At 58.2% G+C, this 56909-nt stretch carries 54 protein-coding genes and 1 pseudogene (1 of these 55 running past the window's edge); 26 read left to right on the top strand and 29 right to left on the bottom strand.

Going from position 1 to position 56909, the window contains the following annotated elements; all coding sequences use genetic code 11:
* Positions 1-560, bottom strand: partial view of a translation factor GTPase family protein gene (locus DXD94_RS07435; RefSeq protein WP_117763681.1) — the beginning only. It extends 1444 nt beyond the left edge of the window; only the first 560 of its 2004 coding nucleotides appear in the window; the start codon lies at positions 558-560; the stop codon falls past the left edge of the window.
* Positions 561-814: 254 nt separating this feature from the next.
* A complete protein-coding gene (locus DXD94_RS07430; RefSeq protein WP_117734562.1) occupies positions 815-1303 on the bottom strand; it encodes an N-acetyltransferase in 489 nt (162 codons plus the stop codon).
* Between the two features lie 76 nt (positions 1304-1379).
* Between DXD94_RS07430 and DXD94_RS07425 the strand changes: the two genes are divergently transcribed.
* Positions 1380-1676, top strand: a complete 297-nt coding sequence (locus tag DXD94_RS07425; protein WP_117743306.1) for a hypothetical protein — start codon at positions 1380-1382, stop codon at positions 1674-1676.
* 48 nt (positions 1677-1724) lie between these two features.
* Here the strand turns inward: DXD94_RS07425 and DXD94_RS07420 are convergent, their stop codons facing one another.
* Entirely contained in the window at positions 1725-2429 is a 705-nt protein-coding gene (locus DXD94_RS07420; protein ID WP_117734563.1) for a class I SAM-dependent methyltransferase, read from the bottom strand.
* Positions 2430-2864: 435 nt separating this feature from the next.
* Here DXD94_RS07420 and DXD94_RS07415 point away from each other — a divergent pair, with 435 nt between their 5' ends.
* Positions 2865-3266: a hypothetical protein gene (locus DXD94_RS07415; protein WP_117734564.1), complete on the top strand. Its 402-nt coding sequence runs from the start codon at positions 2865-2867 to the stop codon at positions 3264-3266.
* A gap of 125 nt (positions 3267-3391) precedes the next feature.
* Here DXD94_RS07415 and DXD94_RS07410 read toward each other — a convergent pair whose 3' ends face one another.
* Positions 3392-4207, bottom strand: coding sequence for a putative RNA methyltransferase (locus DXD94_RS07410; RefSeq protein WP_117734565.1), 816 nt, complete (start codon positions 4205-4207; stop codon positions 3392-3394).
* Between the two features lie 193 nt (positions 4208-4400).
* On the opposite strand from DXD94_RS07410, the gene DXD94_RS07405 reads away from it, so the two are divergent.
* Positions 4401-5783 (top strand): MATE family efflux transporter, encoded by a 1383-nt coding sequence (locus DXD94_RS07405; RefSeq protein ID WP_117763680.1) that lies wholly within the window; start codon positions 4401-4403, stop codon positions 5781-5783.
* Between the two features lie 27 nt (positions 5784-5810).
* Here the strand turns inward: DXD94_RS07405 and DXD94_RS07400 are convergent, their stop codons facing one another.
* Positions 5811-6677 (bottom strand): LysR family transcriptional regulator, encoded by an 867-nt coding sequence (locus tag DXD94_RS07400; protein WP_117734567.1) that lies wholly within the window; start codon positions 6675-6677, stop codon positions 5811-5813.
* Between the two features lie 158 nt (positions 6678-6835).
* Here DXD94_RS07400 and DXD94_RS07395 point away from each other — a divergent pair, with 158 nt between their 5' ends.
* Positions 6836-7738, top strand: coding sequence for a DMT family transporter (locus tag DXD94_RS07395; protein WP_117734568.1), 903 nt, complete (start codon positions 6836-6838; stop codon positions 7736-7738).
* An 88-nt stretch (positions 7739-7826) separates the two neighbouring features.
* A complete protein-coding gene (locus DXD94_RS07390; RefSeq protein ID WP_117734569.1) occupies positions 7827-8552 on the top strand; it encodes a uracil-DNA glycosylase in 726 nt (241 codons plus the stop codon).
* Positions 8553-8602: 50 nt separating this feature from the next.
* Here the strand turns inward: DXD94_RS07390 and DXD94_RS07385 are convergent, their stop codons facing one another.
* Positions 8603-9283 (bottom strand): SDR family NAD(P)-dependent oxidoreductase, encoded by a 681-nt coding sequence (locus DXD94_RS07385; RefSeq protein ID WP_117734570.1) that lies wholly within the window; start codon positions 9281-9283, stop codon positions 8603-8605.
* 9 nt (positions 9284-9292) lie between these two features.
* The gene (locus DXD94_RS07380) at positions 9293-10015 is read right to left on the bottom strand and encodes a VUT family protein (protein WP_233502109.1); all 723 of its coding nucleotides are present in this window, start codon (positions 10013-10015) and stop codon (positions 9293-9295) included.
* Here DXD94_RS07380 and DXD94_RS09730 point away from each other — a divergent pair.
* Positions 9999-10175, top strand: a complete 177-nt coding sequence (locus DXD94_RS09730; protein ID WP_199412456.1) for a hypothetical protein — start codon at positions 9999-10001, stop codon at positions 10173-10175. The genes DXD94_RS07380 and DXD94_RS09730 overlap by 17 nt on opposite strands.
* On the opposite strand, the gene DXD94_RS07375 is transcribed toward DXD94_RS09730, so the two are convergent.
* Complete coding sequence (locus tag DXD94_RS07375) at positions 10172-11785, bottom strand: peptide chain release factor 3 (RefSeq protein ID WP_117734571.1); 1614 nt, start codon at positions 11783-11785, stop codon at positions 10172-10174. The two genes, DXD94_RS09730 and DXD94_RS07375, sit on opposite strands and share 4 nt — an antisense overlap.
* 569 nt (positions 11786-12354) lie before the next feature.
* Between DXD94_RS07375 and DXD94_RS07370 the strand changes: the two genes are divergently transcribed.
* The 5 genes and pseudogenes from DXD94_RS07370 to DXD94_RS09970 all read left to right on the top strand — a co-directional run bounded on the left by DXD94_RS07370 (position 12355) and on the right by DXD94_RS09970 (position 15470).
* On the top strand, positions 12355-12735 hold the full coding sequence (locus DXD94_RS07370; RefSeq protein ID WP_117743314.1) for a GntR family transcriptional regulator: 381 nt from the start codon (positions 12355-12357) through the stop codon (positions 12733-12735).
* A gap of 23 nt (positions 12736-12758) precedes the next feature.
* Positions 12759-13640, top strand: a complete 882-nt coding sequence (locus DXD94_RS07365; protein WP_117734573.1) for an ABC transporter ATP-binding protein — start codon at positions 12759-12761, stop codon at positions 13638-13640.
* Positions 13637-14335: an ABC-2 transporter permease gene (locus DXD94_RS07360; protein ID WP_117763679.1), complete on the top strand. Its 699-nt coding sequence runs from the start codon at positions 13637-13639 to the stop codon at positions 14333-14335. The genes DXD94_RS07365 and DXD94_RS07360 overlap by 4 nt, the downstream gene beginning before the upstream one ends.
* Positions 14336-14594: 259 nt before the next feature.
* A pseudogene (locus DXD94_RS09975) lies at positions 14595-15008 on the top strand (EamA family transporter); the annotation flags it as partial.
* The gene (locus tag DXD94_RS09970) at positions 15003-15470 is read left to right on the top strand and encodes an EamA family transporter (protein ID WP_369831506.1); all 468 of its coding nucleotides are present in this window, start codon (positions 15003-15005) and stop codon (positions 15468-15470) included. The pseudogene DXD94_RS09975 and the gene DXD94_RS09970, both read left to right, overlap by 6 nt.
* A gap of 94 nt (positions 15471-15564) precedes the next feature.
* On the opposite strand, the gene DXD94_RS07350 is transcribed toward DXD94_RS09970, so the two are convergent.
* The 3 genes from DXD94_RS07350 to DXD94_RS07340 form a co-directional block, all read right to left on the bottom strand.
* Positions 15565-16869, bottom strand: coding sequence for a chloride channel protein (locus DXD94_RS07350; RefSeq protein ID WP_117763678.1), 1305 nt, complete (start codon positions 16867-16869; stop codon positions 15565-15567).
* 125 nt (positions 16870-16994) lie between these two features.
* On the bottom strand, positions 16995-17528 hold the full coding sequence (locus DXD94_RS07345) for a TIGR00730 family Rossman fold protein (protein ID WP_117734577.1): 534 nt from the start codon (positions 17526-17528) through the stop codon (positions 16995-16997).
* 36 nt (positions 17529-17564) lie between these two features.
* Entirely contained in the window at positions 17565-17990 is a 426-nt protein-coding gene (locus tag DXD94_RS07340) for a potassium channel family protein (RefSeq protein ID WP_158550201.1), read from the bottom strand.
* A gap of 254 nt (positions 17991-18244) precedes the next feature.
* Between DXD94_RS07340 and DXD94_RS07335 the strand changes: the two genes are divergently transcribed.
* A complete protein-coding gene (locus DXD94_RS07335; RefSeq protein ID WP_117734579.1) occupies positions 18245-18724 on the top strand; it encodes a pyridoxamine 5'-phosphate oxidase family protein in 480 nt (159 codons plus the stop codon).
* Positions 18725-18829: 105 nt separating this feature from the next.
* Here the strand turns inward: DXD94_RS07335 and DXD94_RS07330 are convergent, their stop codons facing one another.
* Positions 18830-20041: a MalY/PatB family protein gene (locus DXD94_RS07330; RefSeq protein ID WP_117734580.1), complete on the bottom strand. Its 1212-nt coding sequence runs from the start codon at positions 20039-20041 to the stop codon at positions 18830-18832.
* Positions 20042-20153: 112 nt separating this feature from the next.
* Entirely contained in the window at positions 20154-20891 is a 738-nt protein-coding gene (gene tsaA / locus DXD94_RS07325; RefSeq protein WP_233502110.1) for a tRNA (N6-threonylcarbamoyladenosine(37)-N6)-methyltransferase TrmO, read from the bottom strand.
* Between the two features lie 141 nt (positions 20892-21032).
* Here tsaA and DXD94_RS07320 point away from each other — a divergent pair, with 141 nt between their 5' ends.
* The 4 genes from DXD94_RS07320 to DXD94_RS07300 all read left to right on the top strand — a co-directional run bounded on the left by DXD94_RS07320 (position 21033) and on the right by DXD94_RS07300 (position 24025).
* Complete coding sequence (locus DXD94_RS07320) at positions 21033-21860, top strand: TipAS antibiotic-recognition domain-containing protein (protein WP_117763677.1); 828 nt, start codon at positions 21033-21035, stop codon at positions 21858-21860.
* Positions 21861-21911: 51 nt separating this feature from the next.
* Positions 21912-22157, top strand: a complete 246-nt coding sequence (locus DXD94_RS07315) for a glutaredoxin (protein WP_117763676.1) — start codon at positions 21912-21914, stop codon at positions 22155-22157.
* 738 nt (positions 22158-22895) lie between these two features.
* Complete coding sequence (locus tag DXD94_RS07310; protein WP_117563576.1) at positions 22896-23408, top strand: hypothetical protein; 513 nt, start codon at positions 22896-22898, stop codon at positions 23406-23408.
* Positions 23409-23758: 350 nt separating this feature from the next.
* On the top strand, positions 23759-24025 hold the full coding sequence (locus DXD94_RS07300) for a ribbon-helix-helix protein, CopG family (protein WP_055252530.1): 267 nt from the start codon (positions 23759-23761) through the stop codon (positions 24023-24025).
* A gap of 131 nt (positions 24026-24156) precedes the next feature.
* Here DXD94_RS07300 and DXD94_RS07295 read toward each other — a convergent pair whose 3' ends face one another.
* From DXD94_RS07295 to DXD94_RS07260, 8 genes are all read right to left on the bottom strand, one after another.
* Positions 24157-25110: a tRNA-dihydrouridine synthase gene (locus tag DXD94_RS07295; RefSeq protein ID WP_117763674.1), complete on the bottom strand. Its 954-nt coding sequence runs from the start codon at positions 25108-25110 to the stop codon at positions 24157-24159.
* 232 nt (positions 25111-25342) lie between these two features.
* Complete coding sequence (locus tag DXD94_RS07290) at positions 25343-28597, bottom strand: ABC transporter ATP-binding protein/permease (RefSeq protein ID WP_117763673.1); 3255 nt, start codon at positions 28595-28597, stop codon at positions 25343-25345.
* Between the two features lie 187 nt (positions 28598-28784).
* Entirely contained in the window at positions 28785-30476 is a 1692-nt protein-coding gene (locus tag DXD94_RS07285; protein WP_117743321.1) for an FAD-dependent oxidoreductase, read from the bottom strand.
* A complete protein-coding gene (locus tag DXD94_RS07280; protein WP_117734587.1) occupies positions 30473-30799 on the bottom strand; it encodes a rhodanese-like domain-containing protein in 327 nt (108 codons plus the stop codon). The genes DXD94_RS07285 and DXD94_RS07280 overlap by 4 nt, the downstream gene beginning before the upstream one ends.
* A gap of 119 nt (positions 30800-30918) precedes the next feature.
* Positions 30919-31578, bottom strand: coding sequence for a Crp/Fnr family transcriptional regulator (locus DXD94_RS07275; RefSeq protein WP_158553148.1), 660 nt, complete (start codon positions 31576-31578; stop codon positions 30919-30921).
* 98 nt (positions 31579-31676) lie between these two features.
* Entirely contained in the window at positions 31677-32639 is a 963-nt protein-coding gene (locus DXD94_RS07270) for a redoxin domain-containing protein (RefSeq protein WP_117736508.1), read from the bottom strand.
* A gap of 35 nt (positions 32640-32674) precedes the next feature.
* Positions 32675-33586 carry a 4Fe-4S binding protein gene (locus tag DXD94_RS07265; RefSeq protein WP_233540343.1) on the bottom strand — a complete coding sequence of 304 codons (912 nt, stop codon included), beginning with the start codon at positions 33584-33586 and terminating at the stop codon, positions 32675-32677.
* A complete protein-coding gene (locus DXD94_RS07260) occupies positions 33579-33725 on the bottom strand; it encodes a CD1871A family CXXC motif-containing protein (RefSeq protein WP_199568421.1) in 147 nt (48 codons plus the stop codon). Before DXD94_RS07260 ends, DXD94_RS07265 begins: the two co-directional genes overlap by 8 nt.
* 89 nt (positions 33726-33814) lie before the next feature.
* Between DXD94_RS07260 and DXD94_RS07255 the strand changes: the two genes are divergently transcribed.
* Genes DXD94_RS07255 through DXD94_RS09875 form a run of 3 tightly spaced genes read left to right on the top strand, consistent with a single transcriptional unit; the run spans position 33815 to position 35630 of the window.
* Entirely contained in the window at positions 33815-34489 is a 675-nt protein-coding gene (locus DXD94_RS07255) for a response regulator transcription factor (protein WP_117563590.1), read from the top strand.
* On the top strand, positions 34486-35112 hold the full coding sequence (locus tag DXD94_RS09880) for a hypothetical protein (RefSeq protein WP_233539380.1): 627 nt from the start codon (positions 34486-34488) through the stop codon (positions 35110-35112). Before DXD94_RS07255 ends, DXD94_RS09880 begins: the two co-directional genes overlap by 4 nt.
* Positions 35109-35630 (top strand): cell wall metabolism sensor histidine kinase WalK, encoded by a 522-nt coding sequence (locus DXD94_RS09875; protein WP_233505217.1) that lies wholly within the window; start codon positions 35109-35111, stop codon positions 35628-35630. The genes DXD94_RS09880 and DXD94_RS09875 overlap by 4 nt, the downstream gene beginning before the upstream one ends.
* 119 nt (positions 35631-35749) lie before the next feature.
* Here DXD94_RS09875 and guaA read toward each other — a convergent pair whose 3' ends face one another.
* Complete coding sequence (guaA, locus tag DXD94_RS07245; RefSeq protein WP_117763670.1) at positions 35750-36730, bottom strand: glutamine-hydrolyzing GMP synthase; 981 nt, start codon at positions 36728-36730, stop codon at positions 35750-35752.
* Positions 36731-37024: 294 nt separating this feature from the next.
* Between guaA and DXD94_RS09725 the strand changes: the two genes are divergently transcribed.
* Together DXD94_RS09725 and DXD94_RS07235 are read left to right on the top strand one after the other, a co-directional pair.
* Positions 37025-38029: a helix-turn-helix transcriptional regulator gene (locus tag DXD94_RS09725; RefSeq protein ID WP_199568417.1), complete on the top strand. Its 1005-nt coding sequence runs from the start codon at positions 37025-37027 to the stop codon at positions 38027-38029.
* A gap of 155 nt (positions 38030-38184) precedes the next feature.
* Complete coding sequence (locus DXD94_RS07235; RefSeq protein ID WP_117763669.1) at positions 38185-42552, top strand: hypothetical protein; 4368 nt, start codon at positions 38185-38187, stop codon at positions 42550-42552.
* Positions 42553-42641: 89 nt separating this feature from the next.
* Here DXD94_RS07235 and DXD94_RS07230 read toward each other — a convergent pair whose 3' ends face one another.
* From DXD94_RS07230 to DXD94_RS07220, 3 genes are all read right to left on the bottom strand, one after another.
* Positions 42642-43226, bottom strand: a complete 585-nt coding sequence (locus DXD94_RS07230) for a hypothetical protein (protein WP_117743328.1) — start codon at positions 43224-43226, stop codon at positions 42642-42644.
* A gap of 9 nt (positions 43227-43235) precedes the next feature.
* Complete coding sequence (locus DXD94_RS07225) at positions 43236-43466, bottom strand: helix-turn-helix transcriptional regulator (RefSeq protein WP_117763668.1); 231 nt, start codon at positions 43464-43466, stop codon at positions 43236-43238.
* 213 nt (positions 43467-43679) lie between these two features.
* The gene (locus DXD94_RS07220; protein WP_117763667.1) at positions 43680-44888 is read right to left on the bottom strand and encodes an ATP-binding protein; all 1209 of its coding nucleotides are present in this window, start codon (positions 44886-44888) and stop codon (positions 43680-43682) included.
* Between the two features lie 252 nt (positions 44889-45140).
* Between DXD94_RS07220 and DXD94_RS07215 the strand changes: the two genes are divergently transcribed.
* A complete protein-coding gene (locus DXD94_RS07215) occupies positions 45141-47138 on the top strand; it encodes a type IIA DNA topoisomerase subunit B (RefSeq protein ID WP_117734600.1) in 1998 nt (665 codons plus the stop codon).
* 45 nt (positions 47139-47183) lie between these two features.
* Positions 47184-49424 (top strand): DNA gyrase subunit A, encoded by a 2241-nt coding sequence (locus tag DXD94_RS07210; RefSeq protein WP_117763666.1) that lies wholly within the window; start codon positions 47184-47186, stop codon positions 49422-49424.
* A gap of 90 nt (positions 49425-49514) precedes the next feature.
* On the opposite strand, the gene DXD94_RS07205 is transcribed toward DXD94_RS07210, so the two are convergent.
* On the bottom strand, positions 49515-50723 hold the full coding sequence (locus tag DXD94_RS07205; protein WP_117734602.1) for an ATP-binding protein: 1209 nt from the start codon (positions 50721-50723) through the stop codon (positions 49515-49517).
* A gap of 383 nt (positions 50724-51106) precedes the next feature.
* Complete coding sequence (locus DXD94_RS07195) at positions 51107-51637, bottom strand: flavodoxin family protein (RefSeq protein WP_117734603.1); 531 nt, start codon at positions 51635-51637, stop codon at positions 51107-51109.
* A 287-nt stretch (positions 51638-51924) separates the two neighbouring features.
* Here DXD94_RS07195 and DXD94_RS07190 point away from each other — a divergent pair, with 287 nt between their 5' ends.
* Both DXD94_RS07190 and DXD94_RS07185 read left to right on the top strand, forming a co-directional pair.
* The gene (locus DXD94_RS07190) at positions 51925-53658 is read left to right on the top strand and encodes a DUF262 domain-containing protein (protein ID WP_117734604.1); all 1734 of its coding nucleotides are present in this window, start codon (positions 51925-51927) and stop codon (positions 53656-53658) included.
* A 9-nt stretch (positions 53659-53667) separates the two neighbouring features.
* Positions 53668-54012, top strand: coding sequence for a DUF6508 domain-containing protein (locus DXD94_RS07185; RefSeq protein WP_117763665.1), 345 nt, complete (start codon positions 53668-53670; stop codon positions 54010-54012).
* Between the two features lie 224 nt (positions 54013-54236).
* Here DXD94_RS07185 and DXD94_RS07180 read toward each other — a convergent pair whose 3' ends face one another.
* Positions 54237-54674, bottom strand: a complete 438-nt coding sequence (locus DXD94_RS07180; protein ID WP_117734606.1) for a helix-turn-helix domain-containing protein — start codon at positions 54672-54674, stop codon at positions 54237-54239.
* A 189-nt stretch (positions 54675-54863) separates the two neighbouring features.
* A complete protein-coding gene (locus tag DXD94_RS07175; protein ID WP_117734607.1) occupies positions 54864-55919 on the bottom strand; it encodes a YeiH family protein in 1056 nt (351 codons plus the stop codon).
* A gap of 217 nt (positions 55920-56136) precedes the next feature.
* On the opposite strand from DXD94_RS07175, the gene DXD94_RS07170 reads away from it, so the two are divergent.
* Positions 56137-56909 (top strand): LysR family transcriptional regulator (locus DXD94_RS07170; RefSeq protein ID WP_147347136.1); only part of this gene is annotated, 773 nt, incomplete at its 3' end.

The following is a 56909-nucleotide window of genomic DNA, read 5'->3' as shown; positions in this document are numbered from 1 at the left end:
GAAAGCTCACCCGTCTCAAGAAACTCCTCAAGCGCCGCCTCGTCCAACGCGGCAGCGTCCTCCCAAGCGGCACCGCCCGCCAGCAGTTCGCTGGCATCCAGGCAGCCCTCGGAAAGACGCTGCCCAAGTTGCGCCAGCAAAACATCGCGGCCGGGATTCTCCAAATCGATTTTGTTGATATAGATGAACGTCGGAATGTCATAGCGTGCAAGCAGGCGCCACAGGGTTTCGGTGTGCCCCTGCACGCCATCGTTGGCGCCCACAACCAAAATCGCGTAGTCGAGCGCGCGCAACGTGCGCTCCGCCTCGGCAGAAAAATCGACGTGGCCGGGCGCATCCACGAGCATGACGTGGGCATCTCCGTGGTCGAGCACGGCCTGCGACGAGAAAATCGTGATGCCGCGCTCGCGTTCGATAGCGTTGGTATCCAGGTGCGAGTCGCCATCGTCCACGCGGCCGCGCTTGCGAATGCGACCCGCGTTGAACAGCATGGCCTCGGCCAGCGTAGTCTTGCCGGCATCGACATGCGCCAAGATTCCAACGACCGCTTGCTTCGACATGGCTCTCCTCTTATTGCAAGCCCATCGCACGTGGCAACGGGCACCCTCGTTCCACACTGGATGATACAATTTACGGGCCGGCGGGCGAAGCGGGCCCTATCCCCCGACCGAGCTCATCGCCCCGCGTTGCCGCGCGGCGATTTTCGCAGGTTCGCGCCTTGCGAAAGCCGGCTTGCAAAACAGCGCATCGAACGAAAATGGCCCCGCCCGGGGCCATTTTCATGTACATGGATTGTTGATACGCGTCCTCGCTCTTATGCCTCGCGCAGCCAGTCGAACGCAACACGCGGCGTGCCGTCCGACACATACACGACTCCGGCGCGCTCGAACCCCGCCTTCATGCTCGCACCCTGCATGGGCAGGTTGTCCGCGTGCGTATCGATACGCAGATGGTCGGCACGCTCCTTGGCAAAGGCAAACATCGCGGCCGCGATACCGTGCACGGTGCCGTCGGACGCCACGCGGTGCAGCACGGCGTACGGAGTGTCGCTACGCCACTGACCGTCCTCGATGACGTCATAGCACTCGTCCGGGCCCGGCAAAAAGGCAAACGTCGCCACCACGCGACCGTCGACTTCGCACACATAGCTGCCGCCGGCGGCGATATCGGCAGTCAGCTGCTCGGCCGAAGGCGTGCCCTCGGGCCACTGCGTGGCGTTGCCATGCGCGCGCATAAAGGCGCGGGCGACGTCATAGATGGCCATGACGGCAGGAATGTCGGTATCGAGGGTTTTTCTGATCATCACGCGGCGACCTCACGTTTATTGGTATCACTTTGATTGAGCAATGATACCAGCGTTTGGAAAGGACACGAAGCAGATGGGAAGCAAAAAGCGAGCCGCCTGGTCAAAGGCCAAAAGCGAGTTTTTGGGCGCTGCCACCGGCGGCGATATGAGCGACCTGTTTGCGCGCGAGGACGAGCGCCGCGACGCCCTGGACGCCGAGCGCGATGAGGCTTGGCGCTACAAGTCGTGCGAGCGCAAAAACCGCTACGACACACGCGCCGAGGCCGAGGCCGTTATGGCCGACTGCGAAAACCATGGGCGGCGTGGCTTGACCTGCTACAAATGCGAATACTGCGGCGGGTGGCATTTGACGTCGCACCCTTGGAAATAGGCGCTGCATCGGCGCGACGCTCACGCAGCACCGGCCATCGCACGCAAGCTACGGGCGCGGCGGCACCAAAACATCGTAGCGAACGGCCTTGCCCGCAAGCTGATAGCTCGGCTTAACGCCGGCAAGCAGCGGCCCCTTCACTGGCCGCTTGATAACAACCTTGCGCGGGCACGACGCAAGAGCAGCCTCGACCAGCGTCTCCTCATCGGCACACGGCTGCTCCAAATGGTGCAAGAGCTGGAACTTCTTTTTAACCGCCGCGCTCTTGGTGCGCTCGGGAAACATGGGGTCCAAATACACCACATCGGGAGCCGCGAGCTCACCGCGCTCGACCAGCTCAGCCGTATGGCGAAGGCCGGCAATGCTGTCCTCGCCCGCATGCAAGCGCATGCGTGCCACGGCAGCCGCAAGCGCCGGATCATCCGCCGCGCGGTCCAAGGCATCCTTGAGCAATGCCGCAATCACGCAATCCTGTTCATACAGATCGACGGTAAAGCCCGTGGCGGCCAGCAGCAGCGAATCCTCGCCAAAGCCTGCCGTGGCGTCAATCGCCCATGGCTGCTCGATGCCTTTTGTGCGCGCAGCCTTCACCAGCAGCTCTTGCTGCAGACGGCCCTGCTTGAGCCGTGGAAGCATGCGGGCAAAATCGGCACGCAGCTCCATCGCGCCGTCGGTGAGCGTGAGGCCCTCGGGCTTCCCGGTCAGCTCAAGCCCCGCGGCCCGAGCAACAGAAAAGGGATCGACGACGCCCATGGGCACTCCTTTACAAGCAAAATGAATACGTGAGCGCCGCCCCTGTCGGCACTCAACCGTCCGCTATTGTCCCACATGCGACATGGCCCACAGCATCCCAATGCAAAGCACCGCCATCAATCCCGTGCATACGGCAGCGATCACAGAATCACTCATGCGCCTTCCCAACGACCGCGGCTCGCGCACTTGCCCTGTTCCGTACATCATGGCTCCTCCTTAGACCAACTCCTTGTCACGACCTCATCATCGCAGCGCCGCACATGTGCTGCCATCGATTTGGCTTACGTCCAGCTTTCCTTTTTGAAAGATTGCTCTGCACAGGCGAGAAGCGCTTTCTAGCACACACGCCGTCACGTTGAACTACAATGTGCTTCACGATATGTGCAGCTTATGGGACGCGCCAGACTGGCAGCGCCCGAATCGAAAGGACTACCTATGAGCGCCGCGCGCAAGACACTCAAAATCCTTGCCCTCATCTATTTTGTTTTGGGCATCGCCAGCCTCGTCATCGGAATCGCCGGCATCGCGACCGGCAAATTTGAATCCATCTACGGATCGAACGCCATACTCGCTGCTGTCGTTGTGATTATCAAGGGCGTTGTCGATCTTGCCGCAGGTGTTGCGGGCATCAAGGGTGCCAACAAGCCTTCGCAGGTGGATGGCGCGTTTAAGCTCGGTATCGTTGCCGCGGTCGCTACGCTCGTCCAGGCTGTGCTTACCCTTCCCGCGCTCGGCGGCAGCGCCGTCAATATCGGCGCCTTTGTCATCGTGGTCTACGACCTGTTCTTTATTCAGCAGGCGCACGCCGTGAAGGCCGAAAACAAGGACCGTCTGTAAGCGCTCGCTTCTCATAACCTCTGCAGCCAAGCAACTAAAAAGGGCCGATCGCGCAGCAACGCGGTCGGCCCTTTACGTTAGCCCAGATAAAACCCGCCAAAATAAACCTGTCCCTTTTTTGTAGGTTAGCTGTGGCGGTACTCGGCGATGATGAAGTCGATGTCGGTCTGAAGGGTATCGAGGTTTGCCAGGCGTGCTTTGTCGGCGGGGCGCGTGCGGTAGTAGTACGGCGTCATCTGGAACACCGCCTCGATGTCGGCCTGGGTCTGAAGGGTGATAGAAGCTGTCACGCGCCGCGTTCCGACCAACTCGAGCTCGGTAGTCTTCGGCAGCTTCTCGTCATTGAGGTATGGCCTGTCGTAGAGCACCTCCTTGAGCCCAAACAGGTGATGGGCACCCGGCACCACGGTGTAGAGCGAGCCCTCGGGCACCAGCACGCGAGCAAACTCGCGCTCGTTAAAGGGAGCAAAGAGCTCGGTCACCATATCGAAGGCGCCATCTGCCACGGGGATATCCTTCATGTTGGCCACAAAATAGGTCGCATCGCCGCGCTTGGCGGCCAGGCGCACCATCTCTTTGCCCAGGTCGAAACCGTAAGCATCCACGCCCGGCACCGCACCCATGGCACTGGTGTAGTAGCCCTCGCCGCAGCAAATATCGAGCAGCGTCATGGGGCCATTCGCAGACGTTGCACGTCCAGACACCTGCTTGCGCACCAGCTCGACCATCGCATCGCGCAACGGCGCGTAGTAACCGCGGTTAAGAAAGTCGCGACGACTGCGCGCCTGCGACTTGGGATCGCCCATGGAGTCGCCGCTCTTGGACGAGCGCAGCAGATAGAGATAGCCCTCGCGCGCACGGTCAAACCGGTGTCCGCCCGCGCATGTAGCACCGCGCTCGTCGTCCACCAACGGCTCATGGCAAACGGGACACAACAACATGGCAACTCCTTAGCGCGAACAACACAACGCCCACCATTGTCGCACGCCTTCCCCACCTAGTCATCGGGGACGTTATTGAATGACCAGTCGTTTAAGAACGTCCCAACGACTATCTAAGTACCGACTGGTTGCATTAGGAGTATCATCGTCTGCGCAAATAAGCACGAAATAGCATATTAGAGATTGAGAGTGTATGGCCGATACCGCATCTAAGCACATTGACATGACCACCGGCTCGCTGTGGCGCAATATTCCCCTGTTCGCCTTCCCCGTGGCCGCCACGAGCATCTTGGAACAGCTATCGAACCTCATCGCCACGGTCATCATCGGCAACTTCTCGGGCGACCAGGGAACCCTTGCCATGGCAGCGGTCGGCTCCAATGTTCCGATTACCAGTCTTATGCTCAACCTGTTTATCGGCATGTCGCTTGGCTCAAATGTGGTCATCGCCAACGCTATCGGCCGCAACGATCAGAACATGGTCAAACGTGCCGTCCATACCTCGGTTTTAATGGCGCTCGTGGGCTTTGTCGTCATCGCGCTGGGCGAGATCTTTGCCGAGCCCATGCTCGCCGCGCTCAACGTTCCTGCCGAAACCATGCCGCTCGCTTCGCTCTACCTGCGCGTCTTTTTGCTCAGCATGCCCTCGATCTTGCTCTACAACTTTGAGGCCGCGATCTTCCGCTCCGTCGGCATCACCCGCATGCCGCTGCAGGCGCTTGCCGTGTCCACCGTCCTCAACATTGGCCTGGACCTCATCTTTGTCCCCGTACTTCACTGGGGCGTCGCGGGCGTCGCCATCGCCACCGCCATCGCCTACACCGTCAGCGCCGCTACGCTCTTTATCCGCCTGCTCAAGACCGACTCTGTCGTCCGCGTCACCCCGCGTGACTTGGCTATCGACCCCGTCGCCCTCAAGCGCATCGTCAAGATCGGCCTGCCCGCCGGCATCCAAAGCGCCGTCTTTGCCGTCGCCAACATCATCATCCAGTCCGCCATCAACAGCCTGGGCACCGAGGTCATGGCGGCATCGAGCGCCGCCATGAGCTTGGAGTACGTATGCTACAACCTGCTCAACAGCTTTAGCCAGGCTTGCACCACCTTTGTGGGACAAAACCACGGTGCCCGCCAGATCGACCGCTGCACCAAAACGCTCAAGGTCTGCCTGGTCGAAGGCGGTATCGTCGCGCTCACCACAATTATCGTTATTGTCGGCCTGGGGCGCGAGATCTTGTCGCTGTTCAACAGCGATCCCAACATCGTCTCGATCGGCTATATCCGCGTGTGTTCGATCTTCCCGGCGTACGCCTTTAGCATGTTCTACGAAAACATGTCCGGCTACCTGCGCGGCTTTGGTATCTCGCTCACGCCCGCCCTCATCACCATGATCTGCGTCTGCGGCATCCGCTTCTATTGGGTGTTCTGCGTGTTCCCGCACTTCCGCACCTTTGCGAACATCATGATGGTCTACCCCATCAGCCTGGGCACCACGGCGTTCTTTATGGTCGTGGCGGTGCTACTCTGCCACCCGGCACGCACCTATCGTGTCACCCAAGCCAAAGCGACAGCCCGCTAAACACCGCACTCAACGCCGCGCCAGTCATTAATTGACAATATGCGAGCTCATATAGTCGATAAAGCGCCTCGTGGCGATGGGCATGGTGTCCCAGCTGCGCCAGGCCGCCACTACGTCGCGCGAGGGGGCGTGCACGATGGGACGTACGCGAATATCGGCACGCATGCCCTCCACAGTACGACGGTAGAGCATGCTCACGCCTAGGCCCTCCTCCACCATCGCCATGATGGTGTAGTCGTCGGTGACCTCGCTCGTCACGTGCGGCGACAGGCCATGCGCCGCGAATGCATCGAGCACCAGGCTCTGTTCGCCCTCATCCAGAAGCACAAACGGCTCGGAAGCCAGGTCGGCGAGTGTCACCTTTTCCTTTGCCGCCAGCGGATGCGCGACAGGCAACAGTGCCACCAACTCGTCGTGATAGACCACGCGCTTCTCGAGGCCAGCGGTAAACCCGCGTGCCGTAAAGCAAAAATCGACCACGCCATCGTGCACCCATTGGGCGTTGCGCGTGTAGTCGCCCTGCTTAAGGGTAAAGCGTACGCCCGGGTGCAGCGCCCCAAAGTCGCGGATCACACGCGGTAACACGGTTCGACTCACGTTGGTAAACGTCGCGATGCGAATATCGGTCGACGAAAGCCCCAGCAACTCCTGGCGCTTGCCCTCGAGCTCAGCCTCGGCAGTCACAATCTGGCGCAGATACGGCAGATATTGTTTACCGTCGCGCGTAAGCGAAACGCCCTGCTTACCGCGCTCGATAAGCGTGGTACCCAGCTCGCGCTCGAGTGCCTTGACGGCCTGGCTCACCGCACTTTGCGTATAGCCCAGCTCGTCCGCCGCGCCCTTAAGACTGCCGCGATCGACCACCATACAAACAATCTGATACCGCGATGCCATCGCACCTCCACATCAATGCAGCCGTAAAACGTTTTGCCAGGGCTTTTTCTGCCAACATTAGTATTTCTTAATCATACTGAAGATACATTCGCTTTACTACATCCATATCTGGGAGCAGAATCCTTTTTGCGAAACCGTTCTGTAACAAAAGGAGTCCCATGGATCGCAAAAAAGCAATCGCGCTCTCATTTTCCGTTCCCGTCGCATGGGGCTTTTCGTATCCCCTCATGAAGATCGGCATGGACAGCATGAACGCCACGAGCATCGTCGCGCTACGCTGCATCATCGCCTTTGTGGTCTGCCTGCTGCTCTTCCACAAGCACGCGTTGCGCATCAACCGCGACCTTATGGTCCGTGCCGCCATCATCGGCGCCATTATGGCAACCGAGCTCACCTGCATGTGCCTGGGCTCCAGCCTCACCTCTGCCTCCACTGCCGGCTTTTTGCAGAGCCTGACGGTCGTAATCGTGCCGTTTGCCAACGCCGCCCTGCTGCGCCGCGCCCCCGAGCGCAAAGTGCTCGTCGGCACCGCCATCGTCACCTGCGGTATGTTGCTGCTCTCGGGCGCCGACTTCACTAGCCTGAACCCGGGCGCGCTCATCATGCTGCTCTCCGCCTTTGTCTACGCCGGACACATCATTGTGGCGAAGCGCTTTGTCGAAGATGTCGACCCGCTGGCTCTGGGCGTTTGGCAGCTGGGCTTTGGCGGCTTGTTCTCGGGCATCGCCGCATTCACCTTTGGCGGCTTCACGCTTCCCAGTACGCCCAGCGAGATCGTGGTCGTCATTGCGCTCGCACTCATCTGCTCTGCTTACGGCTTTATCACCCAAACGCTCGTGCAGCCCCATGTGCCTGCCGAGACCACCGGTTTCGCCTTCTCGCTCGAGCCGGTATGCTCTGCCGTCTTTTCGTTCTTCCTGGTCGGCGAAGTCCTGAGCCCCATCGCCTTCTTTGGTGCCGCCCTCATCCTCACCGGCGTCATGGTGGCAACCGTCGAACTTCCGCGCCTTCGCGCGCATGGACAGGCTCGCATGGCAGGAGCGCCCGAGCACGTCTCGTAGACCCCGCTCTTCATACAGCCGTGGCATAAAGGCAACCGGTGCGCCTTTACAATAGATGCCAACAGAGCATCTGCCATAAAGGAGCCCCATGGACACCGCAACCCGCGACCTCAACATAGCAACTTGGTTGGGCAATGCGCCGCAGCCGGTCCGTGACACTACGAACCAGCTGCTCGAGCGTATCGCCCTTTTGCGTGCCGAGCAGACCATCTACCCGGCACAAGACGACATCCTCAATGCCCTCGCCTACACGCCGGCCGACCAGGTCAAGGTTGTCATCTTGGGTCAAGACCCCTATCACGGACCCAACCAGGCCATGGGGCTGTCGTTCTCGGTCCCCGCGACGCAAACCAAGTTGCCGCCGAGCCTGCGCAACATCTACAAGGAACTCAATGCCGATCTGGGTTGTCCCATTCCCTCCACGGGAGACCTAACCCCATGGGCACAGCAGGGCGTCCTGCTCCTCAACACCACGCTCACCGTGCGCGAGCATGCCGCGAACTCGCACGCCAAGCTGGGCTGGAGTACCCTGACCGACTACATTATCGAACGCTGCTACCAGCTGCCCCAGCCGGTAGTCTTTTTGGCATGGGGCCGCTTTGCCCAGCAGATGGTCGAAGGCAAGCTCGCCACGACCGGCGCGGGCAAGGCAACCGACAAGTTCTGCCTGGCCTCTACGCACCCCTCGCCGCTTTCGGCCAACCGTGCCACGGCAGAACTCCCCGCTTTTATGGGGTCGCGTCCCTTCTCCGCTGCCAATCGGTTACTCGAACAGCACGGCTCGACCCCCGTTAACTGGACTTGGCTCGGATAAAAATCGATACATCGAAAACGCGCCCGACAGCTTTCCATCGGGCGCGTTTCCTATTCGGGCCAAATAAATTGCGTGCGGCCGGCCTCGCCGCCATCGATCAGCAGGCTCTGCCCGGTCATAAACCGGTTGGTCACGCCCACAAAGTAGATCCACTCGGAGATCTCTTGGGCGGTGGCCCAGCGCTTAAGCGGCGTGAGTTCCATAATCTGGCTCCACAGGTGTTCGTCTTCCATCACGCAACGGTTGAGCGGCGTGATCACGCCACCCGGGTCCACACTGTTGGCGATGGCCTGCGGCGCCAGGCGGTTTGCAAGGTTCTTGGTGTAGGCGATAACGCCGCCCTTGCTGGCGGCATAGTCGGGAAACTCCGATCCCGTATGCCCGCTCGCCGACCCCACATTGACCACGGATTTGATAGCCGGTGTCGGCTTGGCGGCAAGCCCCTCCCCCACAAAGGCATAGCGCTCGGTCACGTTGATGGTGCCACGCAAGTTGGCGGCAATATCGTCGGCCGAATCCTGCACACCGGCAACGTTCACGATTACCTGTGGCTCAAGGTCGCCTGGAAACGAGTCAGGCTCGCGGACATCAACGATCAGATGGCGGTAGCGCTCGTGTTCGATCGCCGCCGGCAGCAGATCAAAGCCCACGACCTCGTGGCCCTCGTCCAAAAAGCGCTGCACGCACGCGGCTCCGATACCACCCGAAGCACCCGTGATCAAAACCCGCATGCTTGCTCCTTAGGCGGTTGCATGGCGCTTGAGGTACTCGGCGCCCACATTCTCGCGCTCCCAGCTGCGCACGACCTTGTAGCCCACGGGGCTCAGGAAGACCTCGCACAGCAGCTCGGCAACAGCGCCGGTCAGCGAGCACATAAGAACCTGCACCCAGGTCCAACCAAAGAACGTGTGGCTCACCACAATGGCAAAGACTAGGTTGTCGATAAACTGGCCGACACCCGTAGACACATAGGAGCGGAAGGCAAAGCTCGCAAAGTTATTCTTTTTGAGCATGCGGCCGAGCGACTGGTTGAGTGTGGAGTTAACCACGGCAGAGACGAGCATTGCCAGCGAAGAGCCCAGCACCACATACCAGGTGCCACCGATGGTGGCGTTAAGGGCAGTGTTGACCTCGATCATACCCGTGTCGTAGTAGGCGCCCCACATGCCGGGCGTGAGCGAGCATGCCCAAAAGCACAGGCTCACGGCCAGGTTGACCGCCAACGCGAGGATAGAAATTTTGATGGATGCCTTGGCGCCAAAGCGCTTGCAAATCATGTCCTGGCACAAAAACGAAACCCAGCTCACCACAAAGCCGCAATCGAGTGCCAGATACGGCAGGCTGATAAGCTCCTTGTTGGCCAGCAGGTTCATCATGATAACGCTCACGATAAACAGCGAAACCGTTGCCGCGGGAATGCTCCGCAACAGGACCTTGTAGTCCTCCATGACCTTCTTGATCATTATGTACTCCTTTGGTTTTAGGTTTAACGAGCAGGATATCGGACCCGAACTGCTCGGCCGCCACGGTCTTGAGGCGACGGTGGGTATGATAGCCGCTCACACGGCGGCAGGCAAGCAAGCGGCGCGGCAGCCCCACAGGACCACCGCGCCGGCGCACTAAAACGTTACGTTGCCAAACTCCGACAGGACAAGGTCGGGGTTGTGGTCGGTCGCCCAGTCAACATTCCACGGGCTCGTAAACAGCAGCAGTTTGCCGCCGCGCATGTCCTCGACGCGCAAGGTGTCACGCGTGAGCGAAAGGCCCGGGATGTCGATGGTGTCGGGGTCGTTCTGGATCCAGCGGATGTCCGTATAGGGCAGCGGCTGACGACGGACTTCAACACGGTACTCGGCCTTAAGGCGGCGCTCGAGCACCTCAAACTGCAGTACGCCGACCACGCCCACGATGACGCTCTCCATGCCGGCACCCAGCTCGCGGAAGATCTGGATGGCGCCCTCCTGGGCAAGCTCCTCCATGCCCTTCACGAATTGCTTGCGCTTGAGCGTGTCGACCTGCGTGATGCGGGCGAACATCTCGGGGGCAAACGTCGGGATCTGCGGATACTGTACGTGGCGCTTGCCAGAGCACACGGTGTCGCCGATGCTAAAGATACCCGGATCGAACAGGCCTACGATATCGCCCGCGTACGCCTCGTCCACGATGGCGCGGTCATCGGCCATCATCGACGTGCCCGTGGCAAGCTTGAGCTTACGGTTGCCCTGCACGTGGAAGGCATCCATGCCGCGCTCGAACTTGCCCGAGCAAATGCGCACAAAGGCGATACGGTCGCGGTGGTTCTTGTCCATGTTGGCCTGGATCTTAAACACAAAGCCGCTAAAGTCGTCGCGGCACGGATCGACCGGCTCGCTGGTGAGCGTATCGGTATAGGCGCGCGGCGTCGGGGCCAGGCGCAAGAACTCCTTGAGGAAGGGCTCCACGCCAAAGTTGGTGAGCGCCGAGCCAAAGAACGCCGGGCTCAGCTTGCCGCAGGCCACGGCATCCAGGTCGAGCTCGTCGCCGGCGCCATCGAGCAGCTCGATGTCGTCCATCAGGTTCTTGTGGTTCTCCTCGCCAATAAGCTCATCCATGGCGGGGTCGCCCAGCTCGGCCTCGACCTCGGCGACCTTCTTGGTGGCGTTGGCGTGACCGTCGCCCTCAAAGGCGATGACGCGACGGGTCTGACGGTCGAACACGCCGCGGAAGTTACGGCCGCTGCCGATTGGCCAGTTCATGGGGTACGTATTGATGCCCAGGACGTTCTCGATCTCTTCCATGAGCTCAAACGGATCGCGGGCCTCGTGGTCGAGCTTGTTCACAAAGGTAAAGATGGGAATGTGGCGCAGCGTGCAGACCTTAAAGAGCTTTTTGGTCTGGGCCTCGACGCCCTTGGCGCCGTCGATGACCATGACCGCGGCGTCGGCGGCCATAAGGGTACGGTAGGTATCCTCCGAGAAGTCCTGGTGGCCGGGAGTATCGAGGATGTTGACGCAGGCGCCGTTGTAGGTGAACTGCAGTACCGAGGAGGTAACGGAAATACCGCGCTCCTTCTCGATGTCCATCCAGTCCGAGACGGCATGCTTGGCCGAACTCTTGCCCTTGACCGAGCCGGCGGTCTGGATGCTGCCGGTATAGAGCAGCAGCTTCTCGGTAAGCGTGGTCTTACCGGCGTCCGGGTGGCTGATGATCGCGAATGTGCGGCGCGACGAGATTTCATCCGACAGGCTTGCCATGCGGATCCTTTCTTGCATTGAGTGCATTACGTCGTTGAAACCGTACTATTGTAGCCGCGAAATCCCGCCACAGAGCACCTATCAGGACAAATTCATCAGCCAAGCTCGCTGTGCACCGGGCAGCCGCCTCAAGGACTGTCTCGATCTGTAACAGATAGACGGGTTTTAGCGTTCCTGGTGTTACAGATTGAGATAAACGGCTGGGAAGATCGACACCGTCTCAATCTCGTCTCAATCTGTAACAGAAAGACGGGTTTTGAGCCTCCACCTGTTACAGATTGAGATAAACCGGCAGGAAGGCAACCAATGTCTCAATCTGTAACATCTAGCCGCCCAAATCGACTCTTACTGTTACAGATTGAGACAAATAGACAGGCGGGCAAATAACATCTCAATCTGTAACAGCAAGCGACCCAAAACGGACCTAGGTGTTACAGATTGAGATTGTTTTGAAGTAAGCGCGACACTGGCAGGCTATTCCACATTTCCTCTTGCATAACTGTGCATAGTGTATATATACTGTGCTTACCGGTTATATACACGTGTAGCCCAACAGCTAAGGAGCCGCTGTGGACATCATCCTATCCAATTCGAGCGACAAGCCCATCTATGAGCAGATCTCCTCGCAGGTCAAAGCTCAGATCCTTTCGGGCGCACTCGCTGCAGGAGCCAAACTCCCCAGCATCCGCGCGCTCGCGAGCGACCTCGGTGTGAGTGTCATCACCACCAAGCGCGCCTATGCCGACCTGGAACAACTTGGCTTTATCTGTACCGTGCAGGGCAAGGGCTGCTTTGTCGCCGAGGGCAACCAGGAACTCTTGCGCGAAAACCAGCTTTGCCATATCGAAGAGTTGCTTGCGCAGGCCGCTACGCAGGCCGAAACCCTGGGCGTCACGCGCGACAAATTGCACGAGATGCTCGACCTTGTAGCCCCCGAAACCATGCAGTAGCCATCTGCAAGAAAGGCTATACCATGCAAAACTTGCTAGAACTCAAAGGCGTCTCACGCCGCGTAAGCGACCGCTTTTCCCTACGCGATGTCACACTCACCGTGGAGCCCGGCCAGATTGTTGGCTTTGTGGGCGCAAACGGCGCCGGTAAGACAACGACGATTCGCGCCGCGCTCGGACTCATAAAGCTCGATGCCGGCGAGGTGCACCTGTTTGGGCAGCACTGCGGCACCGACGCGCCCGGCGAGACACAGCGCCATCTGCGCTCCCGCATCGGTCTTGTCCTGGACACGTGTCCTTTCCCTTCCACGCTCAAGGTGGGCCAGATCGAGACGCTCGTAGGCCCGGCGCACCCCACATGGAGTCGCGAAACATTCGCCAGATTTATCGAACGATTTGGCCTTGATCCCAAAGCCAAGGTCAAAGACCTCTCCCGCGGCATGGGTATGAAGCTGCAGCTCGCCTGTGCGCTCAGCCACAATGCCAGGCTGCTCGTTTTGGACGAAGCCACCGCGGGCCTCGATCCCATGGCGCGCGAGGAGCTGCTCGATGAGCTGCTCGCCTTTGTTTCCGACGGCCAGCGCAGCGTACTGCTCTCGAGCCACATTACGTCCGACCTCGATAGCGCCGCCGATCGCGTCATCTGCATCGATAACGGTTCGATTGCATTTGACCTGCCACGCGAGGACATTACCGACCGCGCCGGAATCGCCCACTGCACGCAAGCACAGGCCGCAGAGCTCATGGCTTGCGTCGAAGGCGCCCGTGCTGCCCGCCACGCCTATAGCGTGGACGTGCTCGTGCCCAACCGCCGTGATACGCTCGAGGCTTTCCCCGAGATTCCCTGCGATCGGGCAACCATTGATGACTACCTTCGCCTCATGCTGAAAGGGGCTTCGAAATGAAACGCGCCTTTATGTCCGAGCTCGCCATCGTTCGCACGCTTATCCCGAGCATCGCGGGTGTCGGCTTATTTATATTCATCGTGATGACCCTCGCCAACGCATCGGATGGTGATTCCGGCATGAGTGCTGGCGCCTGCGCAGTCAGCGCCATGTCGCCCGTCATGATCATGAACTCGCTAGCCGGCTTCGACAATCAAAACGGATGGGAGCGCTATCGGGCAACGCTGCCCTTCTCGCGCAAAGACATCGTCTGCGCACGTTACCTGTGTATCGTTGCTTTCTCGGCCATCATGGCATGTGCGGCCGCGCTGTTGAACATCGTCACCATCCCACTCTTCAATAATGCAGGCATTTTCCCGACGGGACAGGTCGTATTTGAGATCGCAATTGCCTCGGCAGCCTCGATGCTCATCTCCCTCATGATGGTGTTTTTGGCGCAGCCGCTGTTCTTTCGTTTTGGACACATGGAGGCGCTGCGCCTGTCCGTTGGTCTGTTTGCCTTGCTCGGTTGCCTTGCTATGGCCACGCTGAGCTCCTCCAACCCCATCAGCAACTGGCTCATGTCGATTGCCGGGGCAAATCCCGATTCCGCCGTCCTCGGCTGCCTGTGCGCAGGAATTGCCGTCCTGGCCCTCGCGCTATGCGCAATCAGCTGCACCGTCAGCACCAAGGTTTATCGAGTACGCGACCTGTAATCGACAGCTAAAGGACTTGGGCGGCACCCCACCTCATTTACTAGATAAGACGAAGCAGTAACAACGTCGTTACCACCCTTCACGGCATGCCGTTCACTTCTCGGAAAAACATTCACCTTCAATTCGAGCCCTAACCAAATGGCTCCCCGGAACATGGCCCCGTCTCGCCGCGGCCATATCAAACCTTCATGGTGGGGCGGTATCCTTATGTCCATAAAACTCGCAGGATAAACCCATTATCCAAGGAGGCATCGCACCCGTGTCGTGGGTCGTCGCAGCATTTGCGTCAGCATTCTTTGCCGGCATCACATCCATCTTGGCCAAATGCGGTATCAAGCAGACCGACTCCGATATCGCGACGGCCATTCGCACCTGCGTGGTGCTCGTTTTCGCCTGGGCAATGGCGGGCATTTCTAGATCCATTGGGACCATTGGCAGTATCGAACCCAGATCCTGGCTCTTTCTCGTCCTCTCGGGACTCGCTACAGGTGCTTCGTGGATCTGTTACTTTAAGGCGTTGAGCATCGGAGACGTCAATAAGGTCGTACCGGTCGACAAGATGAGCACCGTGCTCGCCGCGCTGGTCGCCATCGCGCTTTTTGGTGAGACGAGCAACCTTGCGGTTAAGCTCGTGGGAACCGCTGTCATCACCCTCGGCACGTTTTTAATGATCGAGAAGAAGCAGTCCGCCGGACCCGAGCAGCAGCAAGACCGGACCTGGCTCGCTTACGCCCTCGGCGCCGCCGTGTTCGCGGCACTCACCTCCATCCTCGCCAAGATCGGCATCGAAGGCGTCGAGTCAAACCTGGCCACGGCAATCCGCACCTGCGTGGTACTGGTTATGGCATGGGCAATCGTGGCAGCCAAGGGAAAACTGGAGCAGGTCGCGCACGTTGACCGGCGCGAACTCACATTTCTCGTAACATCGGGCATCGCAACCGGAGCATCGTGGCTGCTCTATTACTACGCCATCGCTGCAGGCCAGGTGAGCGTCGCGGTGCAGATCGACAAACTATCGATTGTCGTATCGGTACTATTTGCGCGTCTGGCATTCAACGAAAAACTCTCACGACGCAGCGCCATCGGTCTCGCCCTCATCGTACTGGGCACCGCCGCGCTTGCAATTTGGAAGTAGCGCCGATACCGAACGAAATCCAGTCCACCCGCAAATCCGTGACACAGCGCCCGCACCGGACTTGAGATGTTTGTACTGACTGCGCGCTATCGTGCTACTTGCGCAGCGGCTTGGGCAGCGGAATGCCGGCGGCGATAACGGCGGCGATGATCATGCAGACGATACCCTTGAGCGGGAAGCACATGAGCAGCAGGCCCACGACCATGACCGGCTGACGCATGACCGCACCCATCATCGATGCCGTGCAGACGGCGACGCAAAAGACCGGATCGGCGCCGGTGAAGACAGCAAGGCCGTAGCCCAGGCTTACGCCCGAGAAGATAACCGGGAAGAAGTGGCCGCCGCGCCAGCCCATGTTGATAAGGGCGGGCGTCAGCATGGCCTTGACAAGACCGGTTGCAATGAGTACGCCAGCGGGAATGGTCATATAGGTCTCCATGAGCACATCGGCCTGCGTCTCGCCGGCAAACATGGTGTAGGGCAGGACCGTGCCGCAAATGGCGAGCGCCAAACCGGCCAGCATGGCCTTGATGACAGGGTGCTCCCCCATGGCGTGGGCCAGTGCCTCGCTCGCGTGCTCCGAAACAAAGTACAGCCAGCCACAGACAGTGCCGATGAGCGCCAGGGGAATAAGCCAGGCAAGCTCGAGGTTGCCCACCTGAGCAGCCTCGAACCTCGGCATACCCATACCGCCGCCCATAAGCTGGCCGAGCAACAGATAGGTGCCCAAGCCGCCGGCAATCGCGATGCCGTAGACCACGGTCTTTTGCGCCTTGGGCAGCTTGATGGTGATCTCGTCGGACGCTGAGTCCTCATCGTCGTCGGCGCCCTGGCCGTCGGCGCTGCCGGCGAGCGGCGCCACAAAGCCAAAGACAGGCGCGGTAAAGAGCGCCGTCAGGGCAGCCTGGGTACCCAGCAGCGTGAGTTGCCTAAACTCGGCGCCAAAGCAACGCATGCGGTCGCCGACCCAGCTGCACAGACCTGCAATGACACCGGTCAGGCCAGCCTCCGGTCCAATGCTTCCGCCAAACAGCAACGGCAGCAATGCCGCAAGAGATAGCTTGCCGAGGTTGTCGTACGGGTAGCGGCAGTCGCGCTTTACCTTGGCCATCACCTGGTTGAGGTCATCGGTCTTGGTGCCCGTCATCTTTTCGTACAGACCGATCAGCAGGCCGCCCAGCAGGCAGACGAAAAACGGGTACGGTAAAAAACCGAACGGACCGCTCGCGAGCTCGGGCGAAGCGACGCCCAGCATTTGCGGAATCTCGGTCCATAGATAGTCGATACCGTGCTCCATCGCAAAAAAGAACAGCCAGACCGCAGCGCCTGCGAAAGCGCCAGTCACAGCAACGCTAGCTAAAAACAGCGCACGGTTTTTGGGTTTTGCCAGGTTACCCATCGGGTCCTCCCGTGGTCAAAGTCAACATAGATACGCCTTATTGTAGGGCGAGCATTGTCCAGACGAGCCAACCATCTGCGCCCCAAACGACACCATTGAGTGCCAGGGCACTACGGATGCGAACCTCAACTCCCAATAATCGAGGCAATCTCGCGCAAATCGTCGGCAAAGTAGATGCCTTGCTGGCGCTGCGGACTCGATAAGCCCTTATCGATCATATGCCCGAGCAGCGCCTTGAGGTCGTTGTAGTAACCGTCCAGGTTATACAGGATGCACGGAGCACTCAGGTGTCCCAACGATACCGCAGACATGACCTCGGCAATCTCCTCGAGCGTGCCCGTCCCGCCGGGAAAGGCAATGAAGGCATCGCCAAGCTCAATCATCTTGGCTTTGCGCTCAGCCATATCGCTCGTCACGATAAGGTCGTCAATACCTTCGTGTTGAAACTCTGCCTCGATAAAAAAGCTCGGCTCAACGCCCGTCACATGCCCGCCAGCATCGAGCACGCTATCGGCAAGCGCGCCCATCAGGCCCGATTTAGACCCGCCGTATACCAGCGCGTGCCCGTTGGAGCCAATCCAGTTGCCCAGCTCTTGCACCGCAGGCAGAAACGCCGGGTCATTGCCGACGCTGGCGCCCAGATACACGGTGATATTCATATTCAGTCCCCCTCGTCGTGACGCACGGCGCCCGTTCTAGCGTTGGCGTCGGCGATATTCGCGTACGCGGCGCGACAGGTCAGCGAGCTCGTCACGATCGAGCTCTTCCAAATGCTCAAGATCATCCATAAAGCGCGCCATGGTGTCCTTTTGGCGCAGTTTAATGAGCGTATTGCAGTAGTTCACCGCCACACCCGTGAGCATGGCGATGTAGAAGATGCTGATGACGCTCAGGACGACGGTAATAGCGCGGGCGACCGGCGTTTCGGCCGGGATATCGCCAAAGCCGATGGTCGAGACCGTCTCAAAGCTAAACCAGAGACCATCGCCAAACGTGAGGGTCGTGGGCTCGGACAGCCAGACAGCCGTCGAGCACAGCAGGTAAAAGATAAGAAACAGGCCCGTGATGCGTGCAAAGCCAGCCTGTCGCAACACGTCGGCAAGCGTCCTCAACTTGTTCATCGCGACCCCTTTTCCCAGACGCCCAATCACATTCGCTCGGTATTGTCCCACGCCTTCCCCGCAAACGGAACCAGTCGTCGGGGACGCTTCTAAACGGCGGGTTATGAAGGACCGTCCCCGTGGCAAAACGGCATACGTTTCAATCTGCGACAAATAGGACATCCCCACAGGTCTCACGGCCCGAACGAGTATCTTGATATAGACATACCGCCCACCGCCGTGCCCGCAGCACGCAAAAAGAAAGGGAGTCCACAATGTTTAGGCCTCTTCGCAGAAAAAAGCGCGCCATCACCGATAAACAGGCGCGAGAGCTGCTCGCCGATTGCAAGCGCGGCGTTTTTGCCGTCAACGGCGACGATGGCTATCCCTATGCCATTCCCGTCAATTACTTCTTTGACACCGAGCACGACAAAATTTATTTTCATGGTGCCAAGGCAGGACACAAGGTCGACGCACTCAAACGAAACGACAAAGTCTGCTTTACCGTCTATGGCAACGATTGGTATAAGGATGACGACTGGGCACCCTATGTTCAGAGCACCGTGGTTTTTGGCCGCTGTCGCCTCGTGAACGATGACCCGGCATTTGTCGAAGATACAATCCGCCAGCTCGCCCTCAAATACTACCCTTCCGCCGAGGAGGCCGAAGAGGAGATCAAACAAAGCATAGGGGGCGTCCAGCTGTATGAAATTACGGTTGAGCACCTTTGCGGCAAGCAGATTCAGGAAAAATAGCAAACGCGGAAAACGTGCTCGCAGCCCTCTGTGCCCTCTGTGCCCTATGCGCCCACGCACGCTAACGGCGTGGGCGCAGACCGCGGCGGCCGAATCGCTTGCCCCCTATACCCCAAAAACGTAGCGGTCCAAGCGGTCGCACGCCTCCCTTACACGCGAAAGCGGCAGTGCTAGATTCACGCGAATGTGGCAAGATCCGTGGAACGGACGGCCGTCCTGATAGCCCACGCCCACACGCGCGCCCTCATCGAGCAGCCACTGAATATCGCGGCCATGCTCGCGGCACCACTCCGTGCAGTCTAGGAACACCATATAGGTGCCCTGCGGGCGCGAATAGGACACGCCCTCAAAATGCTCGTCCACGTAATCGCAGAAGTAGTCAATGTTGCCCTCGATGACCTCGTTGAGTTCATCGACCCACTCGTAGCCCTGCGGCTGGTAGGCGCCGATAAGCGCATGCATCGAAAGGACATTCATCTCGTTATAGTGGGTCATATTGGACACGGCGCACACGCGATCGCGCAGCGTCTCGTTATAGATGATGTGGTAGCTGCCGACCAGGCCCGCCAGGTTAAACGTCTTGCTCGGCGCATAGAGGGCGACCGTGCGCATGCGGGCATCCTCGCTCACCGACTGCGTCGGGATATGCTTGTGGCCGGGCATGATGATGTCGGACCAGATCTCGTCCGAGATCACCACGCAATCGAGCCGGCGATAGATGTCCATGGCGCGCTCAATCTCATCGCGCTCCCATACGCGGCCGCAGGGGTTATGCGGCGAGCAGAACACCGCGGCATGGATATGGTTTTGGACGAGCTTGCGCTCCATGTCCTCAAAGTCCATGCGCCACACACCCTGGTCGTCGAGCTTAAGCGGGCTGTGGACAATGCGATAGCCCGCGGCTTCGATAGACTTGGTAAAGCCGATGTAGGTAGGGCTGTGGACCAGCACCGCATCGCCTGGCTGAACATACGCACGCAGCGTCGACACGACACCGCCCAGCACGCCGTTTTCGTAGCCGATATGTTCAGGGCGCAGACCCTCGACGCCATTGCGGCGGCTCTGCCATTCGATGATGCGGTCGAAATACTCGGAGCGCGGGTTAAAGTAGCCAAACATGGGATGCTGAGCGCGCTGAATGATGTGCTCCTGGACCGTAGGCACCGTGGCAAAGTTCATGTCGGCCACCCACATGGGAATGCGGTCGAAGCCCTCGTCAGGCGCGTTCGGAGCCATGCCGGGGATCTCGCCCCAAGAGTCAGCGGCGATGGAGTCCATGCCGTGGCGGTCGATGATTGAAGTGAAGTCGTATTTCATGCTGGACTCCCGTGCAAAGTAGACTGTTTCGATAGGCGCTATTGTCCACCAGCGTGGGCGGTTTTGGCGCGGGGTTTGGCGCTTAATTTGACGGGTGCAGACGAATGGCAGGTTAGTCTTGCGCGTCGTTGACGGCAACTACGGTTAGCTGGGTTTCGTCGACCGTAAAAGATATGTCGAGCCCGGCGAAGGCCAGATGATAGACGCGGTTCGGCTCGTGCTTGCTGCCTGCGCGGCGCGGGTCTTGGCGCAGGACCTCGACCAGGCCGGGGAGCTTTGTGGGCGGGACCATATCCTGCAGCGTCTGCGGGAACTCGATGTCGAGCTCTTGCCACGGAGCATCCTCAATCCAGCCGCCGGTCGCATCCGGGTGACAGTCCGCAAACGGAATGTAGGGCTTAATGTCGTAGATGGGCGTGCCGTCGCGCAGATCGGCCCCCAGCACATGGATGATGGGGCCATCGTCGGTGAGCTCAACGTGATCGAGCCTTACGCAGGTAAGTCCGATAGGATTGGGGCGAAACGGGCTGCGCGTGGCAAAGACGCCCACGCGCTCGGCTCCGCCCAGACGCGGCGGGCGCACAGTTTTCGACCACTTGGCATTGGTGCCGGACCTGTCCTGCGTCTTGGCATCGACGGCGATGTCTTCGGCCGTGCCGCCGGGCGTTCCGTTTTCAAAGCGCCAGAGCAGCCACAGGTGAGAGAAGGAGTCCAGACCCTCAACTGACGCGCTGGAAGCATATTCCGGCTCAAAGACAATGCGCCCCTCAAGATGGGGCGCCAAAAAGCTGTTGCGCGGAATGCCGAACTTCTGCGGCAGGTCGGTATGTATGTGTGCGATAGGTTCCATGCCGGTCATTGTACGGCATGGAGGCGTGGGGCGTTGCGCGCAATTCTTCGCCGCGGTCCTCCGTCGTGCAACCAACGGTTGCTTGGAAGGGCACCTGCTGCCGCGTATGCTTAAGCCATCAACCAGCAGAAAGGAGCCGCTATGGCCTTTGCAGAAAAGCTCATCGCCGTCCGTCGCGCCCATCACCTTACCCAGGAGCAGCTCGCCGCCAAGCTCTTCGTCACACGCCAAGCCGTCAGCCGTTGGGAGCGTGGCGAGGTCATACCGGGCATCGACATGATGAAGCTCATCGCCGCCGTGACCGGCGAGCCACTGTCTCATCTGCTTGAAATGCCCGAGCACTATTGCCAGAGCTGCGGCATGATACTCACGCCCGACGACTGCGGCACCGATGCTGCGGGTACCGCGACCGACCATTACTGCAAGTGGTGCTACGACCATGGCCAGTACACCTACGACACCACCATGGAGGCAATGATCGAGGATTGTGCCCCGCGGCTGGCGCAAAACACCGGCATGTCGCTCGACGAAGCCGTCTCGCTCATGGGCGCCGTCCTGCCGCAACTGGAGCGCTGGCACACCGTGCAGGAAAACGAGGAGCGCTACGGCGCCGAAGCGCGGGCGCGCTATGGCGATGAGGCTATCGATGCAGCAAACGAGGCGCTGCTGGACATGGACCCCGAGACATGGAACGACATGAAGGAACTTGAACGCGCTATTCTGGGCCAGCTCTCGATTGCCATGGGCATTGGCGACCCAGAGAGCAACGAGGCTCGTAAGCTTGTCGCGATGCATCGTCGCTGGATTGCTCTCAACTGGGGATGCGAGCCCCAAGACGAGGCGTACCTGGGCCTCGCCCACGGTTATCTTGCCGACCAGCGCTTTGTTGACTACTACGACAAGCCCTGCGCCACCGGAGCCACGGCGTTTCTGGTCCAGGCCATCGAGTCTTCGTTGACGCGCGCATAGACCGCGGCGGCTTTGGGTATTTCAATCAAAACCTCAACCGATTGGAGACCTATGGCTACTAATCACGAGCTCGCGCTGTACGTTATGACCGGCTGCCCGTATTGCTTAAAGGTCAAGCACTTTTTGGCCGATAACGGCGTGACCATTCCCGAGCGCAATATCTCGACCGATTCCGATGCCGAACAGACACTCATCGCCGTCGGCGGAAAACGCCAGGTTCCCTGCCTGTTCATCGACGGCAAACCACTCTACGAATCGAGCGACATCATCGCGTGGGTGCAGGAAAACCTGCTCTAGTACGCACGCTCTGTCCGTCCAGGGCCCCAACCCATACGACCCAAACATGTACACCAGCATCCAAAGTCGACATTTTTCGACATCTTTGGATGCTGGCGTACAGCTTTTTGCATGGGCCCAGCACAGGTAGTCATTGGGGACGTTCTTAAATGACTACCTTATGACTAGTTATCAAATTTATAGAACATATGTTTGCCCTCTATGTTATACTCACCTCAAGGCATGAGATGAGTCGAGAGTTCCTGCGGAGGTCCCCAATGACACGCTGGAGCGAGCTCGGCAAGTAAGATCGGTGGTTACCGCACTCACCCATCTCAGACAGGCCGCGCTCCTGTTCGTCGTCGTCAGCAAAGAACGACACCACAACCAAACGTTCCCGTTATCCGTGAGTCACACAGGAGTGCATCGTTATGGCAAAACAATTATCAGCCCAAAATCTCATCGAGCCCGCGCCATCAGACGAAGAATACGTCTGTGCGTCTACCAGAGACGTCCTCGAACACGCTCGTTCCCACGTTGAACGTGCCACCAACTCGACGATGGTCGAGGCATATGAGGACAATACGGTCTCTTCTATCAGACATTCCAAATTCTCGACACACCGTGTCATGAATTGAGTTGGTCTCGCCATCGGAAACTGATGAAGACGAGTTCACCGACGCCCTAGAACCACACGCAGGGCATCAACGAAAAAGGCAGTCGGTCACTTTATTTTGAGCAATACGAGGGGAATTAGACATGGGATACCAGGAATCACTGATTCGAGTAAACAGCCTGGCAGAAATCGCCGGTATAGAGAAGGCCATTGCCGAATCCGAAGAACTCCAAACCTTAGAATATCTCATATGCGTTTGCGGAGCCAAAGCCAAGGGCGACCTTTACTGCGACAACACCTTCATGGGTTCTCGCCCCCTTAGCGACATCAAACCCAACGAGGAACCGATTATAAGGGCTGGGGATCTATTTGCCGTTGTCGCAGGCGCAAGGCTGTACCAACCTTTTCTCTGGATCGACTGCATCGCAGGAATCTCCGATCCAGGATACGAGGAGCTCATGGAGGACTTTCCGCTCGATATCCCGCGGCAAGAGGCCATCATCCATCCAGAAGAGGCAAAAAAGGCAGAAATATTCATGAGAAGGAGCCTGAACCAAAGCTATAGCCGTGTCATGCGAGGCGAACACCCCATCCAGCTTCCTGAAGAATTCATCAACCCACCTGTTCTCAATCCGGAATCCCCAATGGCATGCTAGCCAAAACAGGCTGCTTAACCGTATTAACTGCTTGTATTTTTGTCTACAAAACTGTATACATAAAGAGAGGTCCTTATGGAGCTCATCGCAATCCACCCCCATGCCCTCAAACACGGGCTGACAGAGACGGATATTATATGCGCCTGGAACTCCGCTTTCGCATGGTTTAGGCGTGATCTTAAAAATGGAGGCATCGATTACGTTCTCGTTGGACTTGATGGAAGAAGTCGCCTCATGGAGCTCATCGCCCGATGTTGCCCCGACCGAGATGGTTACATCATTTACCACGTCCTTGTCCCTCCCACGCGCAAGGTGCTCAGGGAAATCGGAATCAATCGATAGGAGGCGCTATGGACGCTAAGCAGCTCGAAAAGATGATGGGGTTTGCTCCCGGTGAGCTAGAGAAAGCCGCAGCGGCATACGAAAAAGATGAGTGGCCGAAGGGCCACACCGTCAAGTTGGGAAGGCCGCCGATTTCCGATGAACCAAGCGTTGTTTTATCGGCACGTGTGGGCGAATCGGTTCTTGAAGCATTTGACGCAAAGGCAAAGCGCCATGGGCAAACGCGCACGGAGCGACTCAGGGAACTCATTACACTCGATGCAATGATTGCCTAGTCCCCTGCCGAACCAAACATGTACGTCAGCATCCAAAAACGATATTTTTCGACATCCTTGGATGCTGGCGTACAGTTTTTTGCATGGGTCCGGCACAGGCGATCCGTTCTTCTCCGTCCCCAAGGGATCATTTAGCCACAAAAGCGGGCAACGGGCGCAAGCGGCTGCTCGCGAAAGACACGCTCGACGGCGGCACGGTATTCATCGACCTTTTTGGTCTTGCGTACGAGCTTGTGAACGGTCGCGGGATCGGCGAAGGCGCATTTGGCGTAGAACCACCACTCCTTCATGCGGAAGACCGCGTTGCCCCCAATCTCGTCCGCATAGGCCGCAAACAGCGTGTCATGGAAGCGCTGCAACTCGGCAGCCGTGGCAGCAGGGCCGCCCTTAACCATACGGGCCAGCGCGGGATTCGCAAGCAAGCCGCGCCCCAACATTACGTGGCGTGTTCCGGGATAGACCTCCACCAGTGCATCCATGTCCTCAAGATCAAAGATGTCACCGTTATAGGCCACGGGGAACGGCGCCCGCTCCAGCGTCTCGCCATAGAACTCCTTGCGCGGCGAACCCGTATAGCGGTCCTTTTGCACGCGCGGATGCACGATCAACTCCGCCAGCGGCATTCGGCAATAGAGGTCGAGCACGCGCTCGTACTCGTCATCGCATTCGAGCCCCAGTCTGGTCTTGACCGACACCGGCAAGGGCGAGCGTTCGCACACGTCGCTCAAGAACACCTCGAGCTCATCCAGGTTGCGCAGAAAGCCCGAACCCTTTCCTTTGGCGACAACCGTACCCGAGGGGCAGCCAAGGTTGAGGTTGACCTCGCGGTAGCCCATATCGGCAAGCACCTGTGCCGCCCACACAAACTCGTCCGCATTCTTGGACATCAGCTGGGGCACCACGTTAAGTCCCTGGTTGTTAGCAGGGTCGATCTCTTTAAACGCCTTGCCGCCAAAGCGATTGCCCACCCGCGGCGGCGGCAAAAACGGCGTGTAATAACAATCGAGCGCGCCGAAGCACTCCGCATGCACGCGACGGAACACATGCCCGGTAATCCCCTCCATAGGGGCCAGCGATAAATACATCAACATCCATTCTCAAATCAATGTGACAAAGGGACAGTCCCTCTGTCACATGCATTATGCCTTGTCCTTGAGGCGACCCACAAGGAAGAGGTAGCTACTGAACGATGACCACCCTCCAGCCGCACCCCATACAACAAAGGTGAATACTTTCCCGGGAAGTGAACGAGTGAAAAGTATTAGATCTCGATTTACAAGCCACTCAATGTGACAAAGGAACAGTCCCTTTGTCACATTATTCGGAGCGTAGGGCTTCCACGGGGTCTTTCTTGGATGCACTGCGGGCAGGTAGCAGGCCAGCAACGACCGTCAGTAGCACCGAAATTGCGATGAGCATCAGCGCGTCTTGAACGGGCAGGCTCATCAGATTGGGAACCTGCTTGGCCGCAAGCGCCCAGGCATTAACCGGAAGGCTCACAGCCACCACGACGACAACGGCAAAGACGCCGGCAATGAGGCCTTCGATAAAAGTCTCGGCATTGAATACGTTGGCCACGTTGCGCTTCGACGCGCCAATCGCGCGCAGAATGCCAATCTCCTTTTTGCGCTCCAGCACGCTAATGTAGGTGATGATGCCGATCATGATGGAGCTCACCACCAAACTGATACTCACGAATGCGATGAGCACCAAGCTGATGGTGTTCACGATGTCGGTCACCGAACCCATGATGATGCCCATGTAGTCGGTGTACGAGATCGCCTGTTCATCGTGGCCAGTGGCTTTGACCTGCTTGTTGTACGCATCGATGTGATCGAGTACGCGCTCCTTGGCCTCAAAGTCACGCGGGAAAATCTTGACCGAGATGGGGTCCGCCTCGTCCGCATAGCCCAACGTGCTCAGATTGTTATCGTAGGTGAGCTTTGACGCCTTGGCATAGCTCATCATGAGCGAGCTCAGGTCCTCGGCGTCCATGTTGAAGTGGATGGCGCGAGCGAAGGCACCCGCATCCACGCGCACGGCGCTCGCCAAGTTGGCAAAACTCGAAGACATCTGCGTCGCCATTTGGTCCATAAGTCCCGCCGCACCCATCTTGAGCTGGGCCGATACCGTCGTCGCAATCTGTTCGCTGATTGTCTTGGTCACCTGGTCCATAGCCTGCTGCAGATACGGAGCCAGCTGCTTTTGCACATAGTCGGCCATCGCGTGCTCAAGACGCTCGGCCAGGGCATCGCCGCCGAGGGCCTTGAGCTGAGCCAGGTATTGCTGGGCGGCGGCATCATGCTCAAGATACGTCGAGAATGCGGCAGCAAGCTTTGACGCGTCTTTAAGATCTTCGGGTGACAGCGCCTTAAACTGATCCGACTGCATAAAGCCCTCAAACAGCTGGTTGACAAGCGTTCCCACCTGCTGCATTTGCTCGGGTGTGAGCTCCAGACCGTCAAAGATGCCCGAGAAATCTGGAGCCGGCGCTTTGGCCATGATGTCGCTGAAGTCGACGTCCTTCCCAACGCCCGAAAGGTCAATGTCCAGACCGGACAAGTCGATACCAGAAAGGTCCATACCGCTGGCAGCACCCGAAAGCGCAGACGTATCGAACGAGAACGCGCTCTTTAGCGCCGCCTCGTCCACGCTGAACATGCTGCCCAGATCAACGCCTTGCTTGGCCTCGCCTTGCAGCTCATCAAAGGTTTTACCCGTAAAGACATCCGTCTCGGGGCGGGCAAGCTGCTCCTGCACGATCTGCGAATCGGCAGCGCGCTCCATAAGCTGGCGAGTCAGCGCATGCGTGTAGGCAATGCCCGGGGACAATGCACTCGCGTTAGCCGTCTCGTTGGGTCGCACCACGCCCACAATGCGCACGTCGATACCGTCAGCAACCTTGGACGCCATAAAGTCGGCATCGCCAGACATGTCAGTCCACATGCCGGTCTCTTCGTTTTTGCGATAGGCATCGGCCGGCGACAACACCTTAAATGTCGTGGACAGCGCATCGTCGTAGGTAAAGTCGGTGCCGGTCTCGGGCGTCTCGACCTTGCCGTCGGCCGTCATGGCGCTGTTGACCAGGTCATTGAGCTCATCGATATCCAGCGCACCGATGCTATAGAGCGTATAGTCGCCCACCGTGCCGCGGCTCGAAAGCACCATCGCGGCCTCGTTGGCGGACGTGGGCCAATGGCCGGCAACGACATCGTACTGGCTGTCGAGCAGGCTCTGGTCGTCAATCATCTCGTTAAAGACCGAGGTTCCCATGGAATCCATGCTCACCGTTGCCGCCGAGCTCGCGCCTCCGCTCATGGCCTCGGTCATGGCGTTGGGCACCAGCCGGACAGGCTTCTCATCGCCCTTGCCGGCACGATAGACAACCGGCGATACACCGTAGCCGTACTGAATGGCGTTGACCTCTTTATCGATGCCGTCGCCACCGGCATCGAGCCATGCCTTAAAGCTCGTCATGTCATTGGACTTAACGCTCGCAAACATATCCTTTACGGCCGTGACCGCAGGAATCTTATCGGTTCCCTTAGCCTCGCCGCCGGCACTGTCGTCGGACGAATCCACGCTTTCAGACGAACCGTCATCCGTGGCCCCCTCTCCGCCCATCATGGACGACAGGTCGTAATCCTGCTTGGAAATGCTGAGTGGGTAGCTCGAGAGCGTGTCCTCCTCAACCTTTTTGATGTAGCCGTTTACGCCATTGGAGAGTGCCAGGATCGCCGCAATGCCGATAATGCCAATCGAGCCCGCAAAGGCCGTCATGGCCGTACGGCCCTTCTTGGTCATGAGGTTTCGGGCAGAAAGCCCCAGCGCCGTCACAAAGCTCATCGAGGTTTTGCGCGTAGGCTTGGCCTCGCGGCGCGCGGCCTTGGCAACATCAAAGGGGTCGGAATCGTCGGTGATCTTGCCGTCCGCCAGGTTGACGATGCGCGTAGCGTACTTGTACGCCAGCTCGGGATTGTGCGTGACCATAATGACCAGACGGTCGCGCGCCACGTCCTTGAGCAAATCCATGACCTGCACGGATGTCGTTGAGTCTAGGGCGCCGGTCGGCTCGTCTGCCAGCACGATCTCGGGGTCGTTGATCAGGGCGCGGGCGATGGCCACGCGCTGCATCTGTCCGCCCGATAGCTGGCTCGGGCGTTTGTTAACGTGCTCGCCCAGGCCAACTTTCTCCAACGCCTCGCGCGCACGCTGGCGGCGCTCGGCATGCCCCACACCCGTGAGCGTGAGCGCCAACTCAACGTTTTCCAAAATGGTCTGATGCGGAATGAGGTTATAGCTCTGGAACACAAAGCCAATGCGATTGTTTCTGTAGGCATCCCAATCGCGGTCGCTGAAGTCCTTGGTCGAGATGCCGTCGATCAGCAAGTCGCCGGAATCAAAATGATCGAGTCCACCAATGACGTTGAGCATCGTAGTTTTTCCCGAGCCCGAGGGACCCAGGATGGCCACGAACTCGTTATCGCGAAAAGACAGGCTTACGCTGTCGAGCGCCACCTGCGTAAACGACTGCGCAACATACCTTTTGCAAATATCTCTGAGATCCAGCATGGACGGCAACCTCTCCCCCGCCGTTCGCGTTCGACACGTTTGACCTACTCTATCAGCTTTTCTGCCGGTACCAGTAAGGAATGTAGCGAACAAAAAAACGGGACAGCACGCCGCATGGCGCACCATCCCGCGTATAACATCCCCGATGCGACAAAGAGGCTGTCACTTTGTCACATTCCAATGCGCGCTACTTTTCGAGCCCGCACGGCATAACGTTAGCGCTGCCGCGGCGAGCCTCAGTCACGGCTGCAAAGAAGCGATAGCCGCCCGAGAAGTTAAAGCACTCAAAGCCATGCTGCGCCAAAATGCGGCAAGCAATGTAGCTGCGAATGCCGCTCTGGCAAATCACGTAAACCGGCTTGGCCCGGTCGAGCTCGCCCAGGCGATTGCGCAGATCATCGACGGGAATGTTTACGAAACCATCGATATGCCCGCGCTCATACTCCCCTTCCGTACGAACATCGAGCAGCTGCACGCTGCCATCGCGTGGCAAGTTGGGCTCATCCTCCCAATGCCACTGCGCCAGTATGCCGCGATTGAGGTTCTCGATCATAAAGCCCGCCATATTGACGGGATCCTTCGCCGATGAATACGGCGGCGCGTATGCTAGGTCCAAATCCTTAAGCCTATCGCCGCGCATGCCTGCCTGGATGGCAGTCGCCAGGACGTCGATACGCTTGTCCACACCATCGATGCCCACGATTTGCGCACCCAGCAGGCGCAATCCCTGCTTCTCGAAGACAACCTTCATGGTCATGGGCGTTGCACCCGGATAATAACCCGCATGCGAACCGGGCGACAGGACCACGCTGTCGCAGTCAATTCCCGCCGCGTGTGCTGCCTTTTCGGATAGTCCCGTGCTTGCCGCCGTCAAGTCGAATACCTTGATAACCGATGAGCCCAACGATCCGAGGTAGCAGCTGTCCATGCCAGCTATGACATCGGCGACGACACGCCCCTGCTTGTTGGCGGGGCCGGCGAGCGAAATGACCGCGTCCTCGCCGGTCACCTGATGCGTGACCTGCACGGCATCGCCCACGGCATACACGTCGGCAGCAGAGGTCTCCATGCGGTCGTTGACCACAATAGCCCCCTTGATGCCCAGTTCGAGCCCCGCCTCTTGCGCCAGATGGCTCTCAGGTGCCACGCCAATGGCAAGCAGCACCATATCGGCTCCGATAGGGTCATCGCCCGCAACATGGGTGACAACGCGGCCATCAACTTCCTCAAAACCTGTCACATCGGCCTTGAGGCGCAGATCGATACCGTGCTCACGCACCTCGGTATGCAAAAGGGTCGCCATGTCGTAATCCAGGTTGTTCATAAGCTGGACGGGACGCTGCAGAAGGGTCACCTGGAGCCCCAGCTCACACAGATTCTCCGCCGTCTCGACGCCAATGAAGCCGCCGCCGATCACGACGGCACTGCTCGGTCGCCGCTCTCGAACATAGCTGTGAATACGCAGCGTGTCCTCAACGGTGCGTAGGCTAAAGATTTTATCCGAGTCGATGCCCGGCAACGCAGGGCGGATCGGCTTTGCACCCGGCGACAGGATGAGCTTGTCATACGTCTCGACAAATTCCTCGCCCGTCAGCATATTGCGAACCTCGACCGTATGCGAATCGGGATGGATGGCAAACACCTCGTGACTCGTCTTGACCGCAATGCGAAAGCGATCCCAAAAGCCCTTGGGAGACTGCAGCGTCAATGCGCTCTCTTCTTCTATCACGCCGCCAATGTAGTACGGAAGTCCACAGTTGGCATACGATACAAAACCCGTGCGCTCAAAGATGACAATTTGGGCCTGCTCGTCGAGTCTGCGCAAACGTGCCGCCGCCGATGCGCCGCCCGCGACGCCTCCAACGATAACCACCTTCATAGCCAACGCACCACCTTTCCCGTGTAGCCGCTTATGCCGCCGATATTCTTGACACTGCCATACCCAGAACGCTTAAGAAAACTCACAGCTTGGTTGCTTCGCGCACCGCTCAGGCAATGCACGAAAAGCTGCGTGCCCTTGTCTGGATACAGCTCAAGCACCTGGTTGATACGATTGAGCGGAACGTTGACGCTGCCCGGAATGTGGCCCTGTCCATGCTCGTCAGCACTCCTCACGTCGAGCAGCACCGCCCCCTTAGAAGCCTTCCATTCCTGGACGCCCACATTAATGTCCGGTCCTGCAAACAAATCAAACAATCCCATAGCGCACTCCTTTGCTGGTTGCTTTGGGCAAGTATGCCAAGGCACTGCGGTCGCGTTCTGTGACCAAGTCACCAAACGGAAAATATGTTGCCGACGGCAGATGCAGCTGCGCGGTAGGTCTAGACCAACCGTGCTAACCCATCTACATCACGCACGATAATCCGTCCGCGCCTAATCTCGATGAGCCCGTCCTGCGCAAGACGTCGCAGAGCGCGCGTCACCGCTTCGCGCGCAGAGTTGATGTCGCGTGCAAGCTCGTCTTGCGTTACGGCAACTTCTGCTGTGCCCGCAGCTCGGCAATGCTCGAGCACGTAGCTGGCGACGCGCTGATCGAGGCGCTTAAAGAGCATCTGCTGCAGCACGCATACCACCTGGGAGTAGCGCTTCACCTCAACCTGGAGCATAAAGGCCTTAACGTAGACATTATCGCGGGCGAGCTGGGCACACACGCTCGCAGGCACCACCAAAAGCGATGACCTGCGTGCTGTAACCACCATGGTGTCAAATGAAATCTGCTCGATAACGCACGAGGCCGTGGTGACACAGCACTCTCCGCAGCCAACCCTAAACAGCGTGACCTCCTTGCCTTCCTCGGAAAGCAGGCTCACGCGAATGTCACCTTCGATAATAAAAACAATGCCAGTGCAAGAATTTCCGCTGCTACCGATTATCTGCCCGGCATCAAAGGATCGCAGCGACGAGCGCTCTGCCACGAGCGTCTGCTCATCGGATGTAAGTTGTCCCCAAAACGGCAACCGCTCGACCATGCTGCCGACCATAGCCGCCCCCTTTCGACGTATACCCATGATGCTACCCCGAAGCAGAAAAAAGAGTCGCTGTTTCTAGCGACTCCCCTTCAGTTGTCTGTCCCACGGACTTACTGTTCGCTCTTCGCGAGTGCCTGATCGATCAGTTTGTTGAGCGCCTCGCGCTGCTCAGCGGAGTTGATGCCGCCCATGATCGGCTCTCCCACAATGTTACCGTTCTGGTCGATCACATAGGTGGTCGGGAACGAGTACAGGTTGGAGGTGAACTTTCCGGCCTCGCTGTCCGACTTAAACCAGATGTTCTTATACGTCACGCCCTTCTTGGAAAGCACGTCCTTGGCATCGGCCACCTCGTCTTTGTTGCCATCGAGCGTAAAGGAATTAACGCCCACGACCTGGCCGCCCTTCTCGGCAAGCTCCTTGTTGAGCTTCTCCAGATCGCCCAGCTCTCCCACGCACGGCTTGCAGGTGGTAAACCAGAAGTTCATGACGGTGACCTTGTTCTTGGAGAACAGCTCGTCGCTGTTTACATCGTTGCCGTCCAAGTCCTTGCCCTTAAAGCTGGGAAACTTCGTCTCCCCGCTCTCGCCGTTGGTCATGCCTGCGGTCGAGGCATCGACGCTCTCCCCCTCGCCGGGCGTGCTGCCGCATCCGGGGAACTCCTTCTCCAGCGCCATGAGCTTGTCCTCGATCTCCTTGACCTGCTGCGCGCCCGCCTTAAGCGTCTTAAGCTCGTCAGCCGCAAACTGATCCTTGGCGCCCTCGATGGTATCGAGCAAGAAGTCACCGTAGTTCTTGCCGTCCTCAATCATGGGAGTGTCTTTGTTGGCCGCAAGGAACACCTTTTCCCATAGGGCGTTATCGCTCGCAAAGATCTCGTTTTCCTTTTGCAGCAGCTGCTGGTACAGCTCGGCCGCCTCCTCGGCACTCGACGGCTTTTGCGCTATGAGCTCGGCAATCTGCGCATCGCCGCTCGTGGCATCCTTCGCGTCGCCCTTGGGGGCAGAGCACGCCGCGAGAGTCAGCGCCAGCACGGGCAGCATCAACAGAGCCGCAATTTTTGACAGTTTCATGGTTCCTCCGTTTATATCGAAACTTATATAGGTACCTATTTGTTTTCGCAGGCTTGCGTGGACTGCGCGGGTTTGTCGCCCGTCAAACCCAGCCCGTAGCGAAAGCTAATAGCATCGACGGGGCACGCGCCCACGCATTTGCCGCAACGAATGCACTCGGCATGGTCGGGCGTACGCGTAACGTCCACGTCCATCTGGCACACCTTGACGCACTTGCCGCACGAGACGCATTTACAATGATCAACCCGAATCCCCAGCAATGACACCTTGTTCATGAGCGCATAAAATGCGCCGAGGGGGCAAATCCATTTGCAGAAGGGGCGATAGAACAGCACGCTCAGCACCGCAACCACAATGAGGATCGCGAGCTTCCAAGAAAAGAGCTTTCCCAGCGCGGAGCGGATTCCCACGTTCATGATGGACAGCGGAATCGCGCCCTCGAGCACACCTTGCGGGCAGATGTACTTGCAAAAGAACGGGTCGCCCATACCCACATCGTTAACCACCAAGACGGGCAGCAGCACCACGGCAAACAGCAGCACGGCATACTTGATGTACGTGAGCGGCTTGAGCTTTTTCGTGGAGAGCTTTTTGCTGGGAATCTTATGAAAAAGCTCTTGTAGCCATCCAAACGGGCACAAAAAGCCGCATACAAAACGTCCCAGCAGCACGCCGATCAGAATGAGCGTTCCGGTGACGTAATACGAAAAGCTAAACTTAGACGAGCCCACCACCGACTGAAACGACCCGATGGGGCACGCACCCGAGGCCGCCGGACACGAGTAGCAGTTGAGGCCCGGCACGCAGACGGCTTTGCCCGCTCCCTGGTAGATGCCGCCCTTGGCAAAGTTAGGCAGGTGAATATTGGTCGCAAGCGTCGCCGCCGCCTGAATCAATCCACGAAATCGCGCTAAAAGATGCGATGCAGTGTTTTTTCTTTTATCCAATTCCGATACACTCCAAGCACAGCCTGATTGCCTTGGCCAGCACGGCATCTGCCTCGCCGCGCTTAATTCCAAAGCCAACCATGGCTACCCCAACGATCAGCAAAGCCACCTGCGCCACAGGCTTAATCGCTTTGAACAATCTGACCACTCCTTTCGTTTCGCGACCCATTGGACCATACCGACTATAAAATCCGTGTTAAGCGTGAATGATTATGCAAGGAGAACGTTATACGTATCTTGGTCGTCGAGGACGAGCGGGCGCTGTGCGATGCGATCGCACGCAGCCTGCGCAACTTGGCCTATAGCGTCGACTGCTGCTACGACGGACAACAGGCCCTCGATCTGCTCGATGTCGAGACCTTTGATCTTGTTGTGCTCGACCTCAATCTCCCCCATGTCGACGGCATGACCGTGCTCAGGCAACTCAGGACAACTGATTGTGAGACCAAGGTGCTTGTGCTCTCGGCACGTGGCGAGGTCTCCGACAAGGTAGCGGGGCTCGATGCGGGCGCCAACGACTACCTCACCAAGCCGTTCCATCTTGACGAGCTGGCGGCACGCATACGCAGTCTCACGCTCAGGCGCTTTACGCAAAACGACGTTGTTCTAGCCTGTGGATTGTTGAGCTTTGACACCAAGGCGCGCCTCGCCTCCGTGGGCGGCGAGACCCTATCCCTCACGCGCAAGGAGACCGGCATCTTGGAATACCTGATGCTTAACCAGGGGCGGCCGGTGAGCCAGGAAGAGCTTATCGAGCATGTATGGGACAGCAGCGTCAACAGCTTTAGCAACGCGACCCGCGTGCATATCTCGTCGCTGCGCAAAAAGCTGCGCGGTGCGTTGGGGCACGACCCCATCCGCAACCGAATCGGCGAAGGCTACGTTATGGAGGACGGCAAATGAAGCGGCTGTCGCTGCAGTGGCGCATCACGTTGATGACGGCCTTATTGATATGTTCGACCTGCGTACTTATGAATTGCCTGGTTGGCTACTCCGGCATGCGCTACATGGACTCGATTGGTGAGAAGGTATCGGCGCATAGCGAGGTGGAGGCCGCATCACCCAGCTCATTTGACCCGACAAACAAAGAGCTCGACGATGAGTTGGCCATCGTCGTGAGCGACGCCCAAGCATCGTTTAGCGCGACGAGCTGGTGCATAACCGCGGCGGTGACGCTGCTCGGCGGCGTGCTGGCCTACTTTGTAAGCGGACATGCGCTGCGGCCGTTGCGCTCCTTTGCGACGCAAGTCGAGAGCGTGCGGCCCGACAACCTCGCCGACACAAAAATCAGCGAGGACGTGCCCTCTGAACTCAGGCGCTGCAGCGCGTCGTTTAACGACATGATTGCCCGCCTTGACGAGGGATTTTCCGCACAAAGACAGTTTACGGGCAATGCGGCGCACGAGCTGCGCACGCCGCTCGCGCTCATGCAAGCCCAGGTTGAGCGTTTTGCGCTGAGCACCCCGACGCCGATGCCGATACAGCGAGCCTGCTCCGGCTGCTGCAGGAGCAGACCGAGCGAATGACGCACATGACAAAGACCCTGCTCGAGATGAGCGAGCTGCGCAGTGTCCCTTGCAACGATGCGATTGACCTGGCGCCGATGATCGAAGAAGTACTCACGGACCTGGCGCCCCTTGCCGAGCAAAAAGACATCACGCTTACAAGTGAGGGCGACGCGCAAACGATCGGCAGCGATACGCTAATCTATCGGCTGCTGTTCAACTTGGCCGAAAACGCCATTCGCTACAGTGCGCCCAGCTCAACCGTGCAAATCGGCGCCCGTGCCGAAGGCGACCGCGTGCTGCTTCGCGTGCGTGACCAAGGGCCGGGCATTCCCAAGCAATACCAGACGAGCATCTTTCAGCCCTTCTTTCGTGTCGACAGATCGCGCAGCAGAGCATATGGCGGTGTGGGGCTGGGGCTTGCGCTGGTCTGGGAGATCGCCGCGCTTCACGGCGGCTCCATCGAGGTCGAAGAAAGCTCGGAGCGCGGAACGACCATGCTCGTGATTCTTCCCGCTCGCGCACCCGGCTCATTATAATAACGAACGGGATGGCACGCCGTGTGGTGTACCATCCCGCACATAACATCGAAGATGTGACAAAGGGACCGTCCCTTTGTCACATCTGCTAGTTCTCGTCGCCTACCAGCTGAGTTAGCTTACTCCCACTCGACCGTGCCGACGGGCTTCGGCGTGAGGTCGTAGCACACACGGCAGATACCGGGAACCTCGGCGGTCACGCGGGCGGTAATACGCTTGAGCAGCGCCCAGTCGAGTTCGGGCACCTCGGCGGTCATGACGTCAACGGTGTTGATGCAGCGGATGATGCAGGGCCAGTCGTAGGCGCGTTTACCCTCACGCACGCCGGTGGCGCGGAAGTCGGGCACGACGGCAAAATACTGCCAGATGGTCAGACCTGCCTTGTCGATCTCCTCGCGCACGATGGCGTCGGCTTCGCGCAGCGCCTCAAGACGATCGCGGGTAATGGCGCCAAGGCAGCGGACGCCCAGGCCAGGACCGGGGAACGGCTGACGCTCAACCATGTTCTCGGGCAGGCCGAGCTCGCGGCCCACGACGCGCACCTCGTCCTTGTACAGCAGCTTGACGGGCTCGCAGAGCTCAAACTGCAGGTCCTCGGGTAGACCGCCCACGTTGTGGTGAGCCTTCACGCCGTCCTGGGACTCCAGAATGTCGGGGTAGATGGTGCCCTGGGCGAGGAAACTGACCTCGTCACCGACCTTGCGGGCCTCCTCCTCGAACACGCGGATAAACTCGGCGCCGATGATCTTGCGCTTAGCCTCGGGCTCGTCGACGTCGACGAGCTTATCGAGGAAGCGGTCGGTAGCGTCCACATAGACCAGGTTGGCGTCCATCTGGTTCTTGAACACGTCGACGACCTGCTCGCTCTCGCCCTTGCGCATGAGACCATGGTTCACATGCACGCAGATGAGCTGCTTGCCGATGGCCTTGATCAGGAGCGCCGCGACGACCGAGCTGTCAACGCCGCCGGAAAGGGCCAGCAGAACCTTCTTGTCACCGATCTGCTCGCGGATTGCGGTGACCTGCTCGCCGATGAACGCCTGAGCAAGTTCGGGAGTGGTGATACGCACCATATCGTCGGGACGCTTGTTGGGATCCATGCAGGGCTCCTTTTCGGGTCGATGGAACGCGCCGCGCATATGCAAACGCGCTGTCATATGACCTCATTATATGCAGAGAGGTTCGTTTCCCATCGCTGCGACGGAGCTTTTTGCAGGGGCGGCAGTTTTTCCTTATGCCAAGGTTAGCTCTACCTCGACAACGACCTTAAGAGCATCGCCAATAGACTCTTCCATTATTCGTTCGGCACAATCGTAGGCGATACCCACAAATTCAAGTCCCGAGCAACAGGAGTACAATTGCTGCTATTGTTGCCAGCTGTTGGGAGATGGAAGATGGACTGCGATGGCTACCCATGCGTTCCCATGCCGTTGATGTGCACTGCCTTTGTGCCGGGGCAGATTGACGCTGCGGTTGCAGGCATTTCCGACCCCGATTCACGCACCATCGCCACGGCAGAAGCGCTGTACTTTCGCGGACAGGCCGCCCTCGCTGCCAAGACGGCGCGCCCCTATCTTGACGCCACCGATTCCGCACTGCGCTATTCCGCATGCTTTATCTGCGGATACGCCAGCCTGTCGCTCAACCGTATCGCCGACGCCCGCCGTTGTCTTGCGGGCATCCTCGATACGCCAACTGACGAGGAATCACCCGCCGTCCACGCCACGCATATCCTGTTCGCCTCGGCCGCAAGCGTCCTGCTGCACTTGTCTTCCCCGTATTCTGCCGAAGAGTTTTATCCGCTTGCGGCGCATCTGCCCGAAGGCCTGCGCCTGTTCGCCAGCTACGTGATGGCGCATGCCCTGTACCTGCGCGGCGAATACGGCCGCAGTCTGGGCATGGCGGAAAACGCCCTGATCATGAAACAGGGGAGCTATCCGATCTCGGAACTGTTCCTGCACCTGGCAGCTTCCATGGCATGCATGAGTCTCAAAGACGTCGACGCCGCAAAAACGCACTTCGGAGCCGCTTGGAACATTGCGCGCCCCGACGGCCTTATCGAGCTCATTGGCGAGCACCACGGCCTTTTGCAGGGGCTCATCGAGGCATGCCTAAAATCGCAATACCCTGACGATTTCGCACGTATCATCGAGATTACGTATCGATTCAGCTACGGCTGGCGGCGCATCCACAACCCCGATTCGGGCGAGGACGTGGCTGACGACCTGACGACCACAGAGTTCACCATGGCCATGCTCGCCTGCCGCGGATGGACCAACGCCGAAATCGCTCGTCATATGGGCGTGTCGCCGGGCACTGTTAAAAACCGCCTATCCGGCGTATATGCAAAGCTTGGCATCGGCACGCGCGCCGAGCTGGTCGCTCATATGTTGCGTTAGCGACCGGGCTGCCAAGCGCATCGAACGCGATCCGGAGCCCGGCACTTCGCTCGCCTAAATTGGACATTTTGACCCTTGAACGGCACTACCGCCACGGGGCACCTTCTCGCAAAATTGGATTATTTCCACCGATACCTGCGGGATGGGAGCCCAAGATGCTTGATCGCCGTTCGTTACTTGTTGCCGGAGCGTCCTCGCTAGCGAGCATCATGTTGCCTCGCGTGCCGGGAAGCGAAAATGCCTTCCTGCTGCCGTTCGCGCCCACCGAAGCCTATGCCGACGAAAAAGACCCCTTCAGGGTGCTCGTTCTCTCGCGCACCATGTTTGGTGTGGTCGTGGTCGACGTCGCCAACAAGAATATGCCCGTCAAGGGAGCGCAGGTCACGCTCGCGTCGCGTTATGCCGCGGGCAAGCAGCTCTCCGCCACGACCGACGATGAGGGCACGGCCATCTTTGAGGTCGCGCCGCTTTCGGAAGGCTACGTGGACGAGGCAACGCTTCTCGACGCGTACGACTTTAACGGCGGCATCTCCATTAGCATGGCGGGCTACCGCGATGTCGAGATTCCCCTTGCGCGTATCCAGGGCGGCACCGCCATAACCGCGCCCACGCGTCCGCTTTCCGACGGCGAGCCGTACTTCCGCCAGCTCACATTCGACGAATGGGACATCCAATACGCTGAAGCCACGTTCATGGCATTGCCGAAGGACGACACGGCAAACGAGCAGCCCGATACGCACGCCTTTACCGTGCAGGCACATCTGCCACAGGGTGGACAGGCAACGCTGCGCATCAACAAAGTGATGCCCGCTGCGGGCAGCTCAACCGAAACCGTCACGCAGATCGACCAGATCAAGGCCAGCGCATCGGGCGCGGATAATCTGGCGACGTTCACGCTTGAAGACACGTTCCTCGATGCAGCTTCGGGCCTTCTGGAGGAAGGGTGCAAGCTGCGCTTTATGCTCGACTACCAGGGCAAAACCTACACACTCTCATCCCCTATGGCCGTTGTCACCGCGCCGGCCGCAAAGGCGGAATCCGGATCGACCACTATCGTCCCCACCACCATGGACCAAGAGATCACTCCGTTTGATTTCCCCGCGGCGTTTCCCGGCATCGGCGGTAATAAGTTCACGTGTTGGATGCCCACATTTCCGATCCTCTTCGATTTCTCGTTTGCCGGGTACGTGCTGTTTGGCGGAGGATACAAACCAGCCAGCTATATGAACGATTCGGGCAACCCTGATCCGGAGTACTGGAAGAAGTCACCGCGCGAATCGGGCGCCAAGCAGGCAAACCGCTACCTCGACGAGATGGAGGGGAAGTGGAATCAGTACAAAAGTATGAGTGCCGGTTCGGGCACCGATCCAAGAAACACCAAGCTCCTTCGCCACCATTGCACGCCGCTGTTCACGATGGATATCGCCACACAGCTGTACGGCTCGCTCGCCTACGATTGGGTGGGCAAAACCTGGGGCAACAACAACGACCCCGCATACGGCAATATTAAGGCCCTCTTCCAGGTAAGAACCGACCTCAATTGGACCGAGCAGTTTGCCCTAGGACCGGTACCGTTTTTCCTAAACGTCAACCCCTGGGTGCTGGCAAAACTGGCGCTCGCCGTGGGCGCCCACACGCACGGTAGCGGCGCGGCGTTTTTCAAGAACATTTCGCTCGACTACTCCAACACGTCGGGCTCGTTCACCATCCAGATCGGGCTTGCCGTCACCTTTGGCGCCGGCGTTGCAGGCGTCGCTTCGTCTGCCGTGCGTGGCGCCGCATCCCTCACACTGTTCATTGGGTACGAGAAAGCGGACGGCCACCAGCTTCCGCGGCTGCGTGTAGGCGCAGACGTCGATGTCGATGTGATACTCCAGTTCGTGATGTTCAAATGGACCACCAAGGCCTGGTCGGGGTCGTGGCCCACACTCGCCGATTCGTGGAATATGTCGGTGAACAACGGCGACCAGTATGTGCTCCAGCGCTCTGAGCTTGCATTGGGTGGGGATACGCCTTATACGCTGGATGCCTGCTTCGGCTCGGCCGGCAACGCCGAGGCAGGTGGTGTGCCGCAATTTATCGCATCTGCCACCATCGTCACCAACGCCGAGCTACTCGCACGCGCCGAGGTTGCAGCCACCGCGAAAAACGTCGCGTCTGTCGGACGCGATTGGGACCGGGCGGTCACACGCATTGAGCTCGAGGCAGACGCGGAGAGCGACGACACGGAACAGGTTGAGCATTTTGTCCACGCACTGATGGAAAACAACGAAAACACCGCGCCGATGTATGAGTACACCCATATCGGGCAGGCGAAGGACGCCGTTGCGGACCCCAACGCCAATTCTGCTTGTGTGTCGGAGGACGATCGCGGCGGCATAAAACCCTCGAGCGACAACGTGCTGTTTTCCGGCGTGCTCAGCGAAGCCCACATGAGGCTAACGATGATCGCCGGCGTGGAGTGCCTATTCCGTATCGCCTCGGTGCGCTACGGCGACAATGGTCGCTCGCGCCTGGTGGTACACACAAAGGCAAACGGCACGTGGTCCGCTCCCACGCCCGTGGACTTCCCCCTTGGGTTTGGCGAGGGCGACGTAGAGCGTGACGGCATATTCGATTACGACTTCGACGTGGTGGAATATACAGACGGGAGGGAAAACCAGGACGCCTACGTGCTGCTGGTCTCGGGCGAGCGCCCCGCCGGCGACAACACCCTTTTCGATACGGCAAGCACAGCCGGCATACTGTCCGTCGTGCGCCTGCGCATAAGCAATGACGAGATCCGCGTGGTGTCGCACACGTCGTGGCGCAGTATCTCGCGCGGCCGCCTTCAGGAGGATGGCTACCATTGCCTGCAGTGTCCACGTATCACGGTGGGCAAGACACTGGTCGACGGGCGCCTGTCGGGTGCCTACCTCCACCGCCGCGGAGCCACCGCAGAAAAGGCGCTCGGCAGCGAGGCCGAGGTTGCGCTGGAGTGCTTTACCCTGTGGTTGGACGTTTCGGGCGACAGCCTGACGTTCCGCCAAGTTCTCCGCTTTCCGCAAGCACCGTCGAGTATCGAGCTGGGCGCACCCGAGAATATCAACGGCAAAATGGTGGTGCCCGTTGCGTACGAGACCGCAGGCGGTTGCGGCTGCGCATCGTACGCCGTGATCGGCCAGTCCATCGCGGGTTGGGGCGTTATGTCACCAGACGCCACAGTACCCCACGCGGTGCCGTGGCCGCAGCACACGGGCTTTTTGGCAACCGTCAACGAGCAACTGCAGCATATTACGTGGACGCGAGGCGCATCGGCATTTGCAACGCAGCCCGTGGGTGCCGCAGGCTGTGGCCCGGCGTCGTTTAGCGTAAGCAGCAACGGCAGGTGCGTGCTCTATGTAGAGAATACCGATGGCAAGGTGGGACAAACCTACGACGAAGAAGGCAACCCGGTAGCAGTGATGGGCAAGCACTTCCGCATCTTCGCCAGCACCTTGGCAGGCGATCTGTTCACGGAGCCGTTCGTGATGTGCGAGCTGGACCATCCCGTCGATCAGATAACGACATTTTTGACGTCGGGAGGCATGCTCTCCGCGCTCGCCACGCACATTGTGAGCGCGGAGAAGAGCGAGGCAAAGCTGCACGGCATCGAAGTGCCCTTGGTGGCGTGTGCCACTCCGACGGGCGCGGTCGCTACCTCGGGCGCGGTGGTGCCCGGAGCAGCAGGCGAATCCTTTTTGGTCACGGTGCGAAACGACGGCAACACCTTGCTGACCGCCGGCACGATCGATCTGTACCGAGAGGGCTCCAGCCAGCCGTTCTCCAGCGCATCCATCGGATTCGGAGCGAACGCACGCATGGCTTCGATCTACGATCCAGAGCTTGCCGAGGACGCTTCGGCCAACGATATGGCACGCGTGAAATACGCACTCGAGACGCTGGGCGCACGTTTTGCAACGCACCCGCTGGTTGCCGACAATGGAAACGCCGTGCTGGCACCGGGCTGCACGGCACAATTCCGCATGAGCTTTGCCATCCCGGAGAGCTGGGGCGACGAGGTGGGCAAACGCGTCACGCTGTATGCGAAGGCGCGTGACCTGGTGGCGCTCGATCCCGTAACGCTCGAGGAAATCCGACCCGGCGCAAACTCGGCACTGGGCGCCGTACTGCACGAGCTTCATGTGCCCGACGCGGCATGCGAACGCTCAGAAGTGCAGGTCGGCGTATGCGGCAGCGCGGATACGACAGGACTTCACGACGCCCCGATGACAGCAGACGGCGATGGTGGCTCGAGTGGCGGCGGCGCTGACGAGGGCGGCGGATCCGACGGAAGCAGCTCCGGCAGTGGCAAGGACCACGGCAATAACAAGCGTTCCGGAAAAGCGGGCGTGCTTGCGGGCACGAGCGATGTCAACGCTCCCCTCATGGCAGCCGCTGCAGCACTCGCCGCGGCAGGCGCCGGCCTCGTCGCCTACAGCGCCCGCCGTACGGCACTCGAAACCGACACCGCCAATGAGGTCAATTCGGATACGCCTCGCTAGCTCCTAGCTGTTTTTTCGAGAGACGCCGACTCGGCTCATCGAACATCAAATGGGCTGGTTCTGGATACCCAGAGCCAGCCCATTACGCATTAGATGTCGTCAGAGGAGTCGAGTTCTGCCTCGAGCTTGGCACGGCGTCTTTTCGCCGTGAAAAAAGTTGCGCACAGGGCAGCAAACGTGGCCGCGAAAATCGTCGCACCGCAGAACACGCCCGTGGCCAGGTTCGCCAACCAAAAGACGCTTTCGAGCGGTACGATCTGCGCCTCAGCGATACAGCGCATTGCGGCAATAACAAGCGCGAACGCGGCGCCGCTAAGACCGCTGACAAGCATGAAATATCCAACAGGAAGATGCTCGGTTTGCCCAAAACGATTGGTATCGACATAGCCCTTCCGCGTTTGCAGTCCTGCGCAAATCAACATCACGATAACGAGCCACAAATACATGGCTGCCTCGAACGGCGTTGCAAAGCCATGCGGCATTTCACTAGCGTCGCTGTGAACCCACGCAACCTGTCGAGCTATAAACTGGTAGAAAAAGATCATCAACATGCCAAACGAAAGCAGCACGAAACCAATCTTGTAGATCTTCGCGTTCTCAGCCTCCAGGCGCTCATCCTTTGGGCCGGCATATTCACGCCACTTTTGCACGATTTTCAGATCTTCATATTTCATAGCGAACTCCTAAAGAGTATTAGGGTCGACGTCGCTCTCGTCTTCCCAAAACAAGTCGTTCAACGTAACGCGTAGCGCTTTACAGATTGCCACGCACAAATTGAGCGTGGGGTTGTAGCCGCCCGCCTCGATCAGGCCGATGGTCTGGCGCGCAACGCCCACGGCCTGGGCCAAGTCAGCTTGCGAAAGGCCAACCGCCGCGCGCGCCGCCTTCATGCGTAGGTTCTTTTTGCCCGGCATGGAGTTCCTTTCGTAGTAATGGACAGATATCCGTTGCAACATGACAGAAATATATTGTATCCTTCACAAGATGTCAACTATATCTGTCATTATGGAAACCATGTCCGCCATCGCCATGTGGACATAACAATTTCGATTCGCTATTCAAACTTACTCGGACAAAACCGACTCGGTTTTGTCCGAGTAAACGCGAGCGTAAACTATCACTGTCCGCTATTCGACATCCGGCCCCTCCCCCATCAGCCATCGGGCGATGTCGACCACCTTAATCCCCTCATAATCAACAGCCTCGTGCTTTGTTCGCGCAATGACCATTTTGGGATACGCATCACGTATCGCAAGCAGGGGTGCCACTTCGCGTTCAAAAGTCTCCTGACGCGAAATGTCATCGCTAACTTGGATATACACTCGCTCATCGCGACGAATTGCCACGAAGTCGATTTCCTTCTTATAAAGCACCCCGACATAGATTTCCCAACCGCGTCTTAGGAGCTCTATGGCGACCATATTTTCATATACGTGCCCGAAGTCGAGCTTTTTAGTGCCCAGTTTTGCGTATCTGATTGCATGATCCGATAAATAGTATTTATCACCCGAAGTGAGGTACTTTTTACCGCCTACGTCATAGCGGCGCACTCGATAGAACGCAAAGGCCTGGCATAAATATCCGAGGTACTGGGCGAGCGTTGCCACGGAAACGCGTGTTCCGGCAGCATCCAGCGCAGCCACAATCCCGCTAACAGAAGATATGTTACCGATATTGTCCATTAGGAAATCGCATGCACGTTCTAGCTGCACCTTGTTACGAACCCCATGCTTTTCTTCCACATCACGCAAAACCAAGACATCTAGCACGTTCGCAATATATCGATAGCGAGCTCGCTCGCTAGGATACAAATATGAGCCAGGCATTCCGCCCTCTCTCAAATATCGGTCAAGCGCTTCGTCCGGGTTATGAATTTCGTGATATGTCGAAAACTCAAGCAAGGAAAACGGAAATACTTCAACCTCATATGTCCGCCCGCGAAAAAGCGTCGCCAAATCACTCGAAAGCAAGAAAGCGTTGGAGCCAGTAACGTAGATATCGTATTTTCCCGATGCATGAAGGCTATTGACCACTTTTTCGAACCCAACGCAGGTTTGCACCTCATCGATCATCACAATGTTATCGAGGCCCTCGCAATAGCCTTCCTCAACGTAGCGATGCAATGCTCGATAATCCGTTAGTTCCTCGAATTCGAGGAGATTGAAATTGATGCGGATAATATTGGCATCGGGGTCGGCCTCACGAAAGCGATCAGCAAGAGCTTCCAGTAGAACAGATTTGCCGCACCTACGAATGCCGGCAATAACCTTGATGTCCGGCGTTCCCTTAGCGCCAAGAAGCGCTTCCATATATTGAGGACGTTCGATAATCTTCATATCTTCACCGTTCTATTAAATAAAAGCTCTCTTGATTCGTTTTCGTTTAATATATGTCTTATTCTACTAAATGAAATCAAATAACTCTTGATTTCATTCAGCTATTTCTCCCAATAAAGTAACATCAATCAATATACCACGAACGATTGTTCGATGGATTTCGTGTTGGGTGGAATCGTCTGTGGGCTGGGCTATGCTACTTTGACTATCTATATGACTTAAACGCAGCAAAGGAGCACCGAGAGAGCGAGTATGGCAAAAAACACCGCAAACTATGGTAACGACAGTATCCGCCAGCTCAAGGACGAGGAGCGCGTACGCCTGCGCCCCGCCGTCATCTTTGGCTCGGACGGACTCGACGGTTGTGCGCATGCCGCCTTCGAGATCCTGTCCAACGCCGTTGACGAGGCGCGCCAGGGCTACGGCAAGCTCATCACCCTCACCGCTTTTCGCGATGGCTCTATTCAGGTAGAGGACAACGGCCGTGGCTGCCCGCTCGACTGGAACCCCTCCGAGAAGCGCTTTAACTGGGAGCTCGTCTTTTGCGAGCTCTACGCCGGCGGCAAGTACAACAACAACCAGGGCGGCGACTATGACTTCTCGCTCGGCACCAACGGCCTGGGCTCGTGCGCGACCCAGTACGCCTCCGAGTACATGGACGTCACCGTCTGGCGCGACGGCAACAAGTACTCCCTGCACTTTAAGAAGGGCAAGGTTGTCGGCGCCAAGAAGAAGGCACTCGAGATTGAGCCCAGCGACGAGAACCGCACCGGCACCACTATCAAGTGGCGCCCCGATCTTGAGGTCTTTACCTCGATCAGCATTCCCCACGACTGGTATCGCGAGACCATGCGCCGCCAGGCCGTGGTCAACGCCAACGTGACCTTCCGCCTGCGTATTGAGGGTGACGATGGCGAGTTTTCCGAAGAGGATTTTTGCTATCCCAAGGGCATCGAGGACTACGTGCTTGAGAAGGTCGGTACCGACTACCTTACCGAGCCCTTCTTTATTGAGGCCGATCGTCGCGGTCGCGATCGCGAGGACCTGCCCGATTACAACGTAAAAATCACTGCTTGCATGTGCTTCTCGCGCACTTTCATGATGCAGGAGTACTACCACAACTCATCATGGCTCGAGAACGGCGGCTCGCCCGAGAAGGCCGCGCGCAGTGCTCTGACCAGCGCCATCGATGCCTACATTAAGGGCCAAGGCAAGTACAACAAAAACGAGAGCGGCATTAAGTGGCAAGACGTTCAGGACTGTCTGGTACTGGTGACCAACTGCTTCTCCACTCAGACGTCCTACGAAAACCAGACCAAGAAGGCCATCAATAACCGCTTTATCCAGCAGGCCATGACGGCATTCTTTAAGGAGCGCCTCTCGACCTACTTGATCGAGAACAAAGACGCCGCCAACAAGATCATGGAGCAGGTACTCATCAACAAGCGCTCGCGCGAGAACGCCGAGAAGACGCGTCAGAGCATTAAGACCAATCTGCAGCAGAAGACCGACATGGCCAACCGCGTGCAGAAGTTCATCGACTGCCGTTCCAAGGACAAGAACCGTCGCGAGATCTACATCGTAGAGGGCGACTCGGCAGCAGGCGCCATCCGCACGTCGCGCGATGCCGAGTTCCAGGGCGTTATGCCCGTCCGAGGCAAGATCCTCAACTGCCTGAAGGAGGATTATCCGCGCATCTTTAAGTCCGACATCATCATGGACCTCATGCGCGTGCTGGGCTGCGGCGTGGAGATCAAGGACAAGCGCATCAAGAACCTTGGTGCCTTCGACTTGGACAACCTCAACTGGAACAAGGTCATCATCTGTACGGATGCCGACGTCGACGGTTATCACATCCGCACACTCGTGCTCACCATGCTCTACCGCCTGGTGCCCACGCTTATCGACGAGGGGTACGTGTATATCGCCGAGTCGCCGCTCTACGAGATCAACTGCAAAGAGAAAACCTACTTTGCCTACACCGAACTCGAGAAAAACGGCATCCTCAAAGAGATTGGCGGCCAGAAGTGTTCCATCAACCGCTCCAAGGGTCTTGGTGAAAACGATCCGGACATGATGTGGCTCACCACCATGAACCCCGAAACGCGCCGCCTGATCAAGGTGGAGTCCGAGGACGTCACCAAGATGGAAACCATGTTCAACCTGTTGCTGGGCAACGACGAGGCGGGCCGTAAGCGCCATATCTCCGAGCACGGCAAGGAATACCTGGACCAGCTAGATCTGCAGTAGCAGCAAATCAATAACGACGGCCCATAAGAAGTTCAAGAGGAAATCGTGGCAAAGAAGAAGACGAAGAACCAGCCAAAGAAAAAGCAGGTCAACGCCGAGAACGTCATCGGCCTGCACTCCGAGGTCACCGACCAGCCGATCACGCAGACGCTCGAGGTCAACTACATGCCCTACGCCATGAGCGTTAACGTGTCGCGTGCGTTCCCCGAGATCGATGGCTTTAAGCCCTCGCACCGCAAGCTACTCTACACCATGTACAAGATGGGCCTGCTCAAGGGCGAGCGCCAGAAGAGCGCCAACATCGTGGGCCAGACCATGAAGCTCAACCCGCACGGCGACGGCGCGATCTACGAGACGATGGTGCGCCTGGCCACCGGCAACGAAGCGCTTCTTGCCCCCTTCGTGGAGTCAAAGGGCAACTTTGGCAAGTACTATTCGGGCGACCTGAGCTACGCCGCCTCGCGTTATACCGAGGCCAAACTCGCGCCCATCAGCGCCGAGATCTTCAAGGACATCGACAAGGACCCGGTCGACTTTGTTGACAGCTACGACGGTGCCATGAAGGAGCCGCGCCTGCTGCCCACCACGTTCCCCAACATCCTCGTCTCGGCCAATAAGGGCATCGGCGTCGCCATGGCATCCGACATCTGCGGCTTCAACCTCAACGAGGTCTGCACTGCCACGATGCACTACCTGCAGGATCCCGACTGCGACCTGCTCGAGTACATGCCCATGCCCGACTTCTCGACCGGCGGCGAGATCATCTACCGCCGCGAGGAGATGGAGAAGATCGTCGAGACCGGCCTTGGCAGCTTCCAGATTCGCTCCCGCTGGCGCTGGATTCCCGAAGAGCGCATCATCGAGGTCTACGAGATTCCCTACACCACCAAGACCGATGTCATCATCGAGCGCATCGTCAAGCTCTCCAAAGAGGGCAAACTCAAAGAGATCGCCGACATCCGCGACGAGACCGACCTTTCGGGCCTGCGCATCGCAATCGACCTTAAGCGCGGTGTCGACCCCGATAAGCTCATGGCCAAGCTCTACCGCTCAACCACGCTGCAGGACTCGTTCTCATGCAACTTCAACGTGCTGGTCGACGGCTACCCCCGCGTTATGGGCGTGCGCCAGATCCTGCACGAGTGGGTCGCATGGCGCATTCAGTCCACGCGTCGCCGCATTAACTTTGACCTGGGCAAAAAGTCCGAGCGCCTGCACCTGCTGCACGGCCTCGAGGCGATCCTGCTCGACATCGACAAGGCCATCGCCATCATTCGCGGCACCAAGCTTGAGGCCGAGGTCGTGCCCAACCTTATGAAGGGTTTCGACATCGACGAGACCCAGGCCGAGTTTGTTGCCGAGCTTAAGCTCCGCAACATCAACGAGGAGTACATCCTCAACCGCACCAAGGACATCGCAAAACTCGAGGGCGAGATTACCGAGCTCGAGGAGATCCTCTCCAGCGAGGAGAACATCAAGAAGGTCATCAGCGACGAGCTGGCCGCGGTCAACAAGAAGTACGTGATGCCGCGCCGCACGGGCAGGATCGAGCCCCATGAGGTTATCGAAGTAAGCTTGGAGCCCGAGGTCGAGGAGTACCCGGTCACTATCATGCTCTCGCGCGATGGCTACCTTAAGAAGATGACGGACCGCGTGCTCAAGAAGGCGACCACACTCAAGTACAAGGACGGCGACAAACCCTTTATCGAGTTCCCGTCCTCCAACACTCACGAGCTGCTGGTCTTTACCAACAAGAGCCAGGTATACAAGTGCAAGGTTGCGGCGTTTGAGGATACCAAGTCGGCCCAGCTGGGCTCATACCTGCCGACCGACCTCGAAATGGAACCCGACGAGAGCGTGCTCTGGGTCATCGACCCCGAGGATTACAAAGCCGACGTACTGTTTGTCTTTGAGAACGGCCGTGTGGTGCGCGTCGCACTTGCCGGATACGTCACCAAGACCAACCGCAAGCGCCTTAAGAACGCCATCTACGGCGGCAGTAAGCTGCTGTATGCGCAGGTGCTCAAGGAAGATCGCGACATCGCGCTGGTCTCGAGCGACTATCGTTTGATGAACTTCAACACGTCGCTGCTTAAGACCAAGACGACCACCAACACGCAGGGCGTCCAGGCTTTCACGGCCAAGAAGGGCCGCTCGGTCACCACCATCGGCACGACCGAAGAGATTCTTGGTGCCGGTGTCTCGGCCGAAAAGTTCACTGCGCAGAGCCTGCCTTCTGCCGGTGCCCTCATGAAGGAAAACGACATGCCGAGCCTGTTTGACTAAAACAACGGCAGAACCGCCATAAGCTCTTAAAACGGTGGGGCCCGGAACGCAGCAACATCGCGCTCCGTGCCCCGCTCGTTGCAACGTATATCATATGCCCCACACAGGAATCGCTTGGACATCCTTGGTAATAAGGTATGGATCCGGGGTTTGGCAGACAACGTGTCCAAACCCAATTTCATAGCCGGTCAGGCCCTCGAGACAGGAAAAATTCTTCACCGCATCTTTGCCCACCGTGGCCGACATCTTCACCTCGACGGGATGGAGAATATGGCCCTCTTGGATGAGCAAATCAATTTCGCGCTTCTTTTGGTCTCGATAGAACCATACGTCGCGAAGGCTCTTCCCCGTGTTCATAAAGCTCTTCAAAATTTCCGAGACAACGAACGTCTCAAATATATGCCCCGCCGCGGCCCCATTGCGCAATTGCTCCGGCGTTATCCACCTCGTTAGATGACAAACAAGACCTGTATCCATAAAGAATATCTTAGGGGTCTTGGTCAGACGCTTATCAACATTAGGCCAAAAGGGCTCGACAATCCGAACGATGTTCGACGCCTGCAAAACCGAGAGCCAAGCCTTCACCGTCTTACGGTCGACGTCAACGGTGTTTCCAATATCGGTGGCATTTAACAGTTGCCCCGTTCTCGCTGCGCACGCGACCATAAAGCTGTAGAACTTCGCCTCATCCTTTACGTTTACAAGATCGCGAACATCGCGTTCGAGATATGCGGCAACGTAGTCGGAATAATAGGAGTCCCAATCGATAGTTGGGTCTTGCAGTTCGGGCATCGAACCCCTATGGATGATGTTCCAAATATTTCCCGAAGACATCTTAGAGGCCAAGGAAACCTTTTTGGGGATATACGGACGAGGGCCCTGGGGACCACCAACGAGTTCGCGCAAGCTTAAAGAGGGCATCTCCAGAATTCTAATCCTCCCCGCCAAGGATTCGCTCACCCCTTTCATAAGGTGATATGTCTGGGATCCCGTGAGGACGATTCGTCCCTTCTCCTCTGATTGATCGACAACCCACTTCACCGGAGAAAAAAGCTCAGGCACTCGCTGAATCTCATCAATGATGATCGGCAGATCATGAGACTCGAAAAACAGGGCGGCGTCCTCTTTTGCAAGAAGATAATCCCGCGGGTTCTCCATCGAAACATAGTCGAATCGGTCGCCTAGATGTTGCTTGAGAACCGTCGTCTTCCCAACTTGGCGCGCTCCGGTCACCAAGACAACTTTTCCCTGTCCCAGCATCGAATCTATCGTCTGTTCAATTTCGCGCTCGATGTACATACAATCGCCTCCCGTTATGGAGTCTATTATCTCGTACAAACGTTAATTGGTCAAAATCGGGAGCGCTACTCCCGATTTTCACTCACAGTCTTCTGCCCGATTCTGGCCCCAGCAGGGTCTCAGAAATTGCCAAGCGTATGGGCGTCGCCAGCAACTATGCAAGTCAATACAAACGCCGCCTCCTCGAGGACGGCGTTATCGGGGAACGTGGACGTGGCCTCGTCGGCTTCGACATCCCCGCGTTCAAGGAGTTCCTGAGCGAGAAGGCCTCCTAGCGCGCCAAGATTGTCCGCAAGGACTTCAACGCATGGCAATCAGCATTCCTCTTGGTAAGGACAGCAAGCATTTCCACTAGTGTTGATTGCCATGCGCTCTTCGAGCCCTTAGGCGAGCTTGCGAGCGAGCTCTCGCACCTTTTCCAGCTTGGGCGAGGAGGCCATGCTGTCGCGCTCGGTCATGCCGCTAATGGTGACAATGCCCTGGTCCTCCCACTTGCAGTACGCGCAGGCTGACTTGTACATAGCGATAGCCGCATCATAGACGCCCTCGCTGTGGCTATCGAGCAAAAGGGCCGTCTTGGTGAACGGGAAGCCCGTAGCACCGAAGGCGTACAGGCGGTCGATGACAGCCTTCTCCTGTGCAGTGATATCAAACCAGTAGATAGGCGAAGCGAAGACAACCATGTCGGTGTCTTTCAGCGACTCGATCACGTTGGCCATGTCATCCTTCTGCACGCAGACGCCCTCATGGGCGAAGCAGTATTGGCATCCCAAGCAGCCGGCGATCTTCTTGCTGGCAACGCGGACGACCTCGACCGCATTGTCGCCCTCACGCGCGGTCTCGGCAAACGCCTCAACCATGGTGTCGGTATTGGCGCCCTTGCGCGGGCTGCCGCTCAATACAACGATTTTCATAGGATTCCCTCTCCTTCATGCCGCAGGCGCGCAGCATGTTTTCTTGTAACCAAAACGAATGGAGCTATTCAGTCGTCTGTAGACCGCATCTCTCGTTCGTGCCCTCCAAAGAAGGTGCAAGCAGAAGCATCACGGGCATTGATCAGCGCCGATATGGATCACGACATGAAACCGTAAGGGTTGGCCAGAGGTTGCTAGATTCAATAACTCTCAGCAATGGAGCGAATGACGACTTCGGCGATATAATCCGTGTCATCTTGATTGTTCCTGCGCGGAAGGTACAGCTCATGTCCAAGCTCAACATCGACCAGCGATCGATTCGCGATCTTCTCACCGATAAGCGATCAGACTTCCTCATCCCCGACTACCAGAGGCCCTACGCCTGGGGCGAGGATGAATGCGCAACGCTGTGGGATGACCTGTTCTCGTTCGCTTTTCCAGGCGATGACTACGAGCGTTTCGACAGCGAAAACGACGAATACTTTCTAGGGCCCATCGTCACCTTTAAGAACCTCTCTGGCCAACTTGAGATCATTGACGGCCAGCAGCGCCTCACCACCATCATGCTGCTGCTCCGCGCGTTCTACGACAAGTTCACCAACATGAAGGATAAGCAGTCTGTGAAGATGCGCGAGGCAATCGCCCGTTGTGTATGGAAAACCGACGAGTTCGACGAGCCCGACATGGAGCGCCTCAAGATCGACTCCGAGGTTGCATCGGACAACGACAAGAATGAATTCCTCGAGATTTTACGAGAGGGCAACGTAGGCGATGGCTGGAAGAGCGCTTATGCCCGCAACTTCGCTTTCTTCCAGAGGAAAATTGAACAACTGGTGAGCGAGTGGCCCACCTACACCGTCTACATGGCCACACGCGTCATCAACAATGTGATACTGTTACCCATTGAAGCGGAGTCGCAGGACACCGCGCTACGCATCTTCTCGACTCTAAACGACCGAGGGCTGCCTCTCTCGGATGCCGACATCTTCAAAAGCCAGTTCTACAAGCATTATTCCGACACGGGGCGCAAGGACGAGTTCATCCGTCGCTGGAAGGCGCTCGAGGAGGGAGCGAACGCTATCTTCCGGCCCATGCGCGGTACACCAACCGATGAGCTATTTACGCGCTATATGTACTACCGCCGCGCGAAGAAAGGCATCCGCGACACGACCACCGCATCGTTGCGCGACTTCTTCGGTGCCGATGGCTACGCCATGCTCAAGGAGGACGCCACGCTCGACGATCTCGAGGCGCTGCTCGGCTTCTGGAAACGCGTCGACGCGCAGGAAGGGTTCAGCGAGCGCGTGCTCCGCAGGCTCTTCGTGCTGAACTACGCCCCCAACGGCATGTGGACCTATCTGCTAAGCGTCTGGTTCCTTGCCAACCGCGACAGCAAAAGTGTCCTCGATGACGAGGCACTCTACGGCTTTCTAAACAAGATCACGGCATTCGTTCTCGCCTACGCCATTGAGCGTCCCGGCGTAAATGCGCTGCGTTCGCCAGTGTATCCCGAGATGATCAACATCGTGGAGCACCGCCCGGTGGAGTTTCCCAACCACCACTTCAATCGCGCAAATATTGCTGAGCGATTCCGAACCTACGTGTTCACCAACGGCAGGCCTGTAACGAAGTCCATGCTCACTTGGTGGGCGTACGCAGACCCAGATCAACCACTCATGGACCTAGACACTACGCTCGAAATTGAGCACATCTATGCCAAGAAGCGCAACGAGGTAGACCCGCTCGTCGACCAATCCAACCTGGAGGCGCTGGGTAACAAGGCGCTGCTCGAGAAGCGTGTAAACATCCGCGCGGCCGACTACAGATTCTGCGATAAACGCAAGTACTATGAGGGATACACCGACGGCAATGGCAAGCGCAAAGCCGGAACAAAGATCGCGGAACTCAAGCGCCTGACACAAGTCATGGGAGACTTCACCGAAATAGACATCGCGACTCGCACGGCTCAGATCATCGATGCCTTCGTGGACTACCTGGGCGACAACGGACTTTTGAGCTAAGGAGCGAACATGTTCGAAAGACTAACCAAGCACGCTGGCAAGCTGGAGGACAGAAACATGAATGTCGAGCTTGGGGGCGGGACGCTCGGACTCGAGGATTTCGTCGACGATTTCTATGAACTGGACGGGTTCGCGGACACCAGCTACTTCGAGACGCTTGAACGCCATGGCATCGACACCTCGGAAGGCATAGGCAGCTGCGACATCGACCATGGGGACATTGACCTGATACGTGCATGCATCACGTGGTGCGTTCGTGGCGACCGCTTCTGCGACGGACTCCTTGCCGCGCAAGCCAGGAGCGGGTTTCTGGACCGCTGCCTCTTCCGGCTGAAGGAGCTCGACGAGGGCTGAACGGCGGCCACGAAGACGTCTGGCGCTGCGACAGCACAGCGATGCGACAATGCCATGCCGTCGCACTCCGTCATGCCACCAAATCAAAAGCGGAACCATCGCTCAATCTTGAGATGCATTGACCAAAGGCTCACGTTTCTACCGAGAAGTCGAGAGCGCGGGGCACACTGTGGCGCTTTATCCTCAGCTCATAGCTGCACTGCTTACTTAAAATGAACCCGTGGTCAAGATGAACTACGAGAATCATAGCGGGCGGATACCGCCCGTATGCCCCCTTCGGAATAGGCGGGCTCGCCGGCGTTCACGGCACGGTAGATGGTGGAGAAGCTCACGACGCAGCGCCCGCCGCGCTCGAGGCGGGACCTGCCGTCTATCTGCTCGGGCGACCGGCGGTCGTCGACGATGCGCCTGCGCACCTCGGCCGCGAGGGCCGGGTCGGAGAGCCTCTTGCGGGGCCTGCAGGCCTTGCGGCGGGCGTCGGAGCGCGACTGGGCGGCGATGGCCCCGTAGCGCCCGTTCCGGCCGTTCCTGGCGATCTCCCTGCTCACCGTGGACTTGTTCCTGCCTATCGCAGCGGCGATAGCCGAGACCCCCTCATGCCTCGCGTGCATCTCCGCTATCCTGTCGCGCTCCTCGGCGCTAAGATGCCTGTAGCGGCGCATGTCCCCTCGCTCCGACGTTGACCTAGACAGCCAACATCGTAGCCCCCGGGAGTGCGCCACGCTCGTGAGCAGGCCCCATGCCGTTGCACTCAGAATGCTAATCCGCCGCCCTAAAAAACGCCTCGAAACCCCTTCTGAGATTTCGAGGCGCAGAACGCGCGATGCTTTTTTCCTTTTAAAGACAATAGCCTACCAAATGCCAAGCAGATGCTGCATGCCCAGGCTCACCAGAGCGATGCCGATCCAGCAGCACAGACCCATAAAGATGGGTTTGCCGCCCGTCTTAACCAGCTTGACTATATTGGTGTTGAAACCAATCGCCGCCATAGCCATAACAATGAAGAACTTGGAGAGCTCCTTTATGGGCGCGGTCACGCCCGCAGGTAGCGCGAAGACCGTGGTGATCACGCTGGCAAGCACAAAGAAGAGGATAAAGAAGGGGAAGATCTTCTTGATATCGAACGTGCCCGCAGCTTCGCCGCCCTCGCCGTTCGCGGCGGCGCGCTTGGCCTTGTGAACCTGCCAAAATGCCAGCGCCAGCGTGATGGGGATGATGGCGAGCGTGCGGGTGAGCTTCACAATGGTCGCCTCGTCCAACGTATTGGCGCCAGGGTGTATGCCGTCCCACGCGGCAGCGGCGGCGGTTACGGACGAGGTGTCGTTGACGGCGGTGCCGGCAAACAGGCCAAAGCCCTCGTTTGAAAGGCCAAGCATGCCGCCAAGAGCCGGGAAAATAAGCGCGGCGATGATGTTGAACAAGAAGATGACGCTGATGGCCTGCGCGATCTCCTCATCGTCCGCATCGATAACCGGAGCGGTCGCCGCGATTGCCGAGCCGCCGCAGATTGACGACCCCACGCCCACCAGAGTGGAAATCTTGGTGGGGATCTTGAGGGCGCGATGCAGGGCGAAAGAAATCACCAGCGACGTGGTGATAGTCGCCACGATAATGGGCAGCGAACGGGCGCCCACGCGCGCGATCTGGGAAAGGTTGAGGCCAAAGCCCAACAGGATAACCGCGTACTGCAAGATCTTCTTAGAGGTGAACTTGATACCGGGCGCAAACGGCAACGCCGCGTCGTCCTTAATAAACAGCGCCAGCACCATACCGATGAGGATGGCGAAGACCGGCCCGCCGATCACGTCGAAGCGCTTGCCCAAAAACCATGCCGGCAGAGCGATAAGCAGGCATAGCGCCACGCCCCTCCAGCTATCTTGAACCTTGTCCCACGTTCTTTCCGCCATATCTTCTTCCTCTCTATACGCGCCGTCCCTGCATGCGCGGAACCGCTCCGCCGCCTACGACATAAACCCAAATCTCTCTCGGCAAACAGCCAAGATTGAATGCATAGCGATAGTACTACCTTGGCTTATAATTCTTTTCACCCTATTGGTTATCACTCTATAAGTATTTGTTATATATGGACGATGTTATAGATGATTCTTGAGCATAGGAGTCAACGTGCTGGATTACCGCACCCATACGTTCTTGACGGTCTGCAGGCTGGGCAGCTTCACGCAGGCGGCAGCGGAGCTCCATATCACCCAGCCCGCCGTATCGCAGCATATCCGGCAGCTCGAGGCGCATTACGGGTGCGCCCTCTTCCACAAGGGCGGCCGGCGCGGCGAGCTCACGCAAGCGGGGGCGATGCTGTTTCGAGCGCTCGAAACAATGGAGAACGATGAGACGAGGCTCAAGGCGCAAGCGAAAGCCCTAACGCTGGAGCAGCCCGCCAAGGCTCCCCTGCGTTTTGGCTGCACGCGCACCATCTGCGACTATTGGATTCCCCGCGTACTCGCCCGCCATATGGCAAAACATCCCGACGAGATGGTGCAGATGAGCGTTGGCAACACGCAGGAGCTTGTGGAAGGCCTGGAGGCCGGTACTATTGATTTCGCCTTGGTAGAAGGATCCTTTAACAGGGCCCTCTTCGACTCCGCCCCGGTATCGCGCGAGCGCTATGTAGCTGTTGGGAGCGCAGATGAGTTCGACGCGTCCTATAAGCCGGTATCCATGGCCAGCCTACTCGACCGCAGGCTCATCCTACGCGAAGCGGGGTCGGGCACGCGCGAGATCCTAGAGAAGCACCTCGCCGCGCGCGACCTCGATCTTGACGACTTCGCAGGCACGTTCGAGGTCGCCAGCATCCCCGCCATCAAGCTGTGCGTCCGGGCGGGGACTGGCATTACGTTTGGCTCTGTTAGACCAGGATTGACATACATGTGTCCCCACGG

The organism is Collinsella sp. TM10-22 (genome assembly GCF_003466125.1).
Taxonomy (GTDB): domain Bacteria; phylum Actinomycetota; class Coriobacteriia; order Coriobacteriales; family Coriobacteriaceae; genus Collinsella.
Note: the sequence above shows the minus strand (reverse complement) of the source record. Positions and strands in the feature narration are given on the sequence as shown.

Excerpts from the sequence above, each read along its gene's own strand:
- DXD94_RS07430 (WP_117734562.1), bottom strand. The coding sequence starts at position 1,303 with ATGATCAGAAAAACCCTCGATACCGACATTCCTGCCGTCATGGCCATC.
- DXD94_RS07425 (WP_117743306.1), top strand. The coding sequence starts at position 1,380 with ATGGGAAGCAAAAAGCGAGCCGCCTGGTCAAAGGCCAAAAGCGAGTTT.
- DXD94_RS07420 (WP_117734563.1), bottom strand. The coding sequence starts at position 2,429 with ATGGGCGTCGTCGATCCCTTTTCTGTTGCTCGGGCCGCGGGGCTTGAG.
- DXD94_RS07415 (WP_117734564.1), top strand. The coding sequence starts at position 2,865 with ATGAGCGCCGCGCGCAAGACACTCAAAATCCTTGCCCTCATCTATTTT.
- DXD94_RS07410 (WP_117734565.1), bottom strand. The coding sequence starts at position 4,207 with ATGTTGTTGTGTCCCGTTTGCCATGAGCCGTTGGTGGACGACGAGCGC.
- DXD94_RS07405 (WP_117763680.1), top strand. The coding sequence starts at position 4,401 with ATGGCCGATACCGCATCTAAGCACATTGACATGACCACCGGCTCGCTG.
- DXD94_RS07400 (WP_117734567.1), bottom strand. The coding sequence starts at position 6,677 with ATGGCATCGCGGTATCAGATTGTTTGTATGGTGGTCGATCGCGGCAGT.
- DXD94_RS07395 (WP_117734568.1), top strand. The coding sequence starts at position 6,836 with ATGGATCGCAAAAAAGCAATCGCGCTCTCATTTTCCGTTCCCGTCGCA.
- DXD94_RS07390 (WP_117734569.1), top strand. The coding sequence starts at position 7,827 with ATGGACACCGCAACCCGCGACCTCAACATAGCAACTTGGTTGGGCAAT.
- DXD94_RS07385 (WP_117734570.1), bottom strand. The coding sequence starts at position 9,283 with ATGCGGGTTTTGATCACGGGTGCTTCGGGTGGTATCGGAGCCGCGTGC.
- DXD94_RS09730 (WP_199412456.1), top strand. The coding sequence starts at position 9,999 with ATGACCTTCTTGATCATTATGTACTCCTTTGGTTTTAGGTTTAACGAG.
- DXD94_RS07380 (WP_233502109.1), bottom strand. The coding sequence starts at position 10,015 with ATGATCAAGAAGGTCATGGAGGACTACAAGGTCCTGTTGCGGAGCATT.
- DXD94_RS07375 (WP_117734571.1), bottom strand. The coding sequence starts at position 11,785 with ATGGCAAGCCTGTCGGATGAAATCTCGTCGCGCCGCACATTCGCGATC.
- DXD94_RS07365 (WP_117734573.1), top strand. The coding sequence starts at position 12,759 with ATGCAAAACTTGCTAGAACTCAAAGGCGTCTCACGCCGCGTAAGCGAC.
- DXD94_RS07360 (WP_117763679.1), top strand. The coding sequence starts at position 13,637 with ATGAAACGCGCCTTTATGTCCGAGCTCGCCATCGTTCGCACGCTTATC.
- DXD94_RS09970 (WP_369831506.1), top strand. The coding sequence starts at position 15,003 with ATGATCGAGAAGAAGCAGTCCGCCGGACCCGAGCAGCAGCAAGACCGG.
- DXD94_RS07350 (WP_117763678.1), bottom strand. The coding sequence starts at position 16,869 with ATGGGTAACCTGGCAAAACCCAAAAACCGTGCGCTGTTTTTAGCTAGC.
- DXD94_RS07345 (WP_117734577.1), bottom strand. The coding sequence starts at position 17,528 with ATGAATATCACCGTGTATCTGGGCGCCAGCGTCGGCAATGACCCGGCG.
- DXD94_RS07340 (WP_158550201.1), bottom strand. The coding sequence starts at position 17,990 with ATGAACAAGTTGAGGACGCTTGCCGACGTGTTGCGACAGGCTGGCTTT.
- DXD94_RS07335 (WP_117734579.1), top strand. The coding sequence starts at position 18,245 with ATGTTTAGGCCTCTTCGCAGAAAAAAGCGCGCCATCACCGATAAACAG.
- DXD94_RS07330 (WP_117734580.1), bottom strand. The coding sequence starts at position 20,041 with ATGAAATACGACTTCACTTCAATCATCGACCGCCACGGCATGGACTCC.
- tsaA (WP_233502110.1), bottom strand. The coding sequence starts at position 20,891 with ATGGAACCTATCGCACACATACATACCGACCTGCCGCAGAAGTTCGGC.
- DXD94_RS07320 (WP_117763677.1), top strand. The coding sequence starts at position 21,033 with ATGGCCTTTGCAGAAAAGCTCATCGCCGTCCGTCGCGCCCATCACCTT.
- DXD94_RS07315 (WP_117763676.1), top strand. The coding sequence starts at position 21,912 with ATGGCTACTAATCACGAGCTCGCGCTGTACGTTATGACCGGCTGCCCG.
- DXD94_RS07310 (WP_117563576.1), top strand. The coding sequence starts at position 22,896 with ATGGGATACCAGGAATCACTGATTCGAGTAAACAGCCTGGCAGAAATC.
- DXD94_RS07300 (WP_055252530.1), top strand. The coding sequence starts at position 23,759 with ATGGACGCTAAGCAGCTCGAAAAGATGATGGGGTTTGCTCCCGGTGAG.
- DXD94_RS07295 (WP_117763674.1), bottom strand. The coding sequence starts at position 25,110 with ATGTATTTATCGCTGGCCCCTATGGAGGGGATTACCGGGCATGTGTTC.
- DXD94_RS07290 (WP_117763673.1), bottom strand. The coding sequence starts at position 28,597 with ATGCTGGATCTCAGAGATATTTGCAAAAGGTATGTTGCGCAGTCGTTT.
- DXD94_RS07285 (WP_117743321.1), bottom strand. The coding sequence starts at position 30,476 with ATGAAGGTGGTTATCGTTGGAGGCGTCGCGGGCGGCGCATCGGCGGCG.
- DXD94_RS07280 (WP_117734587.1), bottom strand. The coding sequence starts at position 30,799 with ATGGGATTGTTTGATTTGTTTGCAGGACCGGACATTAATGTGGGCGTC.
- DXD94_RS07275 (WP_158553148.1), bottom strand. The coding sequence starts at position 31,578 with ATGGTCGGCAGCATGGTCGAGCGGTTGCCGTTTTGGGGACAACTTACA.
- DXD94_RS07270 (WP_117736508.1), bottom strand. The coding sequence starts at position 32,639 with ATGAAACTGTCAAAAATTGCGGCTCTGTTGATGCTGCCCGTGCTGGCG.
- DXD94_RS09880 (WP_233539380.1), top strand. The coding sequence starts at position 34,486 with ATGAAGCGGCTGTCGCTGCAGTGGCGCATCACGTTGATGACGGCCTTA.
- DXD94_RS09875 (WP_233505217.1), top strand. The coding sequence starts at position 35,109 with ATGACGCACATGACAAAGACCCTGCTCGAGATGAGCGAGCTGCGCAGT.
- guaA (WP_117763670.1), bottom strand. The coding sequence starts at position 36,730 with ATGGATCCCAACAAGCGTCCCGACGATATGGTGCGTATCACCACTCCC.
- DXD94_RS09725 (WP_199568417.1), top strand. The coding sequence starts at position 37,025 with ATGGACTGCGATGGCTACCCATGCGTTCCCATGCCGTTGATGTGCACT.
- DXD94_RS07235 (WP_117763669.1), top strand. The coding sequence starts at position 38,185 with ATGCTTGATCGCCGTTCGTTACTTGTTGCCGGAGCGTCCTCGCTAGCG.
- DXD94_RS07230 (WP_117743328.1), bottom strand. The coding sequence starts at position 43,226 with ATGAAATATGAAGATCTGAAAATCGTGCAAAAGTGGCGTGAATATGCC.
- DXD94_RS07225 (WP_117763668.1), bottom strand. The coding sequence starts at position 43,466 with ATGCCGGGCAAAAAGAACCTACGCATGAAGGCGGCGCGCGCGGCGGTT.
- DXD94_RS07220 (WP_117763667.1), bottom strand. The coding sequence starts at position 44,888 with ATGAAGATTATCGAACGTCCTCAATATATGGAAGCGCTTCTTGGCGCT.
- DXD94_RS07215 (WP_117734600.1), top strand. The coding sequence starts at position 45,141 with ATGGCAAAAAACACCGCAAACTATGGTAACGACAGTATCCGCCAGCTC.
- DXD94_RS07205 (WP_117734602.1), bottom strand. The coding sequence starts at position 50,723 with ATGTACATCGAGCGCGAAATTGAACAGACGATAGATTCGATGCTGGGA.
- DXD94_RS07195 (WP_117734603.1), bottom strand. The coding sequence starts at position 51,637 with ATGAAAATCGTTGTATTGAGCGGCAGCCCGCGCAAGGGCGCCAATACC.
- DXD94_RS07190 (WP_117734604.1), top strand. The coding sequence starts at position 51,925 with ATGTCCAAGCTCAACATCGACCAGCGATCGATTCGCGATCTTCTCACC.
- DXD94_RS07185 (WP_117763665.1), top strand. The coding sequence starts at position 53,668 with ATGTTCGAAAGACTAACCAAGCACGCTGGCAAGCTGGAGGACAGAAAC.
- DXD94_RS07180 (WP_117734606.1), bottom strand. The coding sequence starts at position 54,674 with ATGCGCCGCTACAGGCATCTTAGCGCCGAGGAGCGCGACAGGATAGCG.
- DXD94_RS07175 (WP_117734607.1), bottom strand. The coding sequence starts at position 55,919 with ATGGCGGAAAGAACGTGGGACAAGGTTCAAGATAGCTGGAGGGGCGTG.